Raw genomic sequence first — 56716 nt, forward strand, 5'->3', positions numbered from 1 at the left:
CCGAGCACCTGGCCGGCCGGCACGGCCGGGTGGACGTGGTGGTGCACAACGCCGGCATCACCCGGGACAAGACCCTCGGCCGGATGGACGCCGACCGCTGGGACTCGGTGCTGGAGGTCAACCTCTCCAGCCAGGAGCGGATCAACGACGTGCTGCTGGAGCGGGAGCTGATCCCGGTTGGCGGGCGGCTCGTCTCGGTCTCCTCGATCGCCGGGATCGCCGGCAACCGCGGCCAGACCAACTACGCCACCAGCAAGGCGGGCGTGATCGGGCTGGTCGAGTCGCTCGCCCCGGCGCTGCGCGACCGGCAGATCAGCGTCAACGCGGTCGCCCCCGGGTTCATCGAGACCCGGCTGACCGCCCGGATCCCGCTGATGCTGCGTGAGGCGGGCCGGCGGATGAACAGCATGTCCCAGGGCGGCCTGCCGGTCGACGTGGCGGAGACCATCGGCTGGCTGGCCTGGCCGGCCTCCGGCGCGGTTAGCGGCAACGTGGTCCGGGTCTGCGGCCAGAGCCTGCTGGGGGCCTGAGATGGCGACCACCGAGGACCGGCCCGCCCCGACCCGGGCCCGGGCCGAGCTGCCCGCGATGCCCGCGGCCGGCGCGCTCTACCGGCGCGCCCTGCTCGGCGCGTTGCCCGGCGTCGGCGGCCGGCGTGGCGAGACCGTGCCCGCGGTCGAGCTGGCCGTCACCGGCGCCACCGTCGACCGGGCCCACCTGGCCGACTACGACCGGGTCTGCGGGTTCCGGCTGGCCGACCGGCTGCCGGCGACGTATCCGCACGTGCTGGGCTTCCCGCTGGCGCTGCGGCTGATGACCGCGCCGGACTTCCCGATCGCGCTGGCCGGCGTGGTGCACGTGGCCAACCGGATCACCGTGCACCGCCCGATCGGCGCCGAGGAGACGCTCGACTTCACCACGTACGCGGAGAACCTGCGCCCGCACGACCGGGGCCGCCAGCTCGACGTGGTCCTCGTCGCCACGGTGGGCGGCGCGGAGGTGTGGCGGGGCGTCTCGACGTACCTCGCCAAGGAGCGCGGCCCCGGCGGCGGCGAGCGGCGCGACCGGGGCGAGCGGCCGGCCCCGCCGCCCGCCTCCGCGCACTGGCGGGTCGAGCCCCGGGTGGGTACGGACTACGCGCGGGTCTCCGGCGACCACAACCCGATCCACACCTCCCGGCTGGGGGCCCGGTTGCTCGGCTTCCCCCGCCCGATCGCGCACGGGATGTGGAGCAAGGCCCGCTGCCTGGCCGCGCTGGAGAGCCGGCTGCCGGACGCCTTCACCGTCGACGTGGCGTTCAAGCTACCGGTCCCGCTGCCCGGCACGGTCGCCTTCAGTGCCGTCCCGGCCTGGGAGTTCGCCCTGCACGACGCGCGCACCGGCCGCCCGCACCTGACCGGCACGATCCGCTGACTCAGCCCCCGCAGGACCGTCTCCCGGCCAGCATGGGGGCATGGAAGCCGTGCTCGACCTGCTCCGGGAGACGGTCGCCTCGCCGTGGGTGTACCTGGTGCTCTTCGGGGTCACCGCGGTCGACGCGTTCTTCCCGGCGGTGCCGGGCGAGACTGCGGTGATCACCGCCGCGGTCCTCGCCGCCGGCGGGCACCCCGACCTGGTGGGCGTGATCGCGGCGGCCTTCCTCGGCGCGCTCGTCGGCGACCACGTCTCGTACGCCATCGGCCGGGGCGGCGGCGCCGGACCGCTGACCCGACTTCCGCAGGAAGGCCGGCGGCGGGCCAGCTCGGAGTGGGCCCGGCGCGCCGTCGAGCGGCGCGGCGGGCTGATCCTGACCACCTCCCGGTACCTGCCGGGCGGGCGGACGGCGGTCACCCTGACCATGGGCGCGCTGCGCTACTCCCGCCGGTCGTTCCTGCTCTTCGACGCGATCGGGGCGTTCACCTGGGCCGTCTACTGCACGCTGCTCGGCTACTTCGGCGGGTTGGCCTTCGAACGCGACCCGGTCCGGGGCGTGCTGGTCGGGGTGGGGTTCTCCGTCGTCCTCACCCTGCTGCTGGAGGCGGCCCGGCGGCTGCGCGACCGTCGCCGCCCGGTCGCTCCGCGCTGACCACCGCCGCCGGCCTCCCTTGGCCGGCTCAGGGCAGGTCGGCGTCGTGCACCAGGATCGCCACCTGCACCCGGTTGCCCACGCCGAGCTTGGCCAGGGCGCGGCTGACGTGCGCCTTGACCGTGGCCTCGCTCATCCCCAGCCGGCGCGCGATCCCGGCGTTGGCGTGCCCCCGGGCCACCTCGCGGACGATCTCCAGCTCCCGCGCGGTGAGGTCGCCGAGCCGCTGCCGGGCGGCCGTCCGCCGGTCCGGGCCCCGCTCGGCGAAGGACTCGATCAGCCGCCGGGTCACCGTGGGCGCCAGCATCGCGTTCCCGGCGGCCACGGTCCGCACCGCGGCGGCGAGGTCCCGGGGTGGGGTGTCCTTGAGCAGGAATCCGACCGCGCCGGCACGCAGCGCCCGGTGCACGTACTCGTCCCGGTCGAAGGTGGTCAGCATGATCACCTTGGCGCCATCGGCGACGATCCGTGGCGCGGCGGTCAGCCCGTCGGTGCCGGGCATCCGCACGTCCAGCAGCACCACGTCGGGGCGGAGCCGGCGGGCCTCGGCCAGCGCCTCGGCGCCGTCCGCCGCCTCGCCGACCACGGTGATCTCGGGCGCCGCCTCGAGGATCAGTCGCAGGCCGGAGCGGACCAGCTGTTCGTCGTCGGCGACCAGGACCCGGATCACGTCTCGTCCTCCACCGGGATCAGCGCCCGGACCTGGAAGCCGCCGTCGGCCGGGCCGGCTTCCAGCCGCCCGCCGAGCAGCTCCACCCGTTCCCGGAGGCCGACCAGGCCGAGCGCGGCGCCGGGCAGGGCGGGGCCGGGCGTCGACGGGCCGTTGCGGACGCTGACCTCGATCCCGCCGGCCAGGTGGTGCACCCGCACGGCCGTCTCCGCGTCGGCCGCGTGCTTGCGGACGTTGGTGAGCGCCTCCTGTACCACCCGGTGCACGGTCCGGTCCACCGTCGCCGGCAGCGGTCGGGGCGTCCCCTCGTCGTGGCGATGCACCCGCAGCCCGGCCGCGCGCGACTCGCGGACCAGCTCGTCGACGCCGGCCAGGCCGGGCGGTGGGGTGGTGTCCGGCGCTTCGCCGGCGGTCGGGGTGGGCTGGCGCAGCACGCCGAGCACCTCGCGCAGGTCGGTGAGGGCCTGCCGGCCGGTGGCCCGGATCAACGACGCGGCCTCGACGGTCGCCGGGTCGGCGGCGGTCACCTCCAGCGCGCCGGCGTGCACCACCATCAGCGACACCCGGTGCGCCACCACGTCGTGCATCTCGCGGGCGATCCGGGCCCGCTCCTCGGCCCGGGCCCGCTCCGCCCGGGCCTCCTGCTCCCGCTCCAGCCGCGCGGCCCGGTCCCCCAGCGCGTCGAGGGTGTCCCGGCGGGCCCGGATCCAGAGCCCGATGACCAGCGGGAAGACCACCAGCCAGGCGGCCATCGCGATGGCGTTGCCCGGAGTGGCGGTGGTCAACCGGCGCTCGCCCCCCACCGCCCGGCCGATCAGCACGCCCAGCGTGAGCACCAGCGCGGCGCCGGCCAGGAAGCCGCCGAGCCGGCGGCGACCCCGCAGCCGCAGGCCGGCCTGCCAGGACGCGGCGACCGCCGCCGGCCAGGCGGCCAGCAGCAGCCAGGCGACCGCCGCCGCGGCGAACAGCGGCCAGCGCCGCCGGTGGACCGTCGCGGCGGCCCAGCCGGCCGCCACGGCGACGACCAGGACCACCACCCCGGGCAGCGGCGAACGGACCCCGAGCGCGCCGGCCGCCGAGTACCAGACCCCACCGCCGACCAGCACGGCGAGCCCGAGCGGGAGGTACCGCTCGACGGCCCGCCGGAGGACGGCGGCGCTGGAGGTCACGCTCCGAGCGTAGGCGCTGGCCCGCCGGCCGCCGGAGCACCGACGGCCGGGATCGACCCGGCGCCGGGGGTTACCCCGACCGGCCGGGCCTGCCGCCCCTGAGCCGGCTCGGGGGCGGCCGCTACTTAAGTAGCGGCCGCCGGCTGACGCACGGCCGATGGCGGCGGGCCGCACCGGCAGCAGCATCGGGATCATGGATTCGCTGCTCGACCTGCTGCACCAGACGATGTCCTCGCCCTGGGTCTACCTGGCGCTCTTCGCGATCGCGGTGGTCGACGGGTTCTTCCCGGTCGTGCCGAGCGAGACCGCGGTCATCACCGCCGGCGTGTTCGCCGCGACCGGCCAGCCGGACCTGCCGGCCGTGATCGCGGTCGCGGCGGCCGGCGCCCTGGTCGGCGACCACGTCTCGTACGCCATCGGCCGTGGCGGCGGCGGGCGGCTGCTCGCCCGGCTGCCGGCCGGCGGTCGGCGGCGGACGGCGCTCGACCGGGCCCGGAGGGGCATCACCCGGCGCGGCGGGCTGATCCTCACCGTCGCCCGGTACATCCCGGGTGGACGGACGGCGGTCACCCTGACCATGGGCGCGATCCGCTTCCCCCGGCTGCGGTTCCTCGCCTTCGACACGCTCGCCGCGGTCTCCTGGGGGGTCTACTCGGCGCTGGTCGGCTACCTGGGCGGGCTCGCCTTCGAACGGGACCCGCTGCGCGGCCTGCTGCTCGGGCTCGGTCTCGCGCTCACCGTGACCCTGGTGGTCGAGGTGGCCCGCTGGGCGCGGGGCCGGCGCCGGGCGCGCGCCACCGACCCGGGACCGGAGTACGCCGGGCTGCGGCGGTGAGCGCCTCAGCCGGCCGGCGGCCGCCAGGTGGCGCCGCGCAGCAACTGGCCGGCCCCGAGCCAGGCGACGTTCATCATCCGGGTGGCGGTCTTCTCCGGGTCCGCCTCCGGGTGGTCGGCGAGCCAGTCGGCCAGCGACTCGGTCGCCCCGACCAGGGCGTACGCGACCACCTCCAGGTCGGTCTCGCCCACCTCGCGCCCCTCGGCGCGCAGCGCGTGGTCGAGCATCCCGGCGACCACGTCCACCAGCCGGGCCCGCATGGCGGCGAGTTCGCCGGCGAACGGCTGCTCGCCCCGGGCCTGCCGGTAGAGCACCGCCCAGCCGTCCCGGTGCGCCCCGACGAAGCCGAAGAACGCCCGCAGCCCGCGCCAGAGCCGCTCGTCGGCCGGCAGGTCGGGGGCGGCCGCCCCGGCGATCGCCTGCATCATCCGGGTGCCCTCGCGGTGCAGGCAGGCGACGAAGAGCTCCTCCTTGGTGCCGAGGTAGGCGTAGACCATCGGCTTGGAGATGCCGGCGTCCTCGGCGATCTCGTCCATGCTGGCCGCGTGGAAGCCACGCCGGGAGAAGACCTTGACCGCGGCGTCGAGCATCTGCTGCTCGCGGACGGCCCGGGGCAGGCGCTTGAAGGTCGGGGTGCCGGACACCTTGCGAGCATACCTACTCGTGCGTAAGGTTACGCCAGAGTAACCAGATTCGGTCGCCCGAGAGGTGTTCCCCCATGACTGACTTCGACCCGGCCAACTTCGCCAACGTCGGCCCCAAGGAGTTCGCCCAGCTGGTCAAGTCCACCCCCGACGACAAGATCGCCGAGGTGATGTCCGGCGACCTGCGCGGCAAGATCCTCGGCGAGGTCTTCAACCGGATGCCGTCGCTGTTCCGGGCCGACCGGGCCGGCTCCACCAACGCGGTCATCCACTGGAACATCACCGGGCGCCCCGACGGCGGCACCGACACCTACGAGGTGGTCATCGCCGACGGCGCCTGCACCGTCAACGAGACCGCGCAGCACGACCCGAAGCTGAGCCTCACCATGGGCCCGGTCGAGTTCCTCAAGATCGTGTCGGGCGGCGCCAACCCGGTGATGATGTTCATGACCGGCAAGCTCAAGGCGAAGGGCGACCTGGGCCTGGCCGCCAACATCGCCAACCTGTTCGACATCCCCAAGGCCTGAGCATGGCCGAGTTCTCGCTCGACCTGAACGAGGAACAGCGGGACCTGCGCGACTGGGTGCACGGCTTCGCCGCCGAGGTCGTGCGCCCGGCCGCGGCCGAGTGGGACGCCCGGGAGGAGACCCCGTGGCCGATCATCCAGGAGGCCGCGAAGGTCGGCCTCTACGGCTTCGAGTTCCTCGCCACCTGCTGGGCCGACCCGACCGGCCTCTCCCTGCCCATCGCCAGCGAGGAACTCTTCTGGGGTGACGCCGGCATCGGGCTGAGCATCTTCGGCACCTCGCTGGCGGTGGCCGCCATCTACGGCGCCGGCACCCCCGACCAGCTGGTCGAATGGGTGCCACAGTGCTTCGGCTCGGTCGACGAGCCGGCGGTGGCGGCGTTCTGCACCAGCGAGCCGGAAGCCGGGTCCGACGTCAGCGCGATGCGTACCCGGGCGGTCTACGACGAGGCCACCGACGAGTGGGTGCTGCGCGGGCAGAAGGCGTACGCCACCAACGGCGGGATCGCCGGGGTGCACGTGGTCACCGCCTCCGTCGACCCGGAGCTCGGCTCGCGCGGGCAGGCCGCGTTCGTCGTACCGCCGGGCACGGCCGGGCTGACCGCCACCCGCAAGCTGCGCAAGCTGGGGCTGCGCGCGTCGCACACCGCCGACGTCTTCCTCGACGACGTACGGGTGCCCGGGCGCTGCCTGCTCGGCGGCCGGGAGGCGCTGCTGGAACGGCTGGACCGGGCCCGCTCCGGCAAGCGGGCCTCGGCGCAGGCCGCGATGCGCACCTTCGAGCTGTCCCGGCCCACCGTCGGCGCCCAGGCGCTCGGCGTGGCCCGGGCCGCCTACGAGTACGCGCTGGACTACGCCAAGGACCGGGTCCAGTTCGGACGGCCGATCATCGAGAACCAGGCGGTCGCGTTCGCGCTGGCCGACATGAAGATGGAGATCGACGCGGCTCGGCTGCTGGTCTGGCGCGCCTCCTGGATGGGGCGCAACAACCGGCCGTTCACCGCCGGCGAGGGCTCGATGTCCAAGCTCAAGGCGGGTGAAGTGGCCGTCGCGGTGACCGACAAGGCGGTGCAGCTGCTCGGCGGGGCCGGGTTCCTGCGCGACCACCCGGTCGAGCGCTGGTACCGGGACGCGAAGATCTACACCATCTTCGAGGGCACCTCGGAGATCCAGCGGCTGGTCATCTCCCGGGCGATCTCCGGGGTCCAGATCCGCTGACCCGGTGTGCGGCGGCGGCCGGCGCCGGCCGGTGCCCGCCGGGTGGCCCGGGTCACCGCCGGGTGGGTCCGGGCCGGCGTCCGGTGCATGATCGAGGGAACCGCTCACGGAGGGCCCCCAGCTCGGGGGCCCTTCGCGCACCGTCGAAGGAGGCCTGTGGCATGGACCTGCCGTTCATCGTCGCCACACTCACCCGTCGCGGACTACTCACCCCCGGCCGCCCGATCCGGGTCGCCTCCCAGCTCGGTGCGCTGCGCAAGTGGGGCTGGAGCCTCGCCGGCGAGCTGCGCCAGGCGGCCGCCCGGGACCCGGGCCGCACCGCGATCGTCGACGAGCAGGGCGCCGAGCTGACCTACCAGGAGCTGCTGGACCGGTCCGAGCGGCTGGCCCGGGCGCTGCGCGCGGCGTACGGCGTGCAGACCGGCGACCGGATCGGGGTGCTCTGCCGCAACCACCACGGCCTGATCGAGACGATCGTCGCGGCGACCCTGCTCGGCGTCGACGCGGTGCTGGTGAACACCGGGCTCTCCGCCGCCCAGTTGGCCACCGTGGCCGACGAGCAGGCGCTGCGGGTGCTGGTGCACGACACCGAGTTCGCCGAGCGGGTCCTCGGCCTCCCCGCCGAGCTGCACCGCGTCGACGAGCGGGCCTGCGAGGAGCTGATCGCCGGCGCCCTCCCCGGCGAGCTGCACCCGCCGGAGCGCGACGGCCGGATCATCGTGCTCACCTCGGGGACCACCGGCACGCCGAAGGGCGCCCGCCGGCCCACCCCGAACGGGTTCGGCCCGCTGGTGTCCATCATCGACCGCATCCCGCTGCACACCCGGGACCGGGTGATGATCGCCGCGCCGGTCTTCCACACCTGGGGGTTCGCCGCCCTGCAGGTCTGCTTCGCGCTCCGCGCCACCATCGTGCTGCACCGGCGCTTCGACCCGGCCGCCACGCTGGCCGCGCTCGTCGAGCACCGGTGTGACGCGCTCTTCGCCGTACCGGTGATGGTGCAGCGGCTGCTGGAGGTGCCGGCGCCGGACCCGCGGCCGCCGCTGAAGGTGGTCGCGGTCAGCGGCTCCGCGCTGCCCGGCAACCTCGCCCACCGGTTCATGGACGTCTACGGCGACGTGCTCTACAACCTCTACGGCTCCACCGAGGTCTCCTGGGCATCCATCGCCGGCCCGGCCGACCTGCGCGCCGCGCCCACCACGGCCGGCCGACCGCCGCACGGCACCCGGCTACGGATCCTCGACGACGCGGGCCGGCCGGTGCCGGACGGCCGGGTCGGCCGGATCTTCGTCGGCAACGAGATGCTCTTCGAGGGCTACACCTCCGGGGCGAAACGGGAGAGCCAGGACGGGCTGCTGGACACCGGCGACCTGGGTCGGGTCAACGCCGACGGGCTGCTCTTCGTCGACGGCCGGGCCGACGACATGATCGTCTCCGGCGGGGAGAACGTCTTCCCGTCCGAGGTGGAGGACCTGCTCGCCCGGCTGCCGCAGGTACGCGAGGCCGCCGTGATCGGGGTGCTGGACCCGGAGTACGGCCAGCGGCTCGCCGCGTTCCTCGGCCTGCACCCCGGCGAGACGCTCGACCCGGAGGCCGTCCGCGAGTACGTCCGGCACTACCTCGCCCGGTTCTCCGTGCCCCGAGACGTCATCTTCGTGAAGTACCTGCCGCGCAACGCCACCGGCAAGGTGCTCACCCGCGAGCTGCGCCGCTACTACGGCTGACCGGCCGGGGCGGCGGTACGACCGGCCCAGCGTGCTGCTCGACCGGCCGGGGCCGGTCGGGGGGCCGGTCCCGCTCGGCGGGCGGCCGCCGCCGGGCCCGCCTCGCCGCTGTCCCCGGTACGCGGGCGCCCTCGGCACAACGGTCAGGGATGGAGCGTCAGCCCGGGGGTGGTGGCGATCTCGGTCAACTGGTCCACGGTGAGCACCGGTGGCGGGCCGAACTCCAGCGTCGGGGTTCCGTCGGGCTCCTCGACGGTGTGGATGTTGTCCGTCGTCACCGTGACGGACGTGCCGTCCGCCCGCTGCACCAGCACCCAGCGCTGCTCGGCGCCCTCGTTCCCCCGGGTGTCCGCGCTGGTGGCGAGGATGCCGCCGTCCGGGAGGCGGGTGCTCGTGCAGGCACCCGGGTCGGGAGCCGCGGCGCATCCGGCGGGCGCGTCGGCAGCCGTCGGAACCAGCGCCACCGTCAGGTTGTCGACCTGGCCGCCCCGGACCAGCCGGGCGTGGGCGTAGTAGTGCCAGTGGCTCTTCTCGTAGGTGAACTGCACCTGGTCGCAGCCCGGTATCGTGCCGTCCACCCGTAGCCCGGCCGGCACGACGGCCGCCAGCACCGGACGCAGCGCGGCGGTCAGCCGGGGCACGCCGGCGTCGGGGCGTTCGGTCGGGCGGACGCGCACCGTGTCGTACGTCTGCTGAGGCGCCGGAGAGCCGCTGGGCGGCGGCGTCGGCACCGCGCAGAGCGACGGGCCGGCGGACGGGGGGCCGACGTCGCCCGGCAGCGTGAGCCCGCCCGGGTCCGGGGCGGGGTTCGCGAGCAGGGCCGGCGTAACCGCGACCGCGACGACCGCCAGGGCGGCTCCGGTGCCCGCCATCGTCCACGTCCGGTGACGGCGCCGCCGGTCGGCGGCGATCAGCGCGTCCACGTCGATCCGGGTCGGCGGCGAGGCGGCCACCGCCGCGCGCAGGTGCTGCGACAGGTCATCCATCGGTGCGTGTCCCCTCGACTCGGGCCGGCGCATCGACGAGACGACCCCGCAGCGTCTCGATCGCCCGCGCCGACTGGCTCTTCACGGTGCCGGAGGTGCAGCCGAGTTCCCGGGCGGTCTCCTCGACCGACAGGTCGCAGAAGTAGCGGAGCACCAGGACCGCGCGGCGACGCGGCGGCAACTCGGCGAGCAGGGCGAGGATGGTCAGCCGGTCCGCGGCGCCGTCGGTCGCGGAGCGCGCCGGGCCGTCCGGGACCTCGCCCCAGGCGGCCTCGCGCCGCCACGGCCGGCGGCGCTCGTCCAGCCAGACCCGCAGCAGGGTACGCCGAAGGTAGGCGTCCGGACTGTCCATCGCGGACACCCGTCGCCAGTGCCGGAGCAGCTTGACCAGCGCCGTCGACACCAGGTCGTCGGCGGTGTGCCAGTCACCGCAGAGCAGGTACGCGGTGCGGCGCAGCGGCTCCAGCCGCGCCCCGACGTACTCGCGGTAACCCTCGATGTCGGCCGGCAATCCCGCCACCTCCTCGCCTCACCGGTCAAACGGAGGCGGGAGCGGTGGGGGTTGCCCCGGTCAGCCCGGAAGCGTGATCCGGTCGTCGACCGCGGCGGCGGCGATGTCCGTCCGGTAGTGGGAGCCGGCCAGCCCGACGCCGGACACCAGCGCGTACGCGGCGGCCCGGGCGGCCGCCAGGTCGGTGCCGGTGGCGGTGGCGCAGAGCACCCGGCCACCGGCCGAGAGCAGCGCACCGTCGGACGCCCGGCGGGTGCCGGCGTGGATGAAGCCCGCTCCCTCCGCACCGCTGATCACGTCGCCGGTGCGGGGTGCGGCCGGATAGCCCTCGGCGGCCACCACGACCGTCACGGCGGCACCGTCCCGCCAGCGCAGCGGCGGGTGGTCGGCCAGCGTGCCGGTGGCGGCGGCGTGCAGCAGCCCGGCCAACGGCGTATCCAGCAGCGCCAGCACCACTTGGGTCTCCGGGTCACCGAAGCGCGCGTTGAACTCGATCACCCGGGGGCCTTCGGCGGTGATCGCCAGCCCGACGTAGAGCAGGCCGGCGAACGGGGTGCCCCGGCGGCGCAGCTCGGCCAGGGTCGGGTGCACGACGTCGCGCATCACCTCGTCCACCAGGCCGGACGGCGCCCAGGCCAGCGGGGCGTACGCCCCCATGCCGCCGGTGTTCGGGCCGGTGTCGCCGTCGCCGGCCCGCTTGAAGTCCTGCGCCGGCAGCAGTGGCAGCGCGGCCTCGCCGTCGGTGACCACGAAGAGCGACACCTCGGGCCCGGCCAGGTACTCCTCGACGACGACCTGCCCGCACTCGGCGGCGTGCCGCAGCGCGGCGGCCCGGTCGTCGGTGACCACGACGCCCTTGCCCGCGGCGAGCCCGTCGTTCTTCACCACGTACGGCGCGCCGAAGTCGTCCAGCGCGGCGGCGGTGGCCGCCTCGTCCGTGCAGGTGTACGCGCGGGCGGTGGGCACGCCGGCGGCGGTCATCACGTCCTTGGCGAACGCCTTGGAACCCTCCAGCCGGGCGGCCGCGGCGGACGGACCGAACGCGGCGATGCCCTTCGCCCGGACGGCGTCGGCGACCCCGGCCACCAGTGGCGCCTCCGGACCGATCACCACCAGGTCGGCCCCGGTCTCCACCGCCAGCGCGGCGACGGCCGCCGGATCGGTCGGATTCACCTGCCGCAGCTCGGCCAACTGCCCGATGCCCGGATTGCCCGGGGCCGCGATCAGCTTGTCGACGGTCGGATCGGCCGCCAGCCCGAGCGCGAGCGCATGCTCCCGCCCCCCACCACCCAGAAGAAGTACCCGCACGACCCCGCATCCTACGCGCCACCCCCACTCCCCCGTTGATCATGAGGTTAGCGGCGGCAACGTCGATCGACTTCGCCGCTAACCTCATGATCAACGGCGTTGTGCGGCCGCGATGGCCTGGCGGACGGTCCAGGGAATGTAGGCCGGGTCCAGGGTGTCGGCCCAAGTGAAGCGGAGGACGGTCCAGCCGGCGTTGACCAGGCGGTTCTGCCGGCGGCGATCGGCGTATGCCGCGTCGGGGGTGCCGTGCGGGCCGCGGCCGTCGGCTCCGGCTATCACCCGCGGGCCCCGCCAGCCGAGGTCGCCGATGCCGAGCAGGTAGCCGTCGTCGTCCCGTACCTCCAGTTGCAGGACATCCGGGGGCACCCTGCCGTCGACGCAGCGCAGCCGGGTGCGGGTCTCCAGCGGGGACTGGGCGCGCCCGTCCGCCTCGGCCAGGACGGCGCGCGCCGCCACCGCGCCCGGACGACGTCGGACCAGGCGGGGAACAGCGAGCAGGTCGTCGTCGGTGACGAGCCCTCGATTCAGCGCGGAGTCCAGCACGGAGACCGCCGGGTACCGGCCCACCCGGAGGATCACCTCGGTGACAGTGCAGAGCGGGTCCGTGGTCGGCAGACCATCGAGGCTGACGATGGAAGCCGCCGGATGCTCGAGTTGGTGCACCACGAGGCCGGGCTCCTGGGCCCGCGCCAGCTTTGCCGCGGCGCCGGGCAGCGCCACATGGATCTCGTCACTGGGTGGAAGGCCGGCGATTCCGTGGAGTTCGGCGGCCGTCCCGAGCACCGCGTGGGCCCTCGGGCCCAGTGACAGCAGCGCCGCGCGTATCCGACAGCGCCGGGAGGGCTGTTCGGCTGTCAACCCGTTCACCAGGTAGACGGCCCGGGCAAGCCGACGCCACCGGCCGAACGTGACGAGATTGTCGATCTCGTGCCGGCTGAACCCGATACCCGTCGCCTGCGCCCGGGTCACCAGCCCGTCGTGCCCGCCGGCGATCCGCCGCAGCGCCAACCCCCGATCCATGACTCCCGACCATGGACCAACCCACCCCGCCCCACGACCCCCTGTGGATAACCTCCCCACCCCTGTGGACAACCGACCCGCAACTCGCGTTGATCATGAGGTTAGCGGCGAAGTTGATCGCCGATCACGCCGCTAACCTCATGATCAACGGGGCAAGGCCAGGGGGCCGGGCGGGGGCGGGGGTTAGGGGAGGAGGGGGTGGCGGAGGACGTTTTCTTCGCGGCCGGGGCCTACGCCGATGACGCTGACGCGGGTGCCGCAGAGTTCCTCGATGCGGGCGATGTAGCGCCGCGCGTTCTCGGGGAGCTCGTCCTCGGTGCGGGCCTTGGTGATGTCCTCCCACCAGCCGTCGAGCTCTTCGTAGACCGGGACGGCGTGGTGGAAGTCGGTCTGCGTCATCGGCATGTCGTCGACCCGCTGGCCGTTGATCTCGTACCCGACGCAGATCGGCACCTTGGCCAGGCCGGTCAGCACGTCCAGCTTGGTGATCACCAGATCGGTGACGCCGTTGAGCCGGCAGGCGTAGCGGGCCACCACCGCGTCGAACCAGCCGCACCGGCGCTCCCGGCCGGTGGTGGTGCCGTACTCGTGGCCGATCTTGCGCAGGTGCTGGCCGTTGTCGTCGAAGAGCTCGGTCGGGAACGGCCCGGAGCCGACCCGGGTGGTGTACGCCTTGCTGACCGCGATCACCTTCGAGATCGCGGTCGGCGGGATGCCCGCGCCCACGCACGCGCCGCCGGCCGTCGGGTTCGACGAGGTGACGAAGGGGTACGTGCCGTGGTCCATGTCGAGCATGGTGGCCTGGGCACCCTCCAGCAGCACCGTCTCGCCGCGGTCCAGCGCGTCCCAGAGCATCGCCCGGGTCTCCGCGATGTACGGCTTGAGCCGCTCCGCGTACGCCAGGTACTCCTCGACGGTGGCCTCGACGTCGATCGCCTTGCGGTTGTAGACCTTGAACAGGATCTGGTTCTTCTCGCGCAGCGCGAGTTCCAGCTTCTTGCGCAGGATCCCCGGGTCGAGCAGGTCCTGGACCCGGATGCCCATCCGGGCGACCTTGTCGCCGTACGCCGGGCCGATGCCCCGGCCCGTGGTGCCGATCCGGGCCGAGCCGAGGTAGCGCTCGACCACCCGGTCCAGCGCCCGGTGGTGCGGCATGATCAGGTGCGCGTCGCCGGAGATCCGCAGCCGGGAGACGTCCACGCCCCGCTCGGCGAGCCCGTCGATCTCGGTGAGCAGCACCTTCGGGTCGACCACCACGCCGTTGCCGATGACGATCTTCGCGCTCGGCGACAGCGCCCCGGAGGGCATCAGGTGCAGCGCGTACTTCTGCCCGTCCGGCGTGATCACCGTGTGGCCGGCGTTGTTGCCGCCGGAGTACCGCACCACGTAGTCGACCCGCTCGCCGAGCAGGTCGGTAACCTTGCCCTTGCCCTCGTCGCCCCACTGAGCGCCAAGGAGCACGATCGCTGGCATCTTCTCCGCCTCCAGAAGGCTCGGGTGCCAGGTGGCGACCGGTTGGCGAGCCCGGGGTGTCAGGTTAACAAGTAGTGACGGCGCGACCGGCAGGGGTCGCGGCGAGAGGCGGGAGGCCGGTAGCCGTGTACGACGTGGTGCTGCTCACCCTCGGATCGGAGCGGGACGCTCCCGGGGGCTGCGGCAGCGGCGGGGCCTGCTGCGGCGGCGCGACCGCGGCCGAATCGCCGGACCAGGCCGACGTCACGGGCGGGCCCGGGACGGGCGACGAGCGCTGCGAGACTCCCCGAGTGCCGGTGCTGGCCTGCGCGGACGCGCTCACCGCGCGGGGTGCTCGGGTCGAGACGGTGACGGCGCGCTCCGACGCGGAGATCGACGAGGTGCTGGCCCGGCTCGACGGCCCGCCCCGCCCCGACGGCCTCACCTGGCCGGATCCCGACTCCAAGACCCGGCTCGTGGTCGCCACGGCCAGTGACGCGCAGTTGCGCGCCGTCCTGCGCCGGCTGGTCCGGCGGTACGCCCCACCGCCCAGCCGCCGCCCCGAGGACCTGGCCGGCAACCGTACGGTGCCGGACCTGCCGCCGGTGGGCGTACTCCCGCTCGATCCGGCCCGGAGCACGACCCACCAGGACCTGGCGGCGCAGCTCGGCCTGCCCCGCGACCCGGCGGCGGTGGCCGCCGCGGTGCTGGACGGCACCGCCCGCCGGCTCGACCTGCTGCGCAACGACGGCGGCTCGGTGACCCTGGACGGTGCCCTGCTCGGAGCGGCCGACGACAGCGGTCGGCCGCTGCACTGGCGGGGCCGGGTCGAGGTGGACGACACCGTGCTCAGCAACGGTGACGAGCCGCTGCTGGCCTGCGCGGTCGGCAACGCCGGCGGGTACGCGCGGCTGGACGACGTGGCGCTGCTCGGCGCGCCGGACCCGACCGACGGCAGGGTCGAGGTGGCGGTGGCCGTGCCCGTGGTCACCCGCTCGGCGTTCGGCCGGAAGCGGGTACGGCTGGAGGTACGCCGGGCCCGCGGCCGGGCCGTCTCCGTGCTCCCTCGGGACAAAAAGCTGCCCTACCTGGACGACGGGGTGGCGGGCGAGCTGAACCGGAAGCGGTCCTGGTGGACCGAGCCGGGCGCCTGGGCGGTCTGGACGGCCTGACCCCAGGGGCGCCTCCGCGCCGGCCGGTCCGGTACGGCCGGTGGGCCTATCCTCGGCAGGAGGAATGGGGAGGAACCGTGGTGGACGACAACGCCGACCGGGTCCACGTGCCCGGGCAGCAGCCGGTACCGGAGCGGGACATCGAACCACTCTGGCCGCCGGATCACCTCGATGGCAGCCCCGGCGCCGACACCCCACCCTGGGCCGCCCAGGCACCGGCCGCGGCCAGCGCCGCACCGCCCTCTCCCGCCGACTACCCGTCACTGACCGGCGGGGTGCCGGCTCCCGGCGGGTGGGCGACGACCGGCCCAGCCAGCGGCCACGGCGCCCCCGACTGGGCTCCCGGCCAGGGCTGGGCCCCACCACCGGCAACTCCCCCCGCCCCACCGGCTCCGACACCTCCGCCCGGACGGCCGGCTCCACCGGCTCCGCCCGGACCGCCGGCCCCGCCCGCTCCGCCGGCCCCGCCCGCTCCGCCGGGTCCGGCCGCTCCGCCGGGCTCGCCCGGGCCGCCGGCTCCCGCCGCCCCGCCGACCTCGACCTCCGATACGGCGACGCCGGCCGGCGCGCCGGCTGGCGTACCGGCTCCCCGGGCCGGGCAACCAGCCCGGGTCGATCTCGACCTGCCGTTCACCCTCGACCAGCCGGCGATGGCCGGGCCGACCCCGGCCCGCCCGCCGGCCAGCCCCGGCCCGGCGACCGCCACCCACCCGGTAGGGGCAGCCGCTGGCGGCCCGCCGGGCGACCCGGACCTCGTGGTGCCCACGCCGGCCCGGAGCACCGGCGTCGACGGCGGCACCGGGCCGACGACCGAACCGGCCGCCCGATCGGCCGCCGCCGAGCCGGACAACGACCGGGCCACGACAGCCGGCCCGTCAGCCCGGATGTCGACCGCGCCGCCCGCCCCGTCCGGACGGGAGAGCACAGCCCCGTCCGGGCCGGAGAACGCGGCCCCACCCCGGCCGGAGAACGCGGCCCCGTCCGGGCCGGAGAACGCGGCCCTGCACGGACCGGACAGCGCGGCCCCGCCCGGACCGGAGAGCACGGCCCCGCAGGGACCGGAGAACGCGGCCCCGTCCGGACCGGACAGCACGGCGCCGGGCGACGGGCCGGCTCCGGCCACCGTGGTCAGGGGCGCCGAGTCACCCTGGGCGCAGCCGCCGCAGCGCTCCGGCGCAGCCGCCGAGCCGGCCACCAGCCCGACCGGACCGGCCACCAGCTCGACCGGACCGGCCGCCGGCTCGCCCGGACCGACCCCTGGCACGTCCCCGCCGCCCACCGGCACCCCGCCCGCGATGGCACCGGCCCCGGAGGACCCCGCCCCGGTGCACGGCACCCCCGCCCTGCCGCAGCACGGTTCCGCCGTGCCGGGGCAGGTCGGGGCCCCGACCCAGCCAGGTGGGACCGCGCTCGCGCACGGCGGGGCCCCGGCCCAGCAGGCCGCCGGGGCGGTGCCGGCGCAAGGTGGCGCGCAGCCGGGTCCGCCGGCGGTGCCGCAGCTGGGGGCCTCGGAGCCGCCCGACCCGCGACCGGACGCGCCGCCGCCCGGGCCGTTCCCGCCGCAGCCGGGCTGGTATCCGCCGGGCTGGCAGCAGACTCCGGCACAGCCGGCCCCGCAGCACCCGTACCAGCCGGCGGACGGGGTGACCCGGGTGCCGCCGGCCCAGCCGGACCCGAACTGGAGCCCCGAGGCGACCGCGCCGCCGACCGCCGAGGACTTCGCCCGGCGCCGGCAGGTGCGCCCGGCCGACCCGGTGGCCACCATGGGCGTACGGGCGGTGGTCAACAAGATCGGGTTGCGGCTGCCGCCGGGCCGGCACGAGCAGGAGCTCAAGCGGGACATCGAGATGGTCCGGCGCAACTTCGGCGGGCTGCGCCAGGTGACCGTGGTGAACCCGAAGGGCGGCGCCGGCAAGACGGTGGCCATCCTGCTGCTGGCCATGACGTTCGGCCAGAAGCGCGGCGGCTACGTGCTGGCCTGGGACAACAACGAGACCCAGGGCACCCTGGGCATGCGTGCCCAGCAGGACTTCCACTCCCGTACGGTGCGGGACATGCTGCGCGACCTGGGCCAGTTCCAGGGGGCGCACGGTCGGATCGGCGACCTGTCGCAGTACGTCCGCTCGCAGGGCGAGGGGATGTTCGACGTGCTCGCCTCGGACGAGTCGGCCACCGGCGGCGAGATGCTCACCGCCGCGGCGTTCGCGGAGATCCGCGAGGTGGTCAGCCGCTTCTACAAGCTGATCTTCGTGGACACCGGGAACAACGTCCGGGCACAGAACTGGCAGGCCGCGATGGACGCCACCGACCAGTTGGTGGTCACCATGTCGGCCCGGAACGACTCGGCCGAGACGGCCGCCCGGATGCTCGACCACCTGGAGCAGAGCGGACGGCAGCGGCTGGTCCGGCAGGCGGTCACCGTGGTCTCCATGCCCCCGTCCCGCAAGGAGATCGACCTGCCGGCCATCCAGGAGCACTTCGCCGCCCGCACCCGGGCGGTGCTGCTCGCGCCGTACGAGCGGCTCATCGACACCGGGGAGCCGATCCGGTACGGCGCGCTCTCCTCGGCCACCCGGGACGCCTGGCTCAAGATCGCCGCAGCCGTCGCCGAGGGCCTGTAGGCCGGACCGGCGGACCGGCGAACCGCAGCCCGGGCGACGCACCGGCCCGGGCCAGGCGGCCGGCCCGGGGTCACGGGGCCGGCCGTCGCGCCGGTCAGTTGCTGGCCAGCGCGTCCGCCGCGGCCGGGTCGCAGTCCCGGAGGAACTGGGCGCAGCGGGCCGCCTCGTCCGCCTCGCCGATCTCGTCGGCCGCCCGGGACAGCAGGTAGAGGCAGCGGAGGAAGCCCCGGTTCGGCTCGTGCGACCAGGGCACCGGGCCGTGCCCCTTCCAGCCGCTGCGACGCAGCTGGTCCAGGCCCCGGTGGTAGCCGGTGCGCGCGAACGCGTACGCGGGAATCACCTGGCCCGCGGCGAAGGCGCGGGCCGCCAGCGCGGCCCAGCCCGCGCTGTAGCTCGGGAATCGCGCCGCCACCTCGGCGAACGCCTGGTCGCTGCCGGCCTGCTCGGCGGCCGACAGGGCGGCGTCGGCCTCGTCGTGCGCGGGGAGGAGGGTGGCCGGTGGTTCCGGCAACAGGTTCTGCATCGCCCCATTCAACCCGCTTCGCCCACCGGCCCGCGAGGGGGTCGGGCAAGCCGGTTGACTGAACGGCTGAGGAGTTGGTCACGCCTGCGGCCTATGCCGCCGCCAAGTATTTTCCACTACAACTATTGGTCCGGAGCCTCCCCAGGACCCGGTTATGCAGGAGCCCGGTGGCCGCGGCCGCCGGGCTCCTGTCCGTCCGGGCCGGGTTTGGCAGCTGGACGGCGTTGGGCAGGATGACCGGGTGCCGACTCCACCACCCGCGGACGTCATCGAGCCGCACATCTGCACCGACGAGGTCGAGACCCGGGCCGAGTTCGACCGGCGGCTGGCCACCGGCAGCCTGGCCGGCCTGACCGTGCAGGGGCTCCGGCTCGACCTGGACCCGGTCCCCGACCTCACCGGCGTGACGGTCGCCGGCACGCTCTTCGTCGGCTGCCGGTTCGCCAACCGGGAGGTCGGCGCCGACCTGGTCCGGCGCGGGGCGAACGTGGTCCCGCCCTTCTCCGGGCTGCCGTACCCGACCCAGCCGGCGCACCTCTACACCCCCGAGGACCTCGCCGCCGGCTTCGCCGAGGGCGGGTTCGCCGGGATGTACGACACCCGGGTCTACGAGCACTTCCGCGCGCACGGCGGGGCGCTGCCGGAGGTGAAGGAGGCGCTCGGCCAACGGCTGCACGACCACGGCGTGGACAACGCGCTCGCCGACGCCACCCGCGCCTGGCTGGCCGTGCATGGGGCGCAGTCGGTGGTGGGGGTGATGGGCGGTCACGCGGTGCCGCGGGGCAGCCTGCCGTACCGGATGGCCGCCGTGCTGGGCTGGGAGCTGGCCCGGGCCGACCGGCTGGTGGTCACCGGCGGCGGGCCCGGGGTGATGGAGGCGGCGAACCTCGGCGCCTACCTGGCCCGACGCCCGGCCGAGGACCTGGACGCGGCCATCGACCTGCTCGCCGGCGCACCGGACTTCACCGACCACGACCGCTACACGGCGGCGGCGTTGCGGGTCCGGGAGGTCTTCGGCCGGTCGGTCGTGCCGCCGGCGCCGCGGACCGCCGACCGGGCCACCCGGTCCCGCGCCGACTCGGCGGCGCTGGCCCACGGCGACCTGGACTGGGCGCGCACCGGCGGGCTGGCCATCCCCACCTGGCTGTACGGGCACGAGCCGGCGAACCTGTTCGCCGGCCGGATCGCCAAGTACTTCTCCAACGCCATCCGCGAGGACACCATCCTGCGGCTGGCCCGGGGCGGGATCGTCTTCGCCCCTGGCCGGGCCGGCACCCTCCAGGAGGTCTTCCAGGCGGCGACCAAGACCTACTACGGCACCGACGGGGCCAGCGGGGCGTACGTCTTCCTGGACCGTGCGTACTGGACCCGGGAGCTGCCGGTGGAGTCGGTGCTGCGGCCGCTGCTGGCCGCCTCGCCGTTCGGCGACCTGTCGGGCAGCGTGCACCTCACCGACGACGTGCACGAGGCCGTCCGGCTGCTCACGACCCCGGCCTGACCGCGGCCGGGAGACGCCGACGGCCGGCCCCGGGCGGGGAGCCGGCCGTCAGCGATACGCGTCAGCGCGTCACTTGGTCATCGTGGTGCCGGTCGAGCGCAGGTGCTCGCAGGCCTCGACCACCCGGGCGGCCATGCCCGCCTCGGCGGCCTTGCCCCAGACCCGCGGGTCGTACATCTTCTTGTTGCCGACCTCGCCGTCGACCTTGAGCACTCCGTCGTAGTTGCGGAACATGTGGTCGGCCACCGGGCGGGAGAAGGTGTACTGGGTGTCGGTGTCGATGTTCATCTTCACCACGCCGTAGTCCAGCGCCTCCCGGATCTCCGACAGCAGCGAGCCGGAGCCGCCGTGGAACACCAGGCTGAGCGGCTTCTCCTTGCCGTACTTCGCGCCGACCGCCATCTGGATGTGGTCGAGGACCTCGGGGCGCAGCTTGACGTTGCCCGGCTTGTAGACGCCGTGCACGTTGCCGAAGGTCAGCGCCGCCATGTAGCGGCCCTTCTCGCCGAGGCCGAGCGCGTCGACCATGGCCAGGCCGTCCTCGACGGTGGTGTAGAGCTTCTCGTTGATCGCGTTCTCGACGCCGTCCTCCTCGCCGCCGACGACGCCGACCTCGATCTCCAGCACGATCTTGCCCTTGGCGGCCTCGGTCAGGAGCTGCTCGGCGATCTCCAGGTTCTCCCCGATCGGCACGGCCGAGCCGTCCCACATGTGCGACTGGAACAGCGGCTCCTCGCCGCGCTTCACCCGCTCCTGCGACATCGCCATCAGCGGCCGGACGAACTTGTCCAGCTTGTCCTTCGGGCAGTGGTCGGTGTGCAGGGCGATGTTGACCGGGTAGTTCTTGGCCACCTCGCGGGCGTACGCGGCGAACGCGGCGGCGCCGGTGACCATGTCCTTCACCGACGGACCGGAGAGGTACTCCGCGCCACCGGTGGAGACCTGGATGATGCCGTCACTCTCCGCGTCGACGAAGCCCTTCAACGCGGCGTTCAAAGTCTGCGAGGACGTCACGTTGATCGCGGGGTACGCGTACCGGCCGGCCTTGGCGCGGTCCAGCATCTCCGCGTAAGCCTCGGGGGAAGCGATGGGCATGTCGAACGCTCCTTACTTACCGCTGTCGGCCGTGCTGGCCGCTGTTGTCCATTGGGTGCGCCGGACCGCGCTGTCCTCCGCCGGCAGTATCCCGTAGGAGCGCCGCGCCGACACAACCGACCCGGTGCGTGCCCGCACTCCGGCGGCGGAGGCCCGACCCGGTGCCGTCACCGGCCCTCCAGCCGATCCGGCAGGGCCACGCTGATCAGCCAGGTCACCACGGCCATCACGATGGCGCCCCAGAACGCCGCCCAGAAACCGTCCACCTGGAACGGCAGGTCGAGCGCCCCGGCGATGGCGTCGGTGAGCAGGAACAGCAGCGCGTTCACCACCAGCGCGAAGAGGCCGAGGGTCAGCAGGTAGAAGACGCAGCCGACCACCTTGATCAACGGCTTCAGCACCGCGTTGACCACGCCGAAGATCAGCGCCACCACCACCAGCGTGAGCGCGGTGTCGCCGCCGGTCCGACCGGTCACCTCCACTCCGGGCACGATCAGCGTGGTGATCCACAACGCGACGGCGGTGATCGCCAGCCGGATCAGGAAGCCCACGGTGCCATCCTGGCACCGGGCGTACCGGCCGGTGGGGCGATTCCGTCGACTGGGCTTGCACCCGCCGTTGCGAGCGCACGACCGGCACAGCCCGTACGGTGTGTGGGGTAACCGACCGCCGAGATCCAGGGAGGGACTGATGGGTCAGCCCGACGAGGACTTCGCCCCCAGCGACCACCTCAGCCCTGAGGAACGCGACCTGGAGGCGGAGCCGGCCGACGCGGTCGAGCAGGCCGCGTCGATCGACCCCGCCGACGGCGAGACCGAGCCGCATCGGGGCCTGGAGGTCGACGACTGGGACGCGATGGAGCAGGCCCGGGTGGTCGCCGGCGACGAGGACGACTACCGCTGACCCGCCCGGTCACCGGAGCGGGGTGACCCGCTCCGGGTGCTGCGCGGCCCACTGCGCCAGCCGGTCCTCGCGCAACGCGGCGAGGAAGGCCGGGGTCGCGGCCGGATCCGGCCGCAGGACCCAGCGGTGCGCCTCCGACGATTCGACGGCCGGCAGGCTGAGCCCGACCGGCTCGACCGACGCCAACTCCGGGACCACCTGCAGCAGGTCCAGCACGGAGCCGCCGTCGGGGGCCACGGTCAGGTCCGGTCCGATCTCGGCGAGCAGGCGGGAGAGCCGCACCGGGTTGGTCAGCACGCCCTGCTCACCGGCCCGGTCGATCAGGCCGGCCGCGAAGCGCTGGGCGTTGCGGTCCCGGTCGAACCCGCCGTCGGGCAGGTCGCGGCGCTGTCGGAGCAGGTCGACCGCGGCCCGGCCGTCAACGCGCTGGCAACCGGCCGGGAAGACCCGGTCGGTGTGGCTCGACCGGACCCGCTGGGGCAGGCAGACCTCCACCCCGGCCAGCAGGTCGGTCACCTCGCGCAGCACCGGATAGGTCAGCACCGCGCCGGCGTCGACCCGTACGCCGGTCAGGTCGGTGACCGTCCGCCGGGTCAGGTCGTAACCGCGCGCCAGGTCGATCCGGCGGTCCACCCGTGCGCCGAACGCGAAGGCCGCGTTGAGCTTGTTCCGCCCGTGGCCCGGGATGGCCACCTCCAGGTCACGGGGGAGCGAGACCAGGAAGGGCCGGCCGCGGTCGGCCGGAATGTGCACGAGCAGCACCGAGTCGGCCAGCGGCGGTGCCTCCCCGCGCGAGTCGACGCCGAGCAGCAGCACGTTCAGCGGCCCGGCGGGGGCCCGCCGGGCCGGCTCGATGAGCAGGGTGGCGTCCTCGGCGACCCGGTCCGGCGTGAACTGCGGTATCCCGACCCCCAGCAGCCCGAGCAGGGCGAGCGCGACGCCGCCGGCCCGCAACCGTTGCCGGCGGCGGCGGCGGGCGGCGACCAGCCGGGCGATCGTGGCCCGCACCGGCCCGGTGGGTGGGGTCAGCGTCTCGTGCCGGACGAAGGCGGCACGCAGGTCGTCTTCGATCACGTCATGCCTCCACGTATTCGGCGCGCAGCGTGGCGAGGGCGCGGGAGATGGACGAGCGGACGGTGCCGACGGCGCAGCCGAGGATGTCGGCGATCTCGGCGTCGGGCAGGTCCTCGTAGTAGCGGAGCACCAGGGTGGCCCGTTGCCGCCGGGGCAGCCGGGCCAGCCAGGACCAGATCTGGTCCCGGTCCACCGCGTGCTGGGCGTGGTCGGCCGGCGCCGGCACCGCGTCGTCGGGCTCCGCACGCAGCAGCACCCGCCGCATCCAGGAGCCCCGGCGCCAGTCGACGTACTGGTTGGTCAGCATCCGGCGTACGTAGCGCTCGGGCGAGTCCGCCCGGGCCACCCGGTGCCAGTTGAGCTGGACCCGGACCATCGTGTCCTGCACCAGGTCCTGTGCCTGGTGCGGATCACCGGTCAGCATGACCGCGTACCGCAGCAGCGCGGCCAGCCGCGAGTCCGCGAACTCCTCGTACGTCACTGCACCTCCCGGGCTCTGCCCCTGATGACGGAAGCGGGTCGGCGGAACGTTGCGATCGACCCACCACCCCCGGGTTTCCGGGCGCGGCACCCGCAAGGGGCAGTGACTTCCGTGAGAGCCTGACCACGCTCCGCTGTCAACCGGGAGGACGCCCACCATGCTCCGGCACACCGTTCGACGCTGGCTCGCCGGGATCGCCGTCGCCGCCGGATTCGTCACCGTCGGTGCCGTCCCCGCGGCCGCCGCGGCCGGGCAGTTGCGGATCGCGTCCCGGGACGTGCTCGTCGCACCCGGGCACAGCGCCCTCGGCCAGATCGACGTCCGGTTCGAGGGTTACCCCACGCCGGAGGACGTGCCGGTGACCGTCGAGATCGACGCGTCCGAGGCGGCGGCGCTGGGCGGCTTCGAGCTGACCGACAACGGCTGGGACTGCGCGCGTGACCGCGACGTCGTACGTTGCGTGACGACGTTCGACACGTGGAGCCGCACGCCCCGGCTCTACTACCGGGTGACCGCCCGAGCCGACACCCCGCTGGCCGAGCGGGCCGAGCTGACGATCGCCGGGACGTCGGCGGTGGGCACCGCCACACGGACCACCACGATCACCGTGGTCGAGGGGCTCGACCTGCAGACCGAGCCACGAGCCACGCTCCGCGGCGGGCCGGGCGCCCGGCTCGAGCTGTCGAGCACCGTCCGCAACGCCGGCCCCACCCCGATGGACGGCGCGGTGCTGGTGTTCACCGCGGACTGGCTGCTGGGATACAGCGGCACCTTCCGCAACTGCCGCCACCAGGAGACCCGGCCCACGATCTGCCGGTTCGACACCGAACTGCGGCCGGGAGTGTCCTACCGGCTCTCGGCGCCGCTACCGCTCGCCGTCGACACCGGCGCCCGCAGCGGCCTCGTGCTGGCCAGCCGTCTTCAGTGGTGGACGCCCGACGACTGGGCACTGGTCGAGCGGAACCCGGACGAGCCGCTGCCACCGGACACGCCGGGCCCGGGCGAGGAGTTGCGCCTGGTCGAGCAGCCGGCGAGCCGGCCGACCGACACCGCCGGGTGGAACAACTGGACCGCCGTGGATCTCACCGTGAGCGGCGCCCGGACGACCGACGTGGCCGGCGCCGGCAGCAGCGTCACTCCGCGTACCGTGGGCGGCGGTGGCGGGGACGACGGCTCGCTGCCGGTCACCGGCGGCACCACCGGCGCGGTCGCCGGCCTCGGTGCGCTCCTGCTCGTCGGCGGCTACCTGGTCGCCAGGCGCCGCCGCACACGCTTCGTCGCCTGATCCCCCACCAAGCCGTTCGCGGATCGGAAGGAAAGACACGCTCCAGCGCGGCGCGGTGACAGCGCAAGGGCACCGCCCGGACGTTGTGGTGTTCCTGGTCAGCCGTTCGGCCGATATTCGCAGGTAGGGGCATTACCGGTCGGCGGCGAGCCTTAACGGCTCCTTAAGCTCCACGGGCTCCACCTGTCACCCCCACGGGAGGAACCCGTCAATGCTCAAGAACTCCACCCGGCGCTGGCTCGCCGGGTTGGGCGTCGCAGGCGCGCTCGTCGCCTCCGCCACCCCCGCCTCCGCCTCCGCCTCCGCCGAGGGCACCAAGACCAAGCTCGGCGTGTACACCCCTGACCTGACGATCGCGGCCGGCTCCGCTGGCACGTATCCCGACGTGATCCTCAGTGCCTCGGCCCCGGTCGTACTGCCGGCCGGGCTCACCGTTCAGTACGACTACACCGACCTCGCCGGCAAGGTGACCGTCGAAGAGGAGCAGGACAGCGGCTCGGACTGCACCAGCCCGTCCGCCGGGCTCGTGACCTGCACCATCCACCATGAGTACCCCTTGGAGGATGACACCAACTTCGGCGGGTTCTTCCAGGTGATCGTCGCCCCGACCGCCGATGCCAAGGACGGCGACAGCGGCACGCTGACCGTGACCCTGAGCGGCCCCGGCTTGGAATCGGTCAGCCACGACGCCAAGGTCCGGATCGGCGAGGGTGTCGACCTGGACGCCGGGCGCCGTACGAAGCTTTCCCTCGCGCCCGGTACGAAGTTCACCGCTCCGGTGAAGGTCAGCAACGTGGGCGAGAACACCGCCAAGGGCGCCAGCGTGGTCTTCATGAACGACTACGGCCTGAACGCGGGCACGCACTACAGCAACTGCACGTATGTCGGTGACGCGCTGCGTAGCTGCCAGTTCACCGAGGATCTGCCGGCGGGGGCGACCTTCGGCACCACCCTGCCGTACGTCCTCGGCGAGGACACCTTCGCGCCCGGGCTCAAGTACGGGGAGATCCTCTGGATGACCCCGGCCGAGTTCGAGGACTACCAGCGCTACCTCGAGCGGCGCGGGGTCAGCCTCGGCGAGCCGGGCACCGACGGAAAGCTTCGTCTCACCGAGCAGAACAAGGCTGTTCGGGGGGTGCAGGCCGACACCGAGCCGGGCAACAACTGGTCCAGCCTGGAGGTCACGGTCACCGGCGAGAACAGCACCGACCTTGAGGCGATCGGAGCCAAGCTCTCCGGCAAGGCGGGCGACAAGGTCAGGGCCGCCGTCGGGGTGCGCAACAACGGCCCGGCGACGCTCGATTACAGCCGCGCCGACAGCAGCATCACCTACATGACGGTCGACGTGCCCGAGGGCACCAGCGCCGTCACGGTGCCCAGGAACTGCGCCCCGGTCGAGGGCGACACCTGGGGCGAGCCGGGGAAGCCGGGGGCGCGCCACTACCGGTGCTACTTCGAGACGTTCCTGAAGGCGGGTGACGAGGCCGTCATGGAGTTCGAGCTGCGCATCGACAAGGTGATCGCGAATGCAACCGGCCTCGTGAAGGTCAACGTGCCATGCGCGTGCGACGGCGGCTTCTACAAGGACCTCAAGCCGGCCAACGACACCGCGAAGCTCGTCGTGAACGCGACCGGCGACGGCGGCCAGGGCGGCGGTGACGGCGGTTCGCTGCCGATCACTGGTGCCTCCACCGGCCTGATCGCCGGCCTCGGCGCCCTGCTGCTCGCCGCGGGCGTCGGCGGCTACCTGGTGGCCAAGCGCCGCCGCACCCGCTTCGTCGCCTGATCCACCCACGCACCACCGGTGCCCCGCCGACCGTAGTCGGCGGGGCACCGCCATCTCCCCCCGTTACCTTTTTGATCGTCCCCAGCCGGGGACTCTCGGTCGCCCGGCCTGGTATGACTTACCGCCCCTGTCGTATGCATGATCCGGGGGGTGTTGTCGCCGGGCCGGGTGGCGTCGATGGATCGCTGATAGGGACACGACCACTCGCTCCGTTGGGGGTAGGTCTCTTCGTAACGTGGGTGCCGGCAGTCGACGCCAGACTGGCGACCGAGCCGAGGCGATGTCGCGGGGAGGCGATGCGGTGCACGGCGACAACTACGAGGTGTTTCTCGGTCTGGATGTCGGTAAGGACGGCCATCACGCCGTCGCGCTGAACCGGGACGGCAAGCGGCTGCACGACGCGGCGCTGGTCAACACCGAGGCCAAGCTGCGGCAGGTCTTCGACAAGCTGGCCAAGCACGGCAAGGTGCTCGTGGTGGTCGACCAGCCCGCCTCGATTGGTGCGCTGCCGGTCGCGGTCGCCCGGGCCTGCGGCCATCAGGTCGCCTACCTGCCCGGACTGGCGATGCGCCGAATCGCCGACCTGCACCCGGGCGCCGCGAAGACCGACGCCCGCGACGCCTACGTCATCGCCGACGCAGCCCGCACCCTGCCGCACACGCTGCGCCGCGTCGACGTCGGCGACGAGGCCCTGGCCGAGCTGGAAGTCCTCGTCGGCTTCGACGACGACCTGGCCGGCGAGGCCACCCGGCTGACCAACCGGATCCGCGGTCTGCTCACCCAGATCCACCCGGCTCTGGAACGAGCGCTGGGCAAGAACATCCAGCACAAGGCCGTGCTCGAGCTGCTGTCACGCTGCGGCGGCCCGGCCGGGCTGCGCAAGGCCGGCCGCCGCAAACTCACCTCGATCGCGAACAAGAACGCGCCGCGCATGGGCGAGCGCCTGGTCGAACGCATCATGGCCGCTCTGGACGAGCAGACCGTCGTCGTTCCGGGCACCGCGGCGGCCGAGACGATCCTGCCGAGGCTGGCCGACAGCCTGCGCGACGTGCTCCAACAGCGAGACCACGTCGCCGCCGAGGTCGACAGGATCCTCGATGCACACCCTCTTGCCGAGGTCCTGACCTCGATGCCCGGCATCGGCGTCAGGACCGCCGCCCGGATCCTGCTCGAAGTCGGCGACGGCACCTCCTTCGCCACCCCGGGTCACCTGGCCGCCTACGCCGGCCTCGCCCCGGCCACCCGACGATCCGGCAGCAGCATCCGCGGCGAACACCCCGCCCGAGCCGGCAACAAACAGCTCAAACGCGCGTTCTTCCTCGCCGCGTTCGCCGCCCTCGCCGACCCCACCAGCAGGGCCTACTACGACCGCAAACGCGCCCAAGGCAAGAAACACAACGCCGCCCTGATCTGCCTGGCCCGCCGCCGCTGCGACGTCCTGTTCGCCATGCTCCGCGACAAGAACCCCTACCAACCCCGCCCCACAGCACCGATCGCCGCTTGACGAAACCCATAGGGACACCCCCCCAGACACTCACCCGACAGCACGTCCCCCACGCGAGCGGCCATGCGGAGCCGACACACGCCGCCGGACCACCACTTCGATACCCACCTCGACAGCACGCGCCCCACCGCGGCCACCCGGAGCCGACATGCGGAGCCGGACCACCACAGGTTTCCGGGGGAGCCCACCCGAGACACGACGAAAACCGGACGACGCAAGATCGACGAGGCTGACACCATGGGCGCGTGCTGCTCACCCTGACCACGACCCACCGGCCGGCGACCGACCTCGGTCACCTGCTGGTCAAGCACCCCGACCGGGCGCACTCCTTCGACGTGCCGGTGGGCACCGCGCACGTGTTCTACCCGGAGGCCGGCGAGCAGCGCTGCACCGCAGCCCTGCTGCTCGACGTCGACCCGCTGCGACTGGCCGGCGCGCGCGGTCGCGGCCGGCAGCCGGCTTCGACCCCGGAGAGCTTCACCGTCGGGCGGTACGTCAACGACCGGCCGTACGCGGCGTCGAGCCTGCTCTCCTCGGCGCTGTCCAAGGTGTACCGCTCGGCGCTGCGGGGCGAGTCCAGGGAGCGGCCGGAGCTGGCCCGTACGCCGATCCCGCTGGAGGTCAACGTCCCGGTGCTGCGCTGTCGCGGCGGCGCGGACGTGGCGGTCCGGCTCTTCGCCCCGCTCGGCTGGGCGGTCACCGCCACCGCCATCCCGCTCGACGAGCAGCACCCGGAGTGGGGCGACAGCCGGTACGTCGACCTGACCCTGACCGGCACGCTGCGCGTCGCCGACGCGCTCAACCACCTCTACGTCCTGCTGCCCGTGCTGGACGACGCCAAGCACTACTGGGTGGCCCCGGACGAGGTGGACAAGCTGCTCCGGGCCGGCGCCGGCTGGCTGGCCGACCACCCCGAGCGGGGCATGATCATCCGTCGTTACCTGGCGCACCGGCGGGCGCTGGCCGGGCTGGCCCTGGCCCGCCTCATCGAGCAGCGGCTGGCCGACGAGCCGGCCGCCGCCGAGCCCGACGCCGTGGACGAGAACGCCGCCGAGGACGCCGTTCGCCAGCCGTCGCTGGCCGCGCGCCGCCGGGAGGCGGTGCTCGCCGCGCTGGCCGGGGCGGGCGCGAGCCGGGTGCTGGACCTCGGCTGCGGCGCGGGCGCGCTGCTCGCGGCGCTGGTCGGCGACCGCCGGTTCACCGAGATCGTCGGCACGGACGTGTCCACGCACGCGCTGGCCCTGGCCGCCCGGCGGCTGCGGCTCGACCGGCTGCCCGAGCGGCAGCGCGACCGGGTCCGGCTCTGGCAGTCGGCGCTGACCTACCGGGACGACCGGCTGCGCGGCTACGACGCGGCGGTGCTGATGGAGGTCGTCGAGCACGTCGACCCGGCCCGGCTGCCGGCGCTGGAGGACGCCGTGTTCGGTCACGCCCGCCCGGGCACCGTCGTGGTGACCACCCCCAACGTCGAGTACAACGTCCGCTACGAGGGCCTGCCGGCGGGCCGGTTCCGCCACCCGGACCACCGGTTCGAGTGGACCCGCGCCGAGTTCGCCGGCTGGGTCGACCGGGTGGCCACCACGTACGACTACCCCGCCGTGATTCGCGGAATCGGCGACGACGACCCCGAGCTCGGCGCCCCCACCCAGCTGGCCGTGTTCACCCGGAAGGAGGAGAGCCGATGACCACCCTCGACATCCCCGAACTCGCGCTGGTGGCGCTGGTCGGCATCTCCGGCTCCGGCAAGTCCACCTTCGCCCGCCGGCACTTCGCGCCCAGCCAGGTGCTCTCCTCGGACACCTTCCGAGCGATGGTCGCCGACGACGAGAACGACCAGTCCGCCTCCGCCGACGCGTTCGACGCGCTGCACCACGTCGCCGCCACCCGGCTGCGGCGCGGCCGGCTCACCGTGGTGGACGCGACCAACCTCCAGCCGCACGCCCGGGCGGCTCTGGTGCGGGTGGCCCGCGAGCACGACGTACTGCCGGTGGCGATCGTGCTGGAGGTGCCGGAGGCGCTGGCCTGGGAGCGCACCGGAGCCCGCACCGACCGCACCTTCGGCCGGCAGGTGCTCGCCCGGATGCAGCGCGACCTGCGCCGCTCGTACGGGCAGCTGGCCCGGGAGGGCTTCCGCAAGGTGCACGTGCTGCGCGGCGTGGACGAGATCGACGCCGCCGAGATCCGCTACGAGAAGCTGTTCAACGACCGGCGGGAGCTGACCGGGCCGTTCGACATCGTCGGCGACGTGCACGGCTGCCGCGCCGAGCTGGAGACGCTGCTGACCCGGCTCGGCTGGCGGCTGCACCGCGACGAGCGGGGCCGACCGGTGGATGCGACGCACCCGGCGGGGCGTACCGCCGTCTTCGTCGGTGACCTGGTGGACCGCGGCCCGGACTCCCCCGGCGTGCTCCGCCTGGTGATGGGCATGGTCGCCGCCGGGCACGCGATCTGCGTGCCCGGCAACCACGAGCAGAAGCTGCTGCGCCGGCTGCGTGGCCGGAACGTGCGGCTCACCCACGGCCTGGCCGAGACGATGGACCAGCTGGCGGCGGAGCCGGACAGCTTCGTGGCCGAGGTGGCGTCCTTCGTCGACGGCCTGGTCAGCCACTTCGTGCTGGACGGCGGCCGGCTGGTGGTGGCGCACGCCGGGCTGAAGGAGGAGTACCAGGGCCGCGCCTCGGGGCGGGTGCGGGCGTTCGCGCTGTTCGGCGAGACCACCGGCGAGACCGACGAGTACGGCCTGCCGGTGCGCTACCCGTGGGCGCGCGACTACCGGGGCTCGGCCATGGTGGTCTACGGGCACACGCCCACCCCGGAGCCGGAGTGGGTGAACAACACCATCTGCATCGACACCGGCTGCGTCTTCGGCGGCCGGCTCACCGCGCTGCGCTATCCGGAGAGGGAGCTGGTCTCGGTGCCGGCGGAGCGGGAGTGGTACGCCCCGGCCCGCCCGCTGACGGCCGCCCCGGCCCGTCCTGACCTGGTGCTGGAGCTGACCGACGTGACCGGCCGGCGGCACGTCGAGCACGCGTACGGGTCGCTGACCGTGCCGGCGGAGAACGCCGCCGCCGCGCTGGAGGTGATGAGCCGGTTCGCGGTGGACCCGCGCCGGCTGGCCTGGCTGCCGCCGACGATGGCGCCCTGTTCGACGTCGCAGCGGGACGGCTTCCTGGAGCACCCGGCGGAGGCGTTCGCCGACTACCGCGCCGCCGGCGTGGACCGGGTGGTCTGCGAGGAGAAGCACATGGGCTCGCGGGCGGTGGTGCTGGTCTGCCGGGAGCCGGACGCCGGCCCGTTCGGACCGGGCGGTGGGGTGGTGCACACCCGTACCGGCCGGCCGTTCTTCGGCGCACCGCTGGACGACGAGCTGCTCGGTCGGGTCCGCGCGGCGGTGACCGCGGCCGGGCTCTGGGCCGAGCTGGGCACCGACTGGCTGCTGCTCGACTGCGAGCTGCTGCCCTGGTCGGCGAAGGCGGGCGGGCTGATCCGCGAGCAGTACGCCGGGGTCGGCGCCGCCGGCCGGGCCGCGCTGCCGGCGGCGCTGGCGGCCCTGGACGCCGCGGCCGGTCGGGGTCTGCCGGTGGGCGAGCTACGCGACCGGATGACCCGCCGCCGGGACGAGGTGCTGGCCTACTCGGCCGCCTACCGGGCGTACGTGGGGCCGACCGACGGGCTGCGTGGGGTGACCCTCGCCCCGTTCGCGGTGCTCGCCGGAGCCAAGGCCAGCTACGCCGACCGGGACCACGGCTGGCACCTGGCGCTGGCCGACCGGCTCTGCGTCGCCGATCCGGAATTCTTCACGCCGACCCGGCGGCAGGTGGTCGACCTCGCCGACTCCGACGCGGTGGCCGCCGCCACGGACTGGTGGCTGGCGCTCACCGCAGCCGGCGGCGAGGGCATGGTGGTCAAGCCGTACGCCGGGCTCGCCGCGCGCGGCACGCGGGGCTCGCTGCTCCAGCCGGGCATCAAGTGCCGGGGGCGGGAGTACCTGCGGATCATCTACGGTCCGGGCTACACCGAGCCGGAGCAGCTGGCCGCGCTGCGCCGCCGGTCGTTGGGGCGCAAGCGCGGGCTGGCGCTGCGCGAGCACGGGCTGGGGCTGGCGGCGCTGGACGCCCTGGTCGCCGGTGCGCCGCTGTGGCGGCGGCACGAGCTGGTCTTCGCGATCCTGGCCTGCGAGTCGGAGCCGGTCGACCCGCGGCTGTAGCGGCGCAGCCGTGGGCCGCCCGGGGCGGTCGCACCGGGTGGCGGCGCGGGTATGGTCACCGACCATGGCCGACGCCGACGGCACCGTGGGCCGGGCGGTGCAGACGCTCGTCGTCGCGCCGCGGTGAGCGGGGACGGCCCGGCGCGGGTGTGACGTCGAGCACCGACGCCTCGGGTGGCCACCTAGACTACGGACGTTCCGTCACCGACCCGGCATTCATCGGAGGTCACCTCGTGCCGACGCCCACCACCACCCTGGCCCTGGGGCCGAGTTGGCTCGATCCAGAGGTGCTGATCTCGACGTTCGGGCTACTCGGCATCCTGGTCATCGTCTTCGCCGAGTCGGGCCTGCTGATCGGCTTCTTCCTGCCGGGCGACTCGCTGCTGTTCACCGCGGGCCTGCTCACCGCCGACGGGCAGTACATCACCTGGCCGCTCTGGCTGGTCTGCCTGCTGATCACCCTCGCCGCGATCGCCGGCGACCAGGTCGGTTATGCGTTCGGCCGCAAGGTCGGCCCCTCGCTGTTCCGCCGGCCCAACTCCCGGCTGTTCAAGCAGGAGAACGTGCTCAAGGCGCACGAGTTCTTCGAGAAGTACGGCGCCCGGTCCATCGTGCTCGCCCGCTTCGTGCCGATCGTGCGGACCTTCACCCCGATCGTGGCCGGGGTGAGCCGGATGAACTACCGCACCTTCGTGACCTACAACGTGATCGGCGGGGTCCTCTGGGGCACCGGCGTGACCGTGCTCGGCTATTTCCTCGGCCAGATCCCGTTCGTCAAGGCGAACATCGAGCTGATCCTGATCGCGATCGTCGGCATCTCGGTGGTCCCGATCGCGGTCGAACTGCTCCGGGCGTGGATGGCGGCCAGGCGCGGCACCACGCCGGAGGAGCTGGCTGCGGCCGAAGAGGCGATCCGGGAGACCCGCGAGCACTACGGCAAGCACTGACCGGCCGGCCGTCCGGCGCCGTCCCCGCGAAGGGATGGCACCGGACGATCGGTACGGATCAGCGAGCCTTCTTGGTGGCCCGCTTGCGCGGCGGGGTCAGCAGATCGGCGATCGTGGCGATCGCGGTCGGGACCAGCCGGTAGTACGCCCAGACACCACGCTTCTCCCGCTCGAGCAGGCCGGCCTCGGTGAGGATCCGCAGGTGGTGGCTGACCGTCGGCTGGGAGAGGCCGAGCGGTGCGGTCAGGTCGCACACGCACGCCTCGCCCTCGGGCGCCGACTGGATCAGGCTGAGCAGCCGCAGTCGAGCGGGGTCGGCGAGGGCCTTGAGGACCCCGGCGAGACGCTCGGCATCGGCACGTTCGATCGGCTCGCCGGCAAGCGGCGAGATCTGAGGCATAGTCATTTCAGCCAACGCAGTTCCCACGTATTCCATCCTTCCACCAGCAGCATCGATCCGCCTGCATATCAGCGGATCCGAATCGGCAGACTTTTACGCCACAAGGCCGAGGTCAGCCAACGTATAGGCCGCCCGGTACGGCAATCCGGCGGCTCGCACCGCGTCGCCGGCGCCTCGATCAACAATAACCGCCACACCCACCACGTCGGCCCCGGCCTCGCGAAGAGCCTCGACGGCGGTCAACACACTCCCCCCGGTGGTGGAGGTGTCCTCCACCGCCAACACCCGGCGCCCGGCCACGTCCGGTCCCTCGATCCGGCGCTGCAGGCCGTGCGCCTTGCCCGCCTTGCGGACCACGAAGGCGTCCAGCGGGCGATCATTCTCGGACGCGGCGTGCAGCATCGACAGTGCGATCGGATCCGCGCCGAGGGTCAGCCCGCCCACCGCGTCGTACGCCCAGTCGGCGGTGAGGTCACGCATCACCCGGCCGACCAACGGCGCAGCCTGGTGATGGAGCGTGACGCGCCGCAGATCCACGTACCAGTCCGCCTCACGCCCCGAGGAAAGCACCACCCGTCCATGGACCACAGCCAGGTCGGTAATGAATTTACGCAGGTCGTCGTGGGCCCCCATGGCGATAGAGGGTACTGCGGAAGTCTGGGAGCCGCGTGCGGGCCCCACCCGGATCCACCGTGCGGGCGAAAGATGGGTGGCGATGTCCGGCTACGCTGAGCGACCGCGCGCGGTACGCGGCCGGACGCCCGGCCGGGAACGACAAGGGTCGACCCCGACGCCGGGCGTCAGCCGTTCTCGCGGCCGATCCGGCCCCGGGTGTCCCGGGCGACCACCTCGAGCAGCCGCCGCGGCGCGTGCCGCAGCCCCGCCACGGCCAGCTTGTACTTCCACGCCGGGATGCTGACCAGCTTGCCTTTCCGCAGGTCACGCAGGGCTTCGTCGACCACGTCGTCGGCCCGCAGCCACATCCACTCCGGCGTCTTGGACATGTTGATGCCGGCCCGGTCGTGGAACTCGGTGCGGGTGTAGCCGGGGCAGAGCGCCATCACGCGCACGCCGAACGGGCGGGCGGACTGGCCCACCGACTCGCTGAAATTGGTCACCCACGCCTTGCTCGCGGAATACGTCGAGCCCGGCATCACGGCACCGAAACCGGCGACGGAAGAGACATTTATCACTGCCCCGTGCCGCCGTTCGGTCATCGGCCGGAGGGCGGCCAGGGTCAGCCGCATCACCGCGTGCACGTTGAGCCGGAGCAGCCGGGCCTCGTCCTCGGCGGACGATCGCAGGAACGGGGTGTTCAGGCTGATCCCGGCGTTGTTGACCAGCAGTTCGACGGGAGGCTCCGCGACGAGCCGGCGTTCCACCAGCGCGCAACCGTCGTCGGTGGACAGATCGGCGGGGATGGTCTCCACCTCCCGGCCGTGCCGGCCGGTCAGTTCGGCGGCCATCTCGGCGAGCCGGTCGGCGTCCCGCGCCACCAGCACCAGGTGCCAGCCGTCGGTGGCGAGTCGGCGGGCGAAGGCGGCGCCGATACCGGCCGTGCCTCCGGTGATCAGCGCCCGTCGCTCGGTGCCGGGCTGGTAGACGGTCACGGGCCTCACCTGGGCGGGTACGGGGGCGCGGAGGGCGCCGCGGGCGGCTGCGGCCGAGCGGTCGGCCCGACCGGCGGACGCCGGCGGAACCACGCGTTCGCCGCCGGCAGGGCCAGCAGCGCGGCCACCACAAGGTAGCCGAGCACCTGGCCGACCGAAAGCCCCGCGTTGAGCGGGAGCCACCAGGCCGGCTGGGCGTCGCCGAGCAGGGCGAGCAGTTCGGCGGTGGCCCGCTCGTCGGCGCCGAGTCGCAGCGGGGCGGCCCGCTGCCCGACCAGCACCGCCAGCGCGCAGCAGCCGCCGAGCAGCCCCAGCCCGCTGACCACCCAGGTCCCGACGCGGGCACCGGACCGGCCGGCGAGCAGGCCGAGGGCCAGCCCGGCCAGGAGCAGGCCGACCAGCAGGCTCACCACCGCGGTGAGCACCGTGGACACTCGCAGCAGGGTGATCACATCGTCGATCTCGCCGGGCCCGGCCGACGTGCCGGTGGCCGCCGACCGGAACTCCGCGACGGTGCCGCCGAGGGCGAGCAGGCCGGCGACGGCGTACGCCACCGCGGCCACCGCCATCACGGCCAGCACCGCCGCGGCCAGCACGACGACGGCCGGGCGGCGGGGCGGGGCCTGATCGGGGTACGACACGACGAGTCCCTCCGGTAGGCGACGGGATGCAACCTACTCGGAGGGACCGTCGGCGTCGTCGTTATCCGCGGGTCAGCTGGCCGGCGGCGTCGGACCGGGGCGGTCGGACCCGGGCTGTCCACCCGGCTGCTCCGGGCCGCCCGGCTGCTGCGGTCCGCCCGGGTACGGCGGCTGGGCCGCGCCACCCGGCTGGCCGGGGGTCGGTGGGTAACCCGGCGTGGCCGGGTAACCCGGCTGGCCCGGGGCCTGCGGGTAGCCGGGCTCGCCGCCGGCCTGCGGGTAGCCGGGGTAGGACGCGCCGGGGACCGGCGGCTCCCACCCCTGCTTCGGCTTGCGGAAGAACTCGTTGGCCTTCGGCAGCGCCAGCAGGATCAGCGCGGCGAGCAGGGCGAGCAGGCCCAGCACGCCGAGCAGGGTGGTGACCGGGGTGACCCAGCCGGGCAGCGCCTCGTCGAGCCGGCGCTGGATCTCCTCCGGGCTGGGCGCGTCGCCGTTGGTCGTACCGGTCGAGCCGCCGAAACCGCCGCCGGCCAGGCCGGTCAGCAGGCCACCGCCCGAGCAGCAGACCAGCAGGCCACCGAGGATCCAGGTGGCGATCCGCGAGCCGTTGCTGCCCCGGTTGTTGAACACGCCGAGCACGGCGAGCGCGACCGAGAGCAGCACCAGGAAGATGGCGGTGCCGATGGTGACGGCGATGGTGAAGTCGGCCAGGTTCTGCATGCCGTTGGCCGAGGTGCCGCGGTAGGCCTCGTCCAGCACCTCCCGCACGGTGCCGAGGGTGGCGAGCGTGACGATGAGGCCGATCAGTTGGAGGACGGCGAACAGAATCAGCAGGTAGCTGGATATCGTCACCACGCCCGGCCGTGACCGGGCCGGCGGGTTCTGGGTGTCGACCACGATTCTCCCTTCCCTAGATCGCGCCCACACCGTATCGACAACCGGCCACCGGGGCATGCCGCGGCGGTGGGACCCGCCGGGGCGTCAGTAGCCGCGCCACTCCGCGCGGGCGTACTCCAGCACGCGGGGCTGCAACAGGGTGGAGGCGGGCACGTCCAGCCGGCGCCGGTCGGCGGGGAAGGCTCCGGCCGCGGCCAGGGTCGCCGCGTCGAGGAAGCGCAGCGACGGCGCGTCGGCCGGCAGCGCCAGCGCGGGCGGGGTGGCGCCGGGCGCGGCGAGCAGGAAGCCCCAGTCCCCGAAGGAGGGCACGTCCACGTGGTACGGCGTGGTGGCGAAGCCCGCCGTCCGCAGGGACGCCTCGATCGACCAGTACGACCGGGGCGCGAAGTACGGCGACCCGGACTGCACCACCAGCCGGGCGCCCTCGGCGAGCACCGCGCGCACCAGCGCGTAGAACTCGACGGTGTAGAGCTTGGCGGTGGCCGTCTCGTCCGGGTCGGGCAGGTCCGCCACCACCGCGTCGAACCGCTCGGCCGCGGTGCGCAGCCAGGTGAACGCGTCGGCGTGCAGCACCCGCACCCGGGGGTCGTCGAGCGCGCCGCCGTTGAGTCGGCGCAGTTGCGGCTCGCTGCGGGCCAGCGCGACCACCGCCGGGTCGAGGTCGACCACGGTGACCCGCCGGACGTCCGGGTAGCGCAGCAGTTCGCGGACCGCGAGCCCGTCCCCGGCGCCGAGCACCAGCACCTCGCCGCGCGACCCGTTCAGCACCGGGTGCACCAGCGCCTCGTGGTATCGGTACTCGTCGACGGAGCTGAACTGGAGGTCGCCGTTGAGGTAGAGCCGCAGGTCGGTCCCGGTGCGGCCGGGTTCGTTGACCGACCGGGTCAGCACGATCTCCTGGTACCGGCTGCGTTCGGCGTGCACCACCGGGTCGCGGTAGAGCTGCTGGCGGGCGGTCAGCTCGAAGTCGTGCGCGGTCACCCACGCGTACCCGAGGCAGAGCGCGACCACGACGGTGCCGGCGCCGAGCGCGACGCGCGCCCGGCGGCTCAGCTCGCGCCGGAAGACCGTGCAGACCAGTGCGAGCCCGGCGGCGGCGTTCACCGCCCCCACCACCAGCGCCCCCTTGAGCTGGCCGAAGACCGGCAGCAGCAGGAACGGGAAGGCCAGCCCGCCGAGCAGCGCGCCGACGTAGTCGGCGGCGAACAGGTCGGCCACCGCGCTGCCGGCCGCCTGCTCCCGGATCCGTTGCAGCAGCACCATCAGCAGCGGGATCTCCGCGCCGATCAGCAGCCCGAGCACGAAGGCGGTGCCGACCAGCGCCGGCCCGTAGAGGTCGAGCCAGGCGAAGGCGGCGTAGAGGCCCAGCACGGACAGGCCGCCGAGCAGCGCCAGGGCCAGCTCGACGGCGGCGAACGCGGCGGCCGCCCGGGGCTGCAACGGCTTCGCGGCGAGCGCGCCGACACCCATCGCGAAGACCATCACGCCGAGCACGATCGACGCCTGGCCGACCGTGTCGCCGATCAGGTAACTGCCGAGGGCGACCAGGGCCAGTTCGTAGACCAGGCCGCAGGCGGCGCAGACGAAGACCGCGAGCAGCACCGCCGCGCGGGCCAGCCGCCAGCGCGGGTGTGCCGGCGCCTCGGCGGTCACCCTCTCTCCGGCGTACGCCCGGCGGGCTGGCCCTGGCCGGACGGCGCGGCGGCGCGGCGGCGCTGCCGGCGGCGCTGGACGAGGCCGACGGTGACCAGCAACGCGGTGACCAGCAGCAGCCCGGCGGCGCCGAGGAACCAGCCCCAGCGGTCCCGCCACAGGTCGTTGCCGGCAGCGGGCAGCGGGGCCGGCGGCGCGGCCGGGGCCGCGGTGTTCAGCGGGGCGGGGCCGACCGCGCCGGTTTCGGCGAGCAGCAGCGGCAGGCTGACCGCGGCGCGGGTGACCGCCCAGCCCGGGTCGTCGAGGAAGGCGTCCTCGGTGAGCCCGAACCGGGTCAGCCCCGAGTCGACGTCGGCCAGGTCGCCCCGGGCGAAGTCGGCGGAGCCCTCCACCCCGACGTACGCGTGGTCCTCGGCCTCACTGCTCTCCGAGGTGTAGCTGATGTCGGCGACCACCTGCACGAAGCGCGGGCACTGCGGGTTGTCCTCGGCGGCGACTCCGTCGCCCAGGTTGGAGCCGACGCTCACCATGTCGGCGCCGTCCTCCAGCCGCCAGCCGTAGCAGACGCCCTGGCTCTGCCGGGCGCGTTCCAGCAGCGGCACGGTGTCGGCGCGCTCGGTGGCGGTGGGCGGTGGCACGACGGTGCTGTCGTCGCCGTCGGCGAGCACGCCGGCCAGGCAGAAGCCGCCGGCCACCAGCACCACGGTGACGACGATCGAGATGCCCTTCCACTTGTCCTTCGTGGTCGGCCCGGCGGCCGGCTTGCCCGCCATCAGCTGATCGCGGCGGCGATGATCGCGCCGGCGGCGAGGTGGACGACGGCGGAGACCCAGACCGCGGGGTGCGGCTCCGGGTCGACCAGCAGCTCGCCGAGCCGGCCCGGGGTCGCCGCGTCGAGCAGCAGGAACGCCGCCGCCATGATGAGCAGCCCGAGGATGCCGTACGCGGCCGCGCCGACGAGGCCGAGCAGGAAGTCGTCCTCGCTGGCGGCGATCGCGGCGACCACGATGATGCCCACGCCGGCCAGGTTGGAGGCGAGCAGCAGCGCGGCGTTGCGGTTGCGCTCGTTCCAGATCAGCTCGTGGAGCTTGCCGGGCGTGGCGACGTCCACCAGGACGTAGCCGAGGCCCATCAGCAGGACGCCGACCACCCCGTAGGCGAGGGTGACCAGCAGATCGGTGACGAGGGTCTGCACAGGGTTCTCCAGGGTGAGGGGGTCGACGTGCCGCGTGCGCAGCGCTGGGGGATGGCTACTTGCCGCTGCCCGGGCCGCCACCCCGGACGGTGCTGCCGCGCCCCCAGCCCCAGTGGCTGCCGACCGTGGAGTGGTAGCGCGGGTAGGCGGTGCCCAGCCGTTCGAGCAGGATCAGCGAGCCGGTGGCGATCGGCAGGATGACCACCGAGTCGTCGTCGTAGCGCAGGTAGACGCCGCTGCCGTCGACGTACTGGTCGGCCGGCTGCCAGGCGTCGGTGACCTCCTCGGCCACCTGGCTCGGTGACCGGGGCGAGGTGTACGCCACCGCGTCCGCGCCGATGTCCCGGCTGGCCGCCCGGGTGTACCGGTCCTCCACGTAGCCGCGTGGCGAGAAGTTGCCGTAGAAGATGGCGAACGCGGCGACCAGCGCGCCGACGACGGCGAAGGCCACCCCCACCACGAACCACCGTCGGTACGTCATCGCAGTGCCACCACCGTCTCGGTCAGGACCAGCTCGTTGGTCTGGGGATACGCGTGCCAGGTGCGCCAGCCGAGGGCGCCGCCCGGCACGCCTGGGCGGACCGACAGCGCGGTCACCGCGTCCGGGTCGCCGGGGAAGACCCCGACCAGCGCGTACGGGTCGTCGGCCAGGTCGGCCCGGAGGGCGGCTACCCGCTCGCTCAGCCCGCCGCCGGCGGGCCGCAGCACGGTGGCGGTGAACCGGTAGCCGGTCGCCTCGTCGTGCACGACGCCGGGCAGCTCGGGGGGCCGGCCGGGCAGGCAGGCGACGGTCTCGGTCAGCGCCGCGCCGGGCGTGCGGAGCACCACCTGGTGCGAGGCGCCGAGCAGGCGCAGCCGCAGCCGGACGCCGCCGGGCAGGTCGAGGTCGAGCACGTGCAGCGCGGGTCGCTCGACGTCGTCGAGCGCGAGGCTGAGGTCGGCCGCGCTGGTGTCGACGTACGGGGCGTGCAGGGTGACGATCACTCGGCCGCCCCGGACTGCGGGTAGATCATCACCTCGGCGCGGTGCAGCACCTCGCCCTGGGCCACCTCCCAGCCCGCCTCCCCGTACGCCTCGAAGGAGAGCCGGGCGCCGCCGGGCGCCTGGTAGTCGTAGTAGCGCATCGTGCCGTTCGGGTCGAGGCCGGTGGTGCCGATGGCGGTGTAGCGGGCCTGCCCGGACTCGTCCCAGGTGTAGCGGCGCCCGGCGAAGTCGATGGTCGGGGCGCCCGGGGTGACGGTGGCGGCCGGCTCGGCGGTCCAGAGCACCAGTTCCAGCTCCGGGTCCTCCTCCACGGAGAGCCAGCGGCGTACGCCACCGGCGTCGTCCAGCAGGTGCTCGGCCCAGCTCCAGCCCCCCTCGACCAGCCGGATCGTGCCGCGTACGGCGTACGTCACCTGCCGGATCTCCACGAGGTCGCCGGGCTGCAGCCGGCGCGGGTCGCCGCGCAGGGCGTCGGCGTCCCGGTCGCGCAACGGGTCGCCCGGGACGGCCCGCCCCGCCGGGCGGGACCGGGAGCGGCGCAGGGCCACCACGGCGACCACCACACCGGCCACCCCGACCAGGCAGCCCAGCGCCGCCGCCAGGTACGCCTCCGACCCGTTCACCGACCACCTCCGCAGGTACGTCGGCGGAGACGGTAACAACCCCGCGCACGTCGGGACATCGCGTTTCGCACCGGTGACCGCCCGGCTACCGCGCGTCCCCGGGCCGCTCCACCGAACCCTCCGGATCGGCCGGTGCGGTCGTCGGGCCGGCCGGTGCGATCGTCGGGTCGGGAGAGGTCGGCAGCGGGGTCGACGGGTCGGCGGGGGTAGTCGGCGGTTCCGCGGGCGGAGCCGTCGCCGTCCACGGGTTGGCCGGCGGGCTCGGCGGGGTGTCGGGTGCGGCGGGCGGCGCGGCCGGCGGGTGGGCCAGGTGCAGCGCCGGGTCGGGGCAGATGAGCTGGCCCGGCGGAACGGGGTAGCCGGGTGGGACCGGGTACCCCGGCGGAACCGGGTAGCCGGGCGGAACCGGGTGGCCGACGGGCGGCGGGTAGTAGGCGGGCACGCCGGCCGGCCCGGCGGGGACGCCGTAGGCCGGGGCGTAGGCGAACGGATAAACGGGCAGCGGCGGCGGGGTCGGCGTCGCGGCGCGGGGTACGAACCAGCGGCTGGCCGGCGGCAACGCCAGCAGCAGCACCACCGCGGCGGTGAGCAGGAACACGGTCAGCACCCCGATCCCGGCCGCCGGAAAGAGCACCGGGTCGAACGGATCGGGGCTGCCGTAGAGGGCCTCCTGGAAGCGCGACTCGGCCCAGGGGTCCGGCTTCCCGGTGGGCGGCTCCGGTGGGGCGTCCTCCACATAGGTCCCGTCCTCGAAACCGGCGGCGAAGAGCAGCGGGAAGACGAGCCCGCCCGAGCAGCCCTGGGCGAAGCAGATCAGCAGCTGCGCGCCGCCGGCCACGAAGACCAGGATCCGGGCGGTGTTGCCGCCGCGACGCATCGGCAGCGCGGTGGCCGCCAGCCAGAGCGCGAGCAGCAGGGTGGGCAGCCCGAGCACCACCGCCCCGGTGACGCTGATCCAGCGCTCGGCGCTCACCTCGTCCGGGTCGGCGTCCGGCACCAGCCGCACCGCCCGGTCGATCTCGCCGTCCCAGCGCACCGCCTCGGTGACCACCAGCGCGACCAGCCCGAGCAGGACCAGCACGATGGCGAGTTGCAGCCAGAAGGCGATGGTGACGGTGACGGGACGGGGCGGACGTGCCGGCGCGCCGGCGGGCGGGGTCATGCCACGCAACGTACGGATGCCTGACCGGCCCCGGCACGCCCGATCGGGCAGCCTCGGCCGGCGAAAGGATCATGCCTCGGCCAGCCGCTCCGCGGCGTACTCACGCAGTGAGGCGCGCCCCATGACGCAGCCGCTGAACGTGCTGAACTCGCCCCCGTCGTCCCGCAGCGCCGACCAGGCGGCCCGGCCGGCCGCCGGGTCGAGCCGGGTCAGCAGCGTCGCCGCGTACGCCCGACCGGCCGGCGAGCCCCTGTCGAGCAGCCGGTCGAGGTGCTCGCGTACCCGCTCGGGGTGCTCGGCCAGCGCCGCCTCCACCCGCCGGTACGCCTCGGTCGCCGGCAGCAGCGTGCCCGCGATCCCCACCCCGCCGAACGCCACCGTGTCCGCCCGCGCGAGCTCCTCGACCGCAGCCTCCAGCTCCCGCTCCCAGCCCTTCCTCTTCCCAATCCCGAACATCCCCCACTCCTTCCCCGCCCGCCCGCACCCCACCCTGTTGACCATGAAGTTGTTGCCGGCCGGATCGGCGTGTCGTGGCAACAATTCATGATCAACGCGCGTGGGTGGGGCGGGTGGGTCAGGCGGCGGTCACCGTCAGGGAGTCCTTCGAGTCCGAGAGGTCGACCTTGACGGTTTGGCCGTCGCGGATCTGGCCGGCCAGGAGGGCCTTGGCGAGCTGGTCGCCGATGGCGGACTGGACCAGGCGGCGCAGCGGGCGGGCACCGTAGATCGGGTCGTACCCGTGCTCGGCGAGCCACCCACGGGCCGGTTCGGTGATCTCCAGGCCCAGCCGCCGGTCGGCGAGCCGCCGGCCCATCCGGGTCAGCTGGATGTCCACGATGGCCCGCAGGTCGTCACCGTGCAGCGCGGCGAAGACCACGATGTCGTCCAGCCGGTTGAGGAACTCCGGCTTGAAGTGCGACCGGACCACCGCCAGGACGCCCTCCCGGCGCTGCTCCTCGGCCAGCGTCAGGTCGCTGATCACCGACGACCCGAGGTTGGAGGTGAGGATCAGGATCGCGTTGCGGAAGTCCACCGTGCGGCCCTGGCCGTCGGTGAGCCGGCCGTCGTCGAGCACCTGGAGCAGGATGTCGAAGACGTCCGGGTGGGCCTTCTCCACCTCGTCCAGCAGGATCACCGAGTACGGCCGGCGGCGCACCGCCTCGGTGAGCTGCCCGCCCTCCTCGTAGCCGACGTACCCGGGCGGGGCGCCGACCAGGCGGGCGACGGAGTGCTTCTCGCCGTACTCGCTCATGTCGATGCGGACCATGGCCCGCTCGTCGTCGAAGAGGAACTCGGCGAGCGCCTTGGCCAGCTCGGTCTTGCCGACACCGGTCGGGCCGAGGAAGAGGAAGCTGCCGGTCGGGCGGTCCGGGTCGGCGACCCCGGCCCGGGCCCGGCGCACCGCGTCGGAGACCGCGGCGACCGCCTCGGTCTGGCCGACCACCCGGGAACCCAGGGAATCCTCCATCCGGAGCAGCTTGGCCGTCTCGCCCTCGAGCAGCCGGCCGGCGGGGATGCCGGTCCAGGAGGCCACCACGGCGGCGATGTCGTCCGCGCCGACCTCCTCCTTGAGCATCGCGCCGTCGGCCTGGAGCCGGGCCAGCTCCTCCTCCGCCTTCGCCAGGTCGGCCTTGAGGGCGGGGATGCGGCCGTAGCGCAGCTCGGCGGCGCGCTCCAGTTCGCCGTCGCGCTCGGCGCGCTCGGCCTCGCCGGAGAGCCGCTCCAGCTCCTCCTTGGCGGTGGAGAGCTTGGTGATGTGGCTCTTCTCCAGTTGCCAGCGCTCCGAGAGGGCGGTGAGCTGCTCACGCTTGTCGGCCAGCTCCTTGCGCAGCCGCTCCAGCCGCTCGGCGGAGGCGGCGTCCGGCTCCTTGGCCAGCGCCATCTCCTCGATCTCCAGCCGGCGCACCGCCCGTTCGATCTCGTCCACCTCGACCGGACGGGAGTCGATCTCCATCCGCAGCCGGGACGCGGACTCGTCGACCAGGTCGATCGCCTTGTCCGGCAGGAACCGGTCGGTGATGTAGCGGTCGGAGAGGCTGGCGGCGGCGACCAGGGCGGCGTCGGTGATCCGTACGCCGTGGTGCACCTCGTAGCGCTCCTTCAGGCCGCGCAGGATGCCGATGGTGTCCTCGATGGTCGGCTCGCCGACCAGCACCGGCTGGAAGCGCCGCTCCAGCGCCGGGTCCTTCTCGATGTGCTCGCGGTACTCGTCCAGCGTGGTCGCGCCGACCATCCGCAGCTCACCGCGGGCGAGCATCGGCTTGAGCATGTTGCCCGCGTCCATCGAGCCCTCGCCCTTGCCCGCGCCGACCACCGTGTGCAGCTCGTCGAGGAAGGTGATGACCTGGCCGTTGGAGTTCTTGATCTCCTCCAGCACGGACTTCAGCCGCTCCTCGAACTGGCCCCGGTAGGACGCGCCGGCCACCATCGCGCCGAGGTCGAGCGAGACCAGCTTCTTGTCCCGCAGCGACTCCGGCACGTCGCCGGCGACGATCCGCTGGGCCAGGCCCTCCACGATGGCGGTCTTGCCCACGCCGGGCTCGCCGATCAGCACCGGGTTGTTCTTGGTACGCCGGGACAGCACCTGGATCACCCGGCGGATCTCGGAGTCCCGGCCGATCACCGGGTCGATCTTGCCGTCCCGCGCGCTGGCGGTCAGGTCGACGCCGTACTTGGCCAGGGCCTGGTAGGTCTGCTCCGGGTCGGCGGTGGTGACCCGCCGGTCCCCGCCGCGCACGGTCGGGAAGGCGGCGACCAGGTTCTCCTCGGTGGCGCCGGCGGACCTCAGCGCGCCGGACACCGCGCCACCCACCCGGGCCAGGCCGGCCAGCAGGTGCTCGGTCGAGGTGTACTCGTCGCCCAGCGGGCGGGCGATCTGCTCGGCGGCGCCGATGGCGTTGACGAACTCGCGGGCCAGGGTCGGCTCGGCGATGCTGGAGCCGCGCGCGGCGGGCAGCGCGTCGACCGAACGCTGGGCGACCCGGCGCAGCTCGGCCGGGTCGGCCCCGACGGCGCGCAGCAGGCCGGCGGCGGTCGACCCCTCGGTGTCCAGCAGTGCCAGCAGCAGGTGCCAGGGCTCCACGGTGGCGTGGCCGCGCTGGTTCGCCAGCGCGACGGCACCGGTGATCGTCTCGCGGCTCTTGGTGGTGAGGCGTTCCGTGTTCATGGGCTCCCCCGGATCGGCGTGTCCACTGGGAAGGACACAACCAGAGTTGAGCCTATTCCGCTCAACCCCGGCGGTGTGAGCTGGGTCACTCGCGGCGTCGCCAGCGCCAGTCGAACTCGCCGGCCGCCGGCGGCGGGCCGGGCAGCGGCGGGTCGGTCACGGCCAGGCCGGCCAGCAGCACCGCCAGGTGGCGGCGGCGCAACTGCCGGGTCCGCTCCGGATCCGGTACGCGCAGCGCGGCACACCCTTCCAGCAGCAGCCCGACGTCCTGGGTCACCACGTCGGGCCGCAACCGCCCGGCCGCGTGGGCCCGCTCGACCAGCATGGTGGTCAGGTCGTTGGCGCGCAGCGCGTCCCGGCCCATCTCCTCGGTCGGGGTGAAGGTGCCGGCCAGGTGGACGGTGAGCGAGTGCACGTCGGCCTCGACGACGCGCTCCAGGAAACCGGCGAAGCCCTGCCAGCCGTCCGGCTCGGCGAGCGCCGCCTCGGCCTCGGCGACGTACCGGCGCAGCCCGTCGTGGCAGAGCCGGCGGAGCAGGTCCTCCTTGCCGGCGTACCGCCGGTAGAGGGCGCTGATGCCGACGCCGGCGCGTTCGGCGACGGCGGCGATCGGCGCCTTCGGGTCGTCGAGGAAGACGGCGCGCGCGGCCTCCAGGATCACCGCGTCGTTGCGGGCGGCCTGCGCGCGACGGCCGGCCAGCGGCGCGGCGGTCGTTCCGGTCGGGTTCGGCATGGGTCCAGATTAACAGTGGAACGGATCGTTCCGCTCTGCTACGTTGAACCGGAACGAAGCATTCCGTTCTGAAGGAGTAGCCATGACCGGCACCGCCATCCGCCCGTTCCGCGTCGAGATCCCGCAGGCCGCCCTGGACGACCTGGCCGACCGGCTGCGCCGGACCATCTGGCCCGGCGAGCCGCCCGGCGTCGGCGGCGCGTACGGGATGACCACCGACCGGGTCCGCGGCCTCGCCACCTACTGGCTGAAGGCGTTCGACTGGCGGGCGGTCGAGGCGCGACTGAACGCCCACCCGCAGTTCGTCACCGAGATCGACGGCCAGCGGGTGCACTTCCTGCACATCCGGTCGTCCCGGCCGGACGCCACTCCGCTGGTACTCACCCACGGCTGGCCCGGCTCGGTGCTGGAGTACCTGGACGTGATCGGCCCGCTCACCGAGCCGGCCGACCCGGCGGCGCCAGCGTTCCACCTGGTCATCCCGTCGATCCCGGGTTTCGGCTGGTCCGGTCCGACCGGCGAGGCCGGGTGGAACCGCTACCGCACCGCCCGCGCCTGGGCCGAGCTGATGAGCTGGCTGGGGTACGAGCGCTACGGCGCGGTCGGTAACGACGGCGGGTCGCTCATCTCACCCGAGCTCGGCCGGATCGACCCGGAACACGTGCTCGGCGTGCACGTCACCCAGCTCTTCTCGTTCCCGTCCGGCGACCCGGCCGAGTTCGCCGACCTCTCCGAGGCCGACCAAGCGGCGCTGAAGCACCTCCAGTGGTTCTACGAGAACAAGTTCTCCTTCAACCAGGTGCACAGCCAGCAGCCGCAGACCCTGGCGTTCGCGCTGGCCGACTCGCCGGTCGGGCTGCTCGCCTGGAACGCTCAGCTCTTCGACGAGAGCCTGGACGACGAGTTCGTGGTGGCCAACGTGGCGCTCTACTGGTTCACCGGCACCGCCGCCTCGGCGATGCGGTTCTACTGGGAGGACGCGCACGCCGGCGAGCAGCCCACCGGCCCGACCACGGTGCCGACCGCGCTGGCCATGTTCCCCGGCGACTTCCAGTCGATCCGCCGCTTCGCCGAGCGCGACCACGCCAACATCGTGCGCTGGACCGCGTACCAGGCGGACGTCGAGGGGCGCGGCGACGTCGGCGGCCACTACGCCGCGCACCAGGCCACCGACGTGCTGGTCGACGACGTCCGCGCCTTCTTCGCCAGCGTGAGCTGACCGCGCGCGTTGACCGTGCCCGCCCCGGTGGAGTGCCGGGGCGGGCACGCGCCCTTTGGAGCTGAATCGTCTGCGACATCACGCCGCCGGGCCGCGGGCGCCTGCGCCGGGTCAGCGCGGCAGGCGCGGGGTGCAGGGAGTTTCGTGGTCGGCCCGCAGGACGCACCGCGGCCGCCGTCGAGCCGGCGGTCGCAGAACACCCAATGGCGTACGCCCTGGTTGTCCTCGGTGGAGACGGTGATGCCGCCGGGCTCCACGTGGGCGAGGAAGGCCAGCGCCCGGCCGGCGGTACGGCCGAGCATCTTGGCCCGCGCCAGGTCGGGCGCGGTGACCGGCAGATGGATGACGTACCGCCCGCTCATCGGTGCCGGGCCAGATCGAGCATCGCTTCTCGTCCTCTCCGCGCCCGTGTGGGGGAAGGAGCAGGCCGGGACGGACCACGGGGGATGCCCGCCCCGGCCAGGTGAGCGCCCCAGTGCCATCCGGAAGCGTTGTGCTCGCGTGATCGAATGGGCGTGCCATCCGGGGAGTGTGTATGCCCAAGCAGCAGTACCAGGTGCTCGCAGACGAGCTGCGCAACAAGATCGAATCAGGTGAGTGGCCGCCGGGCACAAAGTTGCCGAGCCGATCGCAGCTCTGCAAGGAGTACGGCGTGTCGGACACGGTGGTCGGCAAGGCCATGATGATCCTCCGAGCGACCGGGCTGACCGAGACACTCGAAGGCGTCGGTGTCTTCGTCGCGGAGAAGTCGTAGATCTTGGTAGGAAAAGGCCCCTGGAGGGGCCTTTTCCTACCAAGATCTGCTCCTGCTGGGCAGCGGTAACCTTGTCGATGTGCGAGTACGTGTCGAACAGACCGCCCTGCCGGGCATCGGGGTCCGTCACGATCTGGTGACGGAGTCGGGGCGCCGGCTCGGAGTGGTATCCCACCGCAATGGCCGTCGTGACCTCGTCCTCTACGACCCGGACGATCCCGACTCGTGCCAGGCCGACATCCCGCTGACCGACGACGAGGCCGAGGCGCTGGCCGACATCCTCGGCGCGTCGCTGATGCTCGGTCAGCTCTCCGGGCTGCGTGACCAGGCCGCCGGGCTGCTCACCGAGCAGATCGCCATTCCGGCCGGCTCGAAGTACGTCAACCGGAAGCTCGGCGACACCAAGGCCCGTACCCGCACGGGGGCCTCGATCGTGGCGGTGCTGCGCCACGGCGAGGTGATCGTCTCGCCGGAACCGTCCTTCCGCTTCGCCGCTGGCGACGTGGTGGTCGTGGTCGGGACCCGTCAGGGTCTCGACGGGGTGACCGCCATCCTCGCCGACAGTGACCCGGACGGCTGAGCCGCGGATGCACGAGACCACAACACTGCTCGTCGAGGTCGGCGCGCTGCTCTTCCTGCTGGGCCTGCTCGGCCGGCTGAGCCGCCGGATCGGCCTCTCACCAATCCCCCTGTACCTGCTCGCCGGGCTCGCGTTCGGGCACGGCGGCCTGCTGCCGCTCGCCGCCAGCGAGGAGTTCTTCGCCGTCGGCGCCGAGATCGGCGTGATCCTGCTGCTGGTGATGCTCGGCCTGGAGTACTCGGCCAACGAGCTCGTCGGCAACCTGCGTTCCGCGGCCCCGGCCGGCCTGATCGACGGGCTGCTCAACGCGCTGCCCGGGGCGGCGTTCGCGCTGCTGCTCGGTTGGGACTGGGTGGCCGCCCTGGTGCTCGCCGGCATCACCTGGGTCTCCTCGTCCGGCGTGATCGCGAAGGTCCTCGGCGACCTGGGCCGACTCGGTAACCGGGAGACCCCGGTGATCCTCTCGGTCCTGGTGATCGAAGACCTGGCCATGGCGCTCTACCTGCCGCTGGTCACCGCCGTGCTGGCCGGCACCGGCCTGCTGGGCGGCGGCATCGCGCTCGCCATCGCGGTGGGCACCGTGCTGCTGGTGCTGGTGCTCGCCATCCGCTACGGCAACGCCATCTCCACCTTCATGTCGGCGAAGGACCCCGAGGCGCTGCTGCTCGGTGTGCTCGGCATGACGCTGCTGGTGGCCGGAGTGGCGGCCAAGCTCCAGGTCTCGGCGGCGGTCGGCGCGTTCCTGGTCGGCATCGCGCTCTCCGGGCCGGTGGCGCATCACGCGACCGAACTGCTCACGCCACTGCGTGACCTCTTCGCCGCCGTGTTCTTCGTCTTCTTCGGGCTGGTCACCGACCCGCGGGACATCCCGCCGGTGCTGCTGCCGGCGCTCGGGCTGGCCATCGTCACCATGGCGACGAAGACGCTCACGGGCTACCTGGCCGCGCGCCGGGTCGGCATCGCCGAACCCGGTCGCTGGCGGGCCGGCCTGGCACTGGTGCCGCGCGGTGAGTTCTCCATCGTCATCGCGGGGCTCGCGGTGGCCGCCGGCAGCGTCGAGCCGAAGCTGGCGGCGCTCGCCACGGCGTACGTCCTGATCACGGTGGTGACCGGGCCGATGCTGGCCCGGCTGCCCGATTTCGTGTGGTTCAAGCGCTGGCTGCGCCAGCGCGGCGCGGCGCAGCGGGCCCGGCCGGCACCCGTGCCGGACTGACCTCGGCCGGCCGGGTCGACCGTACGGCCGACCCGGCCGGGCCAACGGTTGCCGAATTGCTGCCCTCAGGGTCTACCGCTGGTCACCGGTACCGCGTTACCGTGTCGCCCCAGCAGCCAGGGTTCACGGGGGGCGGGCTCCCCGCGGGCGAGAGCGGAAGGTTGGCCGGTGAGCGTGCAGGAGTCGACGTTCCACGGGTTCGCCAACCCCGTCGACCCGTCCCCGGCGGAGTTGCGGGCATGGGCCTACCACCCGGACTCCGTCCCGTTGTCCTCCATGCCGCCGGACTGGGACCTGCTGGTCTCCGGTGACCGGCTGGTGATGACGCTGTTCGACCTGGCGATGGACCCGAGTTGCCCGGCCCGGCGGTTCGCGCTGCACTGCCTCTACATCTACGCCGCCGACGGGATCCGGACGAACTTCCGCGCCCACCCGAAGCGGCGCTTCCGCAAGCTGGTCGAGCAGGCCGAGCGGGACGGCGACGAGCCGATGCGCACCTGGGCGCACAACAGCCGGGTGCTGCTGGCCCGACCGGAACTCTTCGTCTACCGGGACTGGTGCGAAGGCGGCCTGGTCCGCGAGAACCGCCGCCTCGGCTGAGCCGTCCCGGCCCGCATCCGCACGGCGAACGGGCCGGGACCCCCCGTGGGTCCCGGCCCGCACGTCGGCGTACCGGTGGTCAGGGAACCGGTCCGCCCTGCTCCCGGCGACGGGTGTCGGACCGCCCCTTGTCGACGCCGTGGTCGACCTGGTCGGCGAACCGGCCGTCGGTCAAGATCTGGTCGAACTTCTCCCGGACCTCCTCGGCCACCTTGTCGAGTCGCTGCTCCGCCTGCTCCTGCTCCGCCACCTTCTTCGCCGCTTCCGACACCTGGTCCCCCCGTCGGGTCGGGTTAGTCCGAATTAAGCGGATAGACCTATTGGCACCATAACCGAGCCGGCCCGGTCCGCGCCGGGATTCCGGCGAGCGGACCGGGCCGGCGTAGCGGTCTCCGGGTCAGCGGTGGTCAGCGTTCGGGGCCCCGCCGGGGCCGCCAGACCACCAGCGCGGTGGAGGTGCGGTTGGTGGGCACGAGGTCTCGGCCCGGAAAGCGGGCCAGCGACTCCAGCTCCGCGATCCGACGGTACGCGGCGTCCAGCTCCGCCTCCAGCTGCGCCACCCGCTGCTGCGCCTGCTCCAGCAGCCGCTCCAGGCCGATGATCCGCTTGACCCCGGCCAGGTTGACCCCTTCGTCCTGGCTGAGCCGCTGCACCTCGCGCAGCAGCACCACGTCCCGGACGCTGTACCGGCGACCGCCACCAGCCGCCCGGCCGGCCTGCACCAGGCCCAGCCGGTCGTACTGGCGCAGCGTCTGCGGGTGCATCCCCGCCATCCGCGCGGCCACCGAGATCATCAGCACCTTCGCCTCGTAGGCAGGGTCGTCCGAGCCGACGAAATCGCCCGACATCCCACTCACCTCCGCGTGCACTCCACCACCGGGCTAACTGAACCGACGCACCCGCGCGTCGAGATGTTCCCTGGCGGCCGGCGGGGTCTGCGCGGCGAACGTCTCCAGCGCCGCGCGCGCCTCGTCGGACACCTTTGCCGGCACCACCACGTCGAGCGCCACCAGCAGGTCACCGGCCTGCCCGTCGCGGCGTACCACCCCCTTGCCCCGCGCCCGCAGGATCCGGCCGCTCGGCGTGCCCGGCGGCACCCGCAGGGTCACCGCGCCGTCGAGGGTGGGTACCCGCAGATCGGTGCCGAGCACCGCTTCCGCGAACGTGATCGGCACGGTCAGCGTGAGGTCGTCGCCGGTGCGCCCGAACAGCTCGTCCGGCCGGACCTTCACGTGGACGAACAGGTCGCCGGCCGGGCCGCCACGCTCGCCGGGCTCACCCCGCCCGGCCAGCCGGATCCGCTGGCCGTCGGCCACCCCGGCCGGAAAACGGACGTTGAGCGTACGGGTCTTGGTGACCCCGCCGGTGCCCTGGCACTCCGGGCACTTCTCCTCCACCACGGTGCCCACGCCCTGGCAGTTGCGGCACGGCTCGGAGAAGCTGAACGACCCCTGGTTGCGGGTGGTCACGCCGGCGCCCTGGCACACCGGGCAGGTGCGCGGCTGGGTGCCGGGCTTGGCCCCGCTGCCGTGGCAGGTGTCGCAGACCCCGGGCGCGCGCAGCGTCAGCGGGAGCGTCACCCCGCGTACGGCGTCGCCGAAGTCGAGCGCCACCTCGGCCTCGACGTCCCGGCCCCGGGCCGGGCCCCGGGGCGCCGCCCCGCCGCCGGCCCCGCCGGAGAAGATCGAACTGAACAGGTCCTGGAAACCGGCGCCGCCGAACCGGCGCTCACCGCCGGCCGCGCCGCCGAACAGGTCGGAGACGTCGAACGGCATCCCGCCCGGCTGGCCGGCGCCCCGGGCACTGCGCCGGAACGCGCCCGAGCCGAACAGCGAGCGCATCTCGTCGTACTCCCGGCGCTTGGCGTCGTCGCCCAGCACCGCGTACGCCTCGGAGACGGCCTTGAACCGCTCCTCCGCCTTCGGGTCACCCGGGTTGTGGTCCGGATGCGACTCCCGGGCCAACTTCCGGTAGGCCTTCTTGATCTCGTCTGCGGAGGCGGCCTTCGCCACGCCCAGTACGGCGTAGTAGTCCTTCTCGATCCAGTCCTTGGAACTCACCGGTCCACCCCCTCCCGGCCCACACGGCCCGGACGCCCCGCCCGCCGTACGCCGGCGGGCGGGGTCGTCCGGTCACCGTCTTCCATCCAGCTATTCCGGGTCGGCGACCCCGACCAGTGCCGGCCGCAGCAGCCGCTCACCGATCTGGTAGCCGCGCCGCATGATCTGCACGCAGGTCGGCTCGGTGACCTCGGCCGAGGTCTGGTGCGCCACCGCCTCGTGCCGGGTCGGGTCGAACGGGTCGCCCTGCTCGCCGAACGCGGTCAGCCCGAACTTGCCGAGCGCCGTGGTCAGCTGCTCGGCCACCGAGCCGAACGGCCCGACCAGGTCGCCGTGCTCACGGGCCCGGTCCAGGTCGTCCAGGATCGGCAGCAGCGCGGCCAGCACCGCCCCGGTGGCCTGCTCGGTGACCAGGCCCCGGTCGCGGTCCACCCGCTTGCGGTAGTTGGCGTACTCCGCCGACACCCGCTGCAGGTCCCGGGTCCGCTCGTCGAGCTCGGCGCGCAGCGCCTCCAGTTCGGCGGCGAGCGGGCTGCCGGTGCCCGTACCGCCCTCGACCGGCTCGGCCGGCGCGTCCACCACCGGCGGACCGCCCGGCGCCGACCCCTCGGCGGGGGTGGCCTCGACCTCGATCTCGTCGACGACCACCTCGGCCTCCTCGACCAGCCCCTCGGCCGGGACGTCCGTCCCGGCGTCGGCGGCGGCCGCGTCCGGCTCGACCGTCTGGCTGATCTTGCGGTTGTTGCGGATGACGACCCGCGGCTTGTCGCCGGCGGCCTGCTCGGCGGGCGCGGAGCCACCCGGCGCCGACCCGGTGTCGCCCGGGTCGGCGGCTCGTGGCTTCTCCGTCATACGGCTACCTCATCCCTGTGCGTGGAGTCCGGGTCGCGAGGCGTGAGGTCACTTCTTGTCCTCGTCCACGATCTCCGCGTCGACCACGTCGTCGGCGCCACCGGTCTGCGCGCCACCGGTCGCCCCGGCGCCCGCGGCACCGGCACCGGCACCGGCCGCACCCGGCTGCTCGGCCTGCTGGGCGTAGAGCAGCGAACCGGCCTGCTGGGAGACCTGGGCCAGCCGCTCGTGCGCCGACTTGATCGTCTCGATGTCGCTGCCGCCGAGCGCGCCACGCAGCTCGCCGAGGGCCTCGTTGAGCTGATCCTTGTTCTCGGCGGGGAGCTTGTCGCCGTTCTCCGCCAGGAACTTCTCGGTCTGCCACTGGAGCGCCTCGGCCACGTTGCGGGTCTCGGCCTCATCGCGGCGGCGCTTGTCCTCCTCCGCGTGCTCCTCGGCGTCCCGGCGCATCCGCTCGATGTCGTCCTTCGGCAGCGAGGAGCCGCCGGTGATCGTCATCTTCTGTTCCTTGCCGGTGCCAAGGTCCTTGGCGTGCACGTTGACGATGCCGTTGGCGTCGATGTCGAAGGTGACCTCGATCTGCGGCACGCCACGCGGCGCCGGCGGGAGACCGGTCAGCTCGAAGGTGCCGAGCTTCTTGTTGTAGGCCGCGATCTCGCGCTCGCCCTGGAAGACCTGGATCAGCACCGACGGCTGGTTGTCGTCCGCCGTGGTGAAGACCTCGGAGCGCTTGGTCGGGATGGTGGTGTTGCGCTCGATCAGCTTGGTGAAGATGCCGCCCTTGGTCTCGATGCCCAGGCTCAGCGGGGTCACGTCGAGCAGCAGGACATCCTTCACCTCGCCCTTGAGCACACCGGCCTGGAGGGCGGCGCCGACGGCGACGACCTCGTCCGGGTTGACGCCCTTGTTGGGCTCCTTGCCGGTGAGCTGCTTGACCAGGTCGGTGACGGCCGGCATCCGGGTCGAGCCGCCGACCAGGATGACGTGGTCGACGTCGGAGACCTTGATCCCGGCGTCCTTCACGGCCTGCTCGAACGGGCCCTTGCAGCGGTCCAGCAGGTCCTGCGTCATCCGCTGGAACTCGGCCCGGCTGAGCGTCACGTCCAGGTGCAGCGGGCCGGCCGCGCCGGCGGTGATGTACGGCAGGTTGATGTTGGTGGTGGTGGCGGCGGACAGCTCGATCTTGGCCTTCTCGGCGGCCTCCCGGAGCCGCTGGAGGGCCATCTTGTCCTGGGCCAGGTCGATGCCGTGCTCGCCCCGGAAGGTCTTCACCAGGTGGTCGATGATCCGCTGGTCCCAGTCGTCGCCACCGAGGTGGTTGTCACCGCTGGTCGACTTGACCTCGATGACGCCCTCGGCCAGCTCCAGCAGCGACACGTCGAAGGTGCCGCCACCGAGGTCGAAGACCAGGACGGTCTGCTCCTTGGAGCCCTTGTCCAGCCCGTACGCCAGCGCGGCCGCGGTCGGCTCGTTGACGATCCGCAGCACGTTGAAGCCGGCGATCTCACCGGCCTCCTTGGTGGCCTGGCGCTGGCCGTCGTTGAAGTAGGCCGGGACGGTGATCACCGCGTCGGTGATCTGCTCGCCCAGGTACGCCTCGGCGTCCCGCTTGAGCTTCATCAGCGTGCGGGCCGAGATCTCCTGCGGGGTGTACTTCTTGCCGTCGATGTCGACGGACCAGTTGGTGCCGATCTCCCGCTTGACCGAGCGGATCGTCCGGTCCGGGTTGGTCACCGCCTGGCGCTTGGCGACCTCACCGACGAGCACCTCGCCGTTGCGGGCGAACGCGACGATCGACGGGGTCGTCCGCGAGCCCTCCGCGTTGGCGATGACGGTGGGCTCACCGCCCTCCAGGACGCTGACGCAGGAGTTCGTCGTGCCGAGGTCGATACCGACCGCACGTGCCATCTTCGCTTCCTCGCTTCGTTACGTTGAGCAGGTGACGGGCACCGCCCGCAGCGCACCCACCACAAGTTGAGTGAACTTGGCTCAATAGTGCCACGCGGGCGGCGATCGTCAAGTCGGGGTTGAGTCGAGCTGACGCAAGTCCGACACAGCTACTCATCAGTTGTCTTCCCTTGCGTCGGTCGGGCACGCTTTAGCGGTGACGACGCACGGCGATCCCGCCACCCAGCCCGGCGCGCCCGCCGTCGCAGCCCGCACCGGCTCCACGGACGCCGGGGAGGACCCGCCCGCCACCACCGGGGACGACAGCCTGCCCGCTGCGCTCGCCGGCCTGCGGGCCGCGATCGGGGCGGCCCGGTTCCCGCTCGCCCTACCCTCGGCCGAGCCGGCCCGGCGCACCGGCGCCGCCCTCACCGACCAGCTCGACGACTACCTCGTCCCCCGCCTCGCCCGGCTCGACGCGCCGCTGCTCGTGGTGGTCGGCGGGTCCACCGGCGCGGGCAAGTCGACCCTGGTCAACAGCCTGGTGCAGGCCCGGGTGAGCGCCGCCGGGGTGCTCCGGCCGACCACCCGCTCGCCGGTGCTAGTCTGCAACCCGGCCGACGCCGCCTGGTTCCGCCAGGGCGACCTGCTGCCCGGCCTCACCCGCACCAACGAGCCCAGCGAGGATCCGCGCACCCTGCACCTGGTCACCGCCCCCGCGCTCCCGGCCGGGCTGGCCTTCCTCGACGCGCCCGACATCGACTCGGTGGTCGACGCCAACCGGGCGCTGGCCGGCCAGTTGCTGGCCGCCGCCGACCTCTGGCTCTTCGTCACCACCGCCGCCCGCTACGCCGACGCGGTCCCGTGGGAGCTGCTGCGCAGCGCCCGGTCCCGGGGCGCGGTGATCGCCATGGTGCTCGACCGGGTGCCGCCGGAGGCTGCCGACGAGATCGCCGCCCACCTGTCCGAGATGCTCGCCGCCCAGGGTCTCGGCGCGGCGCCGCTCTTCGTGCTGCCGGAGACCTGGGTCGACGGCCAGGGGCTGCTGCCCGACCGGGCCACCGCGCCGCTGGCCAACTGGTTCGCCCGGCTCGCCGCCGACGCGGACGCCCGGGCGGCCGTGGTCCGGCAGACCCTGGACGGGGCGCTCGCCTCGCTGCACCCCACCGTCGAGGGGCTCGCCGACGCCGCCGAGGAGCAGGTGGCCGCCGCGGACGCGCTCGACGAGCGGGTCCGGGCCGCGTACCGGGGCGCGCACCGGAC

Annotated in this window: 56 protein-coding genes and 1 pseudogene (2 of these 57 only partly in view); 23 read left to right on the forward strand and 34 right to left on the reverse strand. The window is 73.7% G+C overall.

What is annotated here, in order from left to right:
* The 3 genes in view from ACVCAH_RS05385 to ACVCAH_RS05395 are tightly spaced (at most 40 nt apart) and all read left to right on the forward strand, a layout consistent with a single transcriptional unit that may run on beyond the window.
* On the forward strand, positions 1–530 hold the 3' portion of the coding sequence (locus tag ACVCAH_RS05385; protein WP_447134906.1) for a 3-oxoacyl-ACP reductase. Its footprint begins 841 nt before the window's first position; 530 of the gene's 1371 nt are visible here — the last part of the coding sequence; its start codon lies off the left edge, out of view; it ends in the stop codon at positions 528–530.
* A gap of 1 nt (position 531) precedes the next feature.
* On the forward strand, positions 532–1413 hold the full coding sequence (locus ACVCAH_RS05390; protein ID WP_447134907.1) for a MaoC/PaaZ C-terminal domain-containing protein: 882 nt from the start codon (positions 532–534) through the stop codon (positions 1411–1413).
* A 40-nt stretch (positions 1414–1453) separates the two neighbouring features.
* Complete coding sequence (locus tag ACVCAH_RS05395) at positions 1454–2065, forward strand: DedA family protein (protein WP_447134908.1); 612 nt, start codon at positions 1454–1456, stop codon at positions 2063–2065.
* A gap of 28 nt (positions 2066–2093) precedes the next feature.
* Here ACVCAH_RS05395 and ACVCAH_RS05400 read toward each other — a convergent pair whose 3' ends face one another.
* A complete protein-coding gene (locus ACVCAH_RS05400) occupies positions 2094–2735 on the reverse strand; it encodes a response regulator (protein ID WP_447134909.1) in 642 nt (213 codons plus the stop codon).
* A complete protein-coding gene (locus ACVCAH_RS05405) occupies positions 2732–3904 on the reverse strand; it encodes a sensor histidine kinase (RefSeq protein WP_447134910.1) in 1173 nt (390 codons plus the stop codon). Before ACVCAH_RS05405 ends, ACVCAH_RS05400 begins: the two co-directional genes overlap by 4 nt.
* Before the next feature lie 193 nt (positions 3905–4097).
* Between ACVCAH_RS05405 and ACVCAH_RS05410 the strand changes: the two genes are divergently transcribed.
* Positions 4098–4739, forward strand: a complete 642-nt coding sequence (locus ACVCAH_RS05410; RefSeq protein WP_447134911.1) for a DedA family protein — start codon at positions 4098–4100, stop codon at positions 4737–4739.
* Positions 4740–4744: 5 nt separating this feature from the next.
* On the opposite strand, the gene ACVCAH_RS05415 is transcribed toward ACVCAH_RS05410, so the two are convergent.
* Entirely contained in the window at positions 4745–5383 is a 639-nt protein-coding gene (locus ACVCAH_RS05415; RefSeq protein WP_447134912.1) for a TetR/AcrR family transcriptional regulator, read from the reverse strand.
* A 74-nt stretch (positions 5384–5457) separates the two neighbouring features.
* Here ACVCAH_RS05415 and ACVCAH_RS05420 point away from each other — a divergent pair, with 74 nt between their 5' ends.
* The 3 genes from ACVCAH_RS05420 to ACVCAH_RS05430 all read left to right on the forward strand — a co-directional run bounded on the left by ACVCAH_RS05420 (position 5458) and on the right by ACVCAH_RS05430 (position 8851).
* Positions 5458–5910: an SCP2 sterol-binding domain-containing protein gene (locus ACVCAH_RS05420; protein ID WP_447134913.1), complete on the forward strand. Its 453-nt coding sequence runs from the start codon at positions 5458–5460 to the stop codon at positions 5908–5910.
* Between the two features lie 2 nt (positions 5911–5912).
* Positions 5913–7127, forward strand: coding sequence for an acyl-CoA dehydrogenase family protein (locus ACVCAH_RS05425; RefSeq protein ID WP_447134914.1), 1215 nt, complete (start codon positions 5913–5915; stop codon positions 7125–7127).
* Between the two features lie 161 nt (positions 7128–7288).
* Entirely contained in the window at positions 7289–8851 is a 1563-nt protein-coding gene (locus ACVCAH_RS05430; protein ID WP_447134915.1) for an AMP-binding protein, read from the forward strand.
* Positions 8852–8994: 143 nt separating this feature from the next.
* Here ACVCAH_RS05430 and ACVCAH_RS05435 read toward each other — a convergent pair whose 3' ends face one another.
* The 5 genes from ACVCAH_RS05435 to ACVCAH_RS05455 form a co-directional block, all read right to left on the reverse strand.
* On the reverse strand, positions 8995–9837 hold the full coding sequence (locus ACVCAH_RS05435) for a hypothetical protein (protein WP_447134916.1): 843 nt from the start codon (positions 9835–9837) through the stop codon (positions 8995–8997).
* Entirely contained in the window at positions 9830–10348 is a 519-nt protein-coding gene (locus ACVCAH_RS05440; RefSeq protein WP_447135046.1) for a SigE family RNA polymerase sigma factor, read from the reverse strand. The genes ACVCAH_RS05435 and ACVCAH_RS05440 overlap by 8 nt, the downstream gene beginning before the upstream one ends.
* A gap of 60 nt (positions 10349–10408) precedes the next feature.
* A complete protein-coding gene (gene purD / locus ACVCAH_RS05445; RefSeq protein ID WP_447134917.1) occupies positions 10409–11656 on the reverse strand; it encodes a phosphoribosylamine--glycine ligase in 1248 nt (415 codons plus the stop codon).
* Positions 11657–11746: 90 nt separating this feature from the next.
* The gene (locus ACVCAH_RS05450; RefSeq protein ID WP_447134918.1) at positions 11747–12676 is read right to left on the reverse strand and encodes a hypothetical protein; all 930 of its coding nucleotides are present in this window, start codon (positions 12674–12676) and stop codon (positions 11747–11749) included.
* Positions 12677–12859: 183 nt separating this feature from the next.
* The gene (locus ACVCAH_RS05455) at positions 12860–14149 is read right to left on the reverse strand and encodes an adenylosuccinate synthase (RefSeq protein ID WP_447134919.1); all 1290 of its coding nucleotides are present in this window, start codon (positions 14147–14149) and stop codon (positions 12860–12862) included.
* A 125-nt stretch (positions 14150–14274) separates the two neighbouring features.
* On the opposite strand from ACVCAH_RS05455, the gene ACVCAH_RS05460 reads away from it, so the two are divergent.
* Both ACVCAH_RS05460 and ACVCAH_RS05465 read left to right on the forward strand, forming a co-directional pair.
* Entirely contained in the window at positions 14275–15300 is a 1026-nt protein-coding gene (locus tag ACVCAH_RS05460) for a hypothetical protein (protein WP_447134920.1), read from the forward strand.
* Between the two features lie 77 nt (positions 15301–15377).
* Positions 15378–17921: a chromosome partitioning protein gene (locus ACVCAH_RS05465; RefSeq protein ID WP_447134921.1), complete on the forward strand. Its 2544-nt coding sequence runs from the start codon at positions 15378–15380 to the stop codon at positions 17919–17921.
* Between the two features lie 94 nt (positions 17922–18015).
* Here the strand turns inward: ACVCAH_RS05465 and ACVCAH_RS05470 are convergent, their stop codons facing one another.
* Positions 18016–18444 (reverse strand): DUF3151 domain-containing protein, encoded by a 429-nt coding sequence (locus tag ACVCAH_RS05470; protein ID WP_447134922.1) that lies wholly within the window; start codon positions 18442–18444, stop codon positions 18016–18018.
* Between the two features lie 241 nt (positions 18445–18685).
* On the opposite strand from ACVCAH_RS05470, the gene ACVCAH_RS05475 reads away from it, so the two are divergent.
* Entirely contained in the window at positions 18686–19942 is a 1257-nt protein-coding gene (locus tag ACVCAH_RS05475; protein ID WP_447134923.1) for an LOG family protein, read from the forward strand.
* A gap of 69 nt (positions 19943–20011) precedes the next feature.
* Here the strand turns inward: ACVCAH_RS05475 and fbaA are convergent, their stop codons facing one another.
* Complete coding sequence (gene fbaA, locus ACVCAH_RS05480) at positions 20012–21037, reverse strand: class II fructose-bisphosphate aldolase (protein ID WP_447134924.1); 1026 nt, start codon at positions 21035–21037, stop codon at positions 20012–20014.
* A gap of 167 nt (positions 21038–21204) precedes the next feature.
* Positions 21205–21588 (reverse strand): phage holin family protein, encoded by a 384-nt coding sequence (locus tag ACVCAH_RS05485; protein WP_447134925.1) that lies wholly within the window; start codon positions 21586–21588, stop codon positions 21205–21207.
* A gap of 139 nt (positions 21589–21727) precedes the next feature.
* Between ACVCAH_RS05485 and ACVCAH_RS05490 the strand changes: the two genes are divergently transcribed.
* Entirely contained in the window at positions 21728–21940 is a 213-nt protein-coding gene (locus ACVCAH_RS05490) for a hypothetical protein (protein ID WP_447134926.1), read from the forward strand.
* 9 nt (positions 21941–21949) lie between these two features.
* On the opposite strand, the gene ACVCAH_RS05495 is transcribed toward ACVCAH_RS05490, so the two are convergent.
* Together ACVCAH_RS05495 and ACVCAH_RS05500 are read right to left on the reverse strand one after the other, a co-directional pair.
* The gene (locus tag ACVCAH_RS05495) at positions 21950–23014 is read right to left on the reverse strand and encodes an LCP family protein (protein ID WP_447134927.1); all 1065 of its coding nucleotides are present in this window, start codon (positions 23012–23014) and stop codon (positions 21950–21952) included.
* A 1-nt stretch (position 23015) separates the two neighbouring features.
* A complete protein-coding gene (locus ACVCAH_RS05500) occupies positions 23016–23495 on the reverse strand; it encodes a SigE family RNA polymerase sigma factor (protein WP_447134928.1) in 480 nt (159 codons plus the stop codon).
* 157 nt (positions 23496–23652) lie between these two features.
* On the opposite strand from ACVCAH_RS05500, the gene ACVCAH_RS05505 reads away from it, so the two are divergent.
* From ACVCAH_RS05505 to ACVCAH_RS05530, 6 genes are all read left to right on the forward strand, one after another.
* The gene (locus ACVCAH_RS05505) at positions 23653–24780 is read left to right on the forward strand and encodes an LPXTG cell wall anchor domain-containing protein (RefSeq protein ID WP_447134929.1); all 1128 of its coding nucleotides are present in this window, start codon (positions 23653–23655) and stop codon (positions 24778–24780) included.
* Between the two features lie 211 nt (positions 24781–24991).
* The gene (locus ACVCAH_RS05510) at positions 24992–26566 is read left to right on the forward strand and encodes an LPXTG cell wall anchor domain-containing protein (protein ID WP_447134930.1); all 1575 of its coding nucleotides are present in this window, start codon (positions 24992–24994) and stop codon (positions 26564–26566) included.
* A 280-nt stretch (positions 26567–26846) separates the two neighbouring features.
* Positions 26847–28070, forward strand: coding sequence for an IS110 family transposase (locus tag ACVCAH_RS05515; protein ID WP_447134931.1), 1224 nt, complete (start codon positions 26847–26849; stop codon positions 28068–28070).
* A gap of 245 nt (positions 28071–28315) precedes the next feature.
* Positions 28316–29755: a 3' terminal RNA ribose 2'-O-methyltransferase Hen1 gene (locus ACVCAH_RS05520; protein ID WP_447134932.1), complete on the forward strand. Its 1440-nt coding sequence runs from the start codon at positions 28316–28318 to the stop codon at positions 29753–29755.
* Positions 29752–32277, forward strand: coding sequence for a polynucleotide kinase-phosphatase (locus ACVCAH_RS05525; RefSeq protein ID WP_447134933.1), 2526 nt, complete (start codon positions 29752–29754; stop codon positions 32275–32277). The genes ACVCAH_RS05520 and ACVCAH_RS05525 overlap by 4 nt, the downstream gene beginning before the upstream one ends.
* Positions 32278–32510: 233 nt before the next feature.
* Complete coding sequence (locus tag ACVCAH_RS05530) at positions 32511–33224, forward strand: DedA family protein (protein ID WP_447134934.1); 714 nt, start codon at positions 32511–32513, stop codon at positions 33222–33224.
* 58 nt (positions 33225–33282) lie between these two features.
* On the opposite strand, the gene ACVCAH_RS05535 is transcribed toward ACVCAH_RS05530, so the two are convergent.
* The 15 genes from ACVCAH_RS05535 to ACVCAH_RS05605 all read right to left on the reverse strand — a co-directional run bounded on the left by ACVCAH_RS05535 (position 33283) and on the right by ACVCAH_RS05605 (position 46288).
* Positions 33283–33660 carry an ArsR/SmtB family transcription factor gene (locus tag ACVCAH_RS05535; protein ID WP_007073957.1) on the reverse strand — a complete coding sequence of 126 codons (378 nt, stop codon included), beginning with the start codon at positions 33658–33660 and terminating at the stop codon, positions 33283–33285.
* A 57-nt stretch (positions 33661–33717) separates the two neighbouring features.
* Positions 33718–34257, reverse strand: a complete 540-nt coding sequence (gene pyrE, locus ACVCAH_RS05540; RefSeq protein ID WP_447134935.1) for an orotate phosphoribosyltransferase — start codon at positions 34255–34257, stop codon at positions 33718–33720.
* Between the two features lie 167 nt (positions 34258–34424).
* Positions 34425–35234, reverse strand: coding sequence for an SDR family NAD(P)-dependent oxidoreductase (locus ACVCAH_RS05545; protein ID WP_447134936.1), 810 nt, complete (start codon positions 35232–35234; stop codon positions 34425–34427).
* Between the two features lie 5 nt (positions 35235–35239).
* Positions 35240–35875 (reverse strand): hypothetical protein, encoded by a 636-nt coding sequence (locus ACVCAH_RS05550; RefSeq protein ID WP_447134937.1) that lies wholly within the window; start codon positions 35873–35875, stop codon positions 35240–35242.
* Between the two features lie 72 nt (positions 35876–35947).
* Entirely contained in the window at positions 35948–36802 is an 855-nt protein-coding gene (locus tag ACVCAH_RS05555) for a hypothetical protein (protein WP_447135047.1), read from the reverse strand.
* Positions 36803–36856: 54 nt separating this feature from the next.
* The gene (locus ACVCAH_RS05560; protein WP_447134938.1) at positions 36857–38425 is read right to left on the reverse strand and encodes a polyamine aminopropyltransferase; all 1569 of its coding nucleotides are present in this window, start codon (positions 38423–38425) and stop codon (positions 36857–36859) included.
* Positions 38422–39198, reverse strand: coding sequence for a hypothetical protein (locus ACVCAH_RS05565; RefSeq protein WP_447134939.1), 777 nt, complete (start codon positions 39196–39198; stop codon positions 38422–38424). Before ACVCAH_RS05565 ends, ACVCAH_RS05560 begins: the two co-directional genes overlap by 4 nt.
* Complete coding sequence (locus ACVCAH_RS05570; protein WP_447134940.1) at positions 39198–39620, reverse strand: DUF350 domain-containing protein; 423 nt, start codon at positions 39618–39620, stop codon at positions 39198–39200. The genes ACVCAH_RS05565 and ACVCAH_RS05570 overlap by 1 nt, the downstream gene beginning before the upstream one ends.
* A gap of 55 nt (positions 39621–39675) precedes the next feature.
* Positions 39676–40101: a DUF4247 domain-containing protein gene (locus ACVCAH_RS05575; protein ID WP_447134941.1), complete on the reverse strand. Its 426-nt coding sequence runs from the start codon at positions 40099–40101 to the stop codon at positions 39676–39678.
* Positions 40098–40604, reverse strand: a complete 507-nt coding sequence (locus ACVCAH_RS05580) for a DUF2617 family protein (RefSeq protein ID WP_447134942.1) — start codon at positions 40602–40604, stop codon at positions 40098–40100. The genes ACVCAH_RS05575 and ACVCAH_RS05580 overlap by 4 nt, the downstream gene beginning before the upstream one ends.
* Complete coding sequence (locus ACVCAH_RS05585) at positions 40601–41227, reverse strand: DUF4178 domain-containing protein (RefSeq protein WP_447134943.1); 627 nt, start codon at positions 41225–41227, stop codon at positions 40601–40603. The genes ACVCAH_RS05580 and ACVCAH_RS05585 overlap by 4 nt, the downstream gene beginning before the upstream one ends.
* Before the next feature lie 85 nt (positions 41228–41312).
* On the reverse strand, positions 41313–42389 hold the full coding sequence (locus ACVCAH_RS05590) for a hypothetical protein (RefSeq protein ID WP_447134944.1): 1077 nt from the start codon (positions 42387–42389) through the stop codon (positions 41313–41315).
* A 69-nt stretch (positions 42390–42458) separates the two neighbouring features.
* A complete protein-coding gene (locus tag ACVCAH_RS05595) occupies positions 42459–42845 on the reverse strand; it encodes a hypothetical protein (protein WP_447134945.1) in 387 nt (128 codons plus the stop codon).
* 118 nt (positions 42846–42963) lie between these two features.
* On the reverse strand, positions 42964–45555 hold the full coding sequence (gene clpB / locus ACVCAH_RS05600; protein WP_447134946.1) for an ATP-dependent chaperone ClpB: 2592 nt from the start codon (positions 45553–45555) through the stop codon (positions 42964–42966).
* 85 nt (positions 45556–45640) lie between these two features.
* Positions 45641–46288: a TetR/AcrR family transcriptional regulator gene (locus ACVCAH_RS05605; protein ID WP_447134947.1), complete on the reverse strand. Its 648-nt coding sequence runs from the start codon at positions 46286–46288 to the stop codon at positions 45641–45643.
* 82 nt (positions 46289–46370) lie between these two features.
* Here ACVCAH_RS05605 and ACVCAH_RS05610 point away from each other — a divergent pair, with 82 nt between their 5' ends.
* The gene (locus tag ACVCAH_RS05610) at positions 46371–47507 is read left to right on the forward strand and encodes an epoxide hydrolase family protein (protein WP_447134948.1); all 1137 of its coding nucleotides are present in this window, start codon (positions 46371–46373) and stop codon (positions 47505–47507) included.
* Positions 47508–47618: 111 nt separating this feature from the next.
* On the opposite strand, the pseudogene ACVCAH_RS05615 reads toward ACVCAH_RS05610, so the two are convergent.
* Positions 47619–47869: pseudogene (locus ACVCAH_RS05615) on the reverse strand (hypothetical protein).
* Positions 47870–48042: 173 nt separating this feature from the next.
* On the opposite strand from ACVCAH_RS05615, the gene ACVCAH_RS05620 reads away from it, so the two are divergent.
* From ACVCAH_RS05620 to ACVCAH_RS05635, 4 genes are all read left to right on the forward strand, one after another.
* The gene (locus ACVCAH_RS05620; RefSeq protein ID WP_447134949.1) at positions 48043–48261 is read left to right on the forward strand and encodes a winged helix-turn-helix domain-containing protein; all 219 of its coding nucleotides are present in this window, start codon (positions 48043–48045) and stop codon (positions 48259–48261) included.
* A gap of 79 nt (positions 48262–48340) precedes the next feature.
* Complete coding sequence (locus ACVCAH_RS05625) at positions 48341–48841, forward strand: cation:proton antiporter regulatory subunit (protein ID WP_447134950.1); 501 nt, start codon at positions 48341–48343, stop codon at positions 48839–48841.
* Positions 48842–48848: 7 nt separating this feature from the next.
* Entirely contained in the window at positions 48849–50054 is a 1206-nt protein-coding gene (locus ACVCAH_RS05630) for a cation:proton antiporter (protein ID WP_447135048.1), read from the forward strand.
* Positions 50055–50222: 168 nt separating this feature from the next.
* Complete coding sequence (locus ACVCAH_RS05635) at positions 50223–50654, forward strand: hypothetical protein (RefSeq protein WP_447134951.1); 432 nt, start codon at positions 50223–50225, stop codon at positions 50652–50654.
* A 79-nt stretch (positions 50655–50733) separates the two neighbouring features.
* On the opposite strand, the gene ACVCAH_RS05640 is transcribed toward ACVCAH_RS05635, so the two are convergent.
* From ACVCAH_RS05640 to dnaK, 5 genes are all read right to left on the reverse strand, one after another.
* A complete protein-coding gene (locus ACVCAH_RS05640; protein ID WP_447134952.1) occupies positions 50734–50925 on the reverse strand; it encodes a hypothetical protein in 192 nt (63 codons plus the stop codon).
* Positions 50926–51061: 136 nt separating this feature from the next.
* Positions 51062–51502 (reverse strand): heat shock protein transcriptional repressor HspR, encoded by a 441-nt coding sequence (locus tag ACVCAH_RS05645; RefSeq protein WP_447134953.1) that lies wholly within the window; start codon positions 51500–51502, stop codon positions 51062–51064.
* Positions 51503–51535: 33 nt separating this feature from the next.
* Positions 51536–52714, reverse strand: coding sequence for a molecular chaperone DnaJ (gene dnaJ / locus ACVCAH_RS05650; protein WP_447134954.1), 1179 nt, complete (start codon positions 52712–52714; stop codon positions 51536–51538).
* Between the two features lie 90 nt (positions 52715–52804).
* The gene (grpE, locus tag ACVCAH_RS05655) at positions 52805–53566 is read right to left on the reverse strand and encodes a nucleotide exchange factor GrpE (protein WP_447134955.1); all 762 of its coding nucleotides are present in this window, start codon (positions 53564–53566) and stop codon (positions 52805–52807) included.
* A gap of 48 nt (positions 53567–53614) precedes the next feature.
* Positions 53615–55474: a molecular chaperone DnaK gene (gene dnaK, locus ACVCAH_RS05660; RefSeq protein WP_447134956.1), complete on the reverse strand. Its 1860-nt coding sequence runs from the start codon at positions 55472–55474 to the stop codon at positions 53615–53617.
* A 196-nt stretch (positions 55475–55670) separates the two neighbouring features.
* On the opposite strand from dnaK, the gene ACVCAH_RS05665 reads away from it, so the two are divergent.
* A protein-coding gene (locus ACVCAH_RS05665; protein WP_447134957.1) for an ABC transporter crosses the window boundary here: on the forward strand, positions 55671–56716 show its 5' portion. Its footprint extends 793 nt past the window's final position; the window shows 1046 of its 1839 coding nt (coding positions 1–1046); the start codon lies at positions 55671–55673; its stop codon lies beyond the right edge, outside the window.

Source organism: Micromonospora sp. LZ34 (assembly GCF_052981855.1).

Bases quoted from the DNA above. Each gene is read 5' to 3' on its own strand.
- ACVCAH_RS05390 (WP_447134907.1), top strand. From the start codon at position 532: ATGGCGACCACCGAGGACCGGCCCGCCCCGACCCGGGCCCGGGCCGAG.
- ACVCAH_RS05395 (WP_447134908.1), top strand. From the start codon at position 1,454: ATGGAAGCCGTGCTCGACCTGCTCCGGGAGACGGTCGCCTCGCCGTGG.
- ACVCAH_RS05410 (WP_447134911.1), top strand. From the start codon at position 4,098: ATGGATTCGCTGCTCGACCTGCTGCACCAGACGATGTCCTCGCCCTGG.
- ACVCAH_RS05420 (WP_447134913.1), top strand. From the start codon at position 5,458: ATGACTGACTTCGACCCGGCCAACTTCGCCAACGTCGGCCCCAAGGAG.
- ACVCAH_RS05425 (WP_447134914.1), top strand. From the start codon at position 5,913: ATGGCCGAGTTCTCGCTCGACCTGAACGAGGAACAGCGGGACCTGCGC.
- ACVCAH_RS05430 (WP_447134915.1), top strand. From the start codon at position 7,289: ATGGACCTGCCGTTCATCGTCGCCACACTCACCCGTCGCGGACTACTC.
- ACVCAH_RS05435 (WP_447134916.1), bottom strand. From the start codon at position 9,837: ATGGATGACCTGTCGCAGCACCTGCGCGCGGCGGTGGCCGCCTCGCCG.
- ACVCAH_RS05450 (WP_447134918.1), bottom strand. From the start codon at position 12,676: ATGGATCGGGGGTTGGCGCTGCGGCGGATCGCCGGCGGGCACGACGGG.
- ACVCAH_RS05455 (WP_447134919.1), bottom strand. From the start codon at position 14,149: ATGCCAGCGATCGTGCTCCTTGGCGCTCAGTGGGGCGACGAGGGCAAG.
- ACVCAH_RS05470 (WP_447134922.1), bottom strand. From the start codon at position 18,444: ATGCAGAACCTGTTGCCGGAACCACCGGCCACCCTCCTCCCCGCGCAC.
- fbaA (WP_447134924.1), bottom strand. From the start codon at position 21,037: ATGCCCATCGCTTCCCCCGAGGCTTACGCGGAGATGCTGGACCGCGCC.
- ACVCAH_RS05490 (WP_447134926.1), top strand. From the start codon at position 21,728: ATGGGTCAGCCCGACGAGGACTTCGCCCCCAGCGACCACCTCAGCCCT.
- ACVCAH_RS05505 (WP_447134929.1), top strand. From the start codon at position 23,653: ATGCTCCGGCACACCGTTCGACGCTGGCTCGCCGGGATCGCCGTCGCC.
- ACVCAH_RS05510 (WP_447134930.1), top strand. From the start codon at position 24,992: ATGCTCAAGAACTCCACCCGGCGCTGGCTCGCCGGGTTGGGCGTCGCA.
- ACVCAH_RS05515 (WP_447134931.1), top strand. From the start codon at position 26,847: ATGTCGCGGGGAGGCGATGCGGTGCACGGCGACAACTACGAGGTGTTT.
- ACVCAH_RS05525 (WP_447134933.1), top strand. From the start codon at position 29,752: ATGACCACCCTCGACATCCCCGAACTCGCGCTGGTGGCGCTGGTCGGC.
- ACVCAH_RS05535 (WP_007073957.1), bottom strand. From the start codon at position 33,660: ATGGAATACGTGGGAACTGCGTTGGCTGAAATGACTATGCCTCAGATC.
- pyrE (WP_447134935.1), bottom strand. From the start codon at position 34,257: ATGGGGGCCCACGACGACCTGCGTAAATTCATTACCGACCTGGCTGTG.
- ACVCAH_RS05565 (WP_447134939.1), bottom strand. From the start codon at position 39,198: ATGGCGGGCAAGCCGGCCGCCGGGCCGACCACGAAGGACAAGTGGAAG.
- ACVCAH_RS05575 (WP_447134941.1), bottom strand. From the start codon at position 40,101: ATGACGTACCGACGGTGGTTCGTGGTGGGGGTGGCCTTCGCCGTCGTC.
- ACVCAH_RS05590 (WP_447134944.1), bottom strand. From the start codon at position 42,389: ATGACCCCGCCCGCCGGCGCGCCGGCACGTCCGCCCCGTCCCGTCACC.
- ACVCAH_RS05595 (WP_447134945.1), bottom strand. From the start codon at position 42,845: ATGTTCGGGATTGGGAAGAGGAAGGGCTGGGAGCGGGAGCTGGAGGCT.
- clpB (WP_447134946.1), bottom strand. From the start codon at position 45,555: ATGAACACGGAACGCCTCACCACCAAGAGCCGCGAGACGATCACCGGT.
- ACVCAH_RS05605 (WP_447134947.1), bottom strand. From the start codon at position 46,288: ATGCCGAACCCGACCGGAACGACCGCCGCGCCGCTGGCCGGCCGTCGC.
- ACVCAH_RS05610 (WP_447134948.1), top strand. From the start codon at position 46,371: ATGACCGGCACCGCCATCCGCCCGTTCCGCGTCGAGATCCCGCAGGCC.
- ACVCAH_RS05620 (WP_447134949.1), top strand. From the start codon at position 48,043: ATGCCCAAGCAGCAGTACCAGGTGCTCGCAGACGAGCTGCGCAACAAG.
- ACVCAH_RS05630 (WP_447135048.1), top strand. From the start codon at position 48,849: ATGCACGAGACCACAACACTGCTCGTCGAGGTCGGCGCGCTGCTCTTC.
- ACVCAH_RS05645 (WP_447134953.1), bottom strand. From the start codon at position 51,502: ATGTCGGGCGATTTCGTCGGCTCGGACGACCCTGCCTACGAGGCGAAG.
- grpE (WP_447134955.1), bottom strand. From the start codon at position 53,566: ATGACGGAGAAGCCACGAGCCGCCGACCCGGGCGACACCGGGTCGGCG.
- dnaK (WP_447134956.1), bottom strand. From the start codon at position 55,474: ATGGCACGTGCGGTCGGTATCGACCTCGGCACGACGAACTCCTGCGTC.